A 55940-nucleotide genomic window follows, 5' to 3' on the forward strand; every position below is an offset into this window, starting at 1 on the left:
CCCCGCCCCCCCGCCGAGGGTGGTCATATCCCGTATGCCGGGTTTGCGGCGGGGATCGGGCGGGTGCGGGAGCGCCCTGCGCACCGGGAGAGCACCCCGATTACATCTACCAGCGAGTAGTAAGCCCCAAGGTTCCCACCGTCTCCCTGTCGGTTACCCAGAGTGGCCAAGGCGGGCCCTCCCTGCAGGGTAAAAGCGACATCCCGCCCCTGTCCGGGTTCCGGCCCCCTGCTTTGCGGCCTTGCGGGCGGCTCGAACCCCCGAACACCGGCCCGATCGAGGCGATTCGGGGCTTCCGGGGGCCGATCCGAGCCGGGATGCGCGCCCGGGAATCACCGGGGTGCTCTCGCGGTGCGCAGGGCGCTCCTCCCGGCCTTCACTGTGCGTGTTTGCCCAGGTCAGGGAGGTGCAGCGGTTTCAAGGGCGGCCGGCCCCGACGCCCGGGCGACGCGGGAACGGCGAACCCGCCGCCCCAGACCCGCCCCGACCGCCGTGCCCCGCTCTGCCGCACCCGACCGACCGGCCGGTCCTCGCCGCCGCCCTCGCCGCCCGCTTGAACCTTCGCTCCGCGACGTGCTGCACCTGACCGACCGGCCGGTTCCCCTTCCCGCCTTCGCTGTCCGTCTGGACCCTCGCCCCGTGAGGTGCCGCGCTCGGGTGAGGACCTTCGCCCCGCCCCTACCGCTGCCGTCGCTGCCCGTCTTGGCCTCCGCTCCGCGAGACGCCGCACCCGACCGACCGGCCGGTCCCCTTCCCGCCTTCGCTGCCCGCTTGAACCCTCACCCCGTGGGGCGCCGCACCGGACCGACCGGCCGGCCGGTGCTCCTTCTCTCCTCTGGTGTGCGGTGTTGCAACGGACACTGGGAACCACCGGCTTTGAGACGGCGACGGCGCCGAGACCATCGGGAGAAGGGAGGCGGGGGGCGAGTGCGCTCAGCCGTCCTCGGGTACGTACAGGCGCACGTCGTCGACGCGGGCGCTGCCCTCGTAGAAGTTCATGTGCGGCTGTCCGATGAGGAAATGGTCCGGGTAGGCGGAGCCGGCGGGCCACACGTCGGTGTCGGTGTAGGCGCCGCCGTCGGGGGCCGGGTAGGTCCAGGTGGCGTTGTGCTCCCCGGAGTACTCGCCGGGGGTGCGGTTGTAGTGCCAGACCGGGTTCTCGCCGTCGTCGAAGGGCTGCTCGTAGCGGAGGGTGCGCTCGCCGATGTGCCGGAACTCCCCGGAGACCTCCAGGACGTACCGGTCGGCGCGGCGCTCCACGGCGAACCGGTAGTCGCGCTCCGGCATCGCCTCGGGCACCAGGTCGGCCTGGCTGACGATGCCGCCGCCGACCTCGGTGCCGCACTCGCTGTGCATCACGTACTCGGTGCCGGGCTGGTCGGCGTAGCGCCGCTGGTCCGTCATGAACAGCATGTTCACCCCGTTGCCGCTGCCCCACTCGTAGGGCTGCAGCTCGCCGGTGCGGGCGTCGCAGTAGCGCAGCCCGCTCCCGGTGTAGCGGTACCGGTTGTAGCCGTCCATGACCACCTTGCGGTGGGTGTGCACGAAGACGTTGTTGTGCGGGGCGGGCCGCTCGTAGTCCATCACCGACAGGAAGTAGAACCCGTTGGAGTCGGTGGTGACGTCGTGCCAGTCGCATTCGGGGCGGGTGAAGTCGCCCGAGGCGGCCCACGGGAAGTTGGTCTTGCAGTCGGAGGGGCGGTAGCCGTTGACCTTGCCGCCGTAGTCCCACTCGCCGCCGCGCTGCCCGCCGAAGTCGATGGTCCTGAGGGTGACCTCCACCCGGTACTCGGCGGGCAGCGCCTCGGTGGAGCGCAGCACCACCGCGCCGCCGTGCTCGGGGCTGTCGAACAGCCCCGAGGGGCCGGACCCGGGCAGCAGGTCCCGGGTGAACGACGGCTCCCGCACGCCGTCCCGCTTGGCGAGCTCGGCGGTGAGCCAGCCGTCCTCGCCGAAGGAGAACGACCGCCGGTACAGGTCCATGCCGTCCAGGTGGCCGCCGAACGCGGGCCCGCCCATCGCGTGGAAGAACCCGCCGTCGTTGTCGTAGCCGTCCACATCGTAGGGGCCGCCGGGGCCGTCCTCGTCCGGGAACCACCCGGTGTCCCCGGACGGGGCGAACCGGGAGAAGTCCTCCTCGTGCACCAGCCGCCAACCGGTGTCCGCCTCCGCCGCGCCCTCGACCGCGGCCGCGGTGGGGACGGCGAGCGCGGCAGCGGCGGCGGCCGCCGCCCAGCCCGACCTCCGAGGTGCCATCTGAGACCTCCGCTCGGTGCAGCACTGCCCCCCGGTGGGTCAAGACTGCACCGGACTCCGCGCGGGCGCCAGCCGGGCGCGCGGGATCAGCCGCGCTTGAGGTGCTCCAGGATGGGCGGGATGATCCGCTCCGGGTCCTCCTCCGGCAGCCAGTGCGAGGCGCCGTCCAGGCGGACGTACTCGTAGCCGCCGCCCACCCACTCCCCGGTGGACTCCGCGGCCGCGGCGGTGAACGCCAGGTCGCCGTCGCCCCACAGGTACAGCACCGGCACCTCGATCGCCGGGGCGTCGGCGGCGGCGCCGTCCAGTGCCCGGTACCAGTTGAGCGCCGCGGTCAGCGCGCCCGGCTCGCCGAGCCGACGCACGTTCTCCTCGACCAGGGCGGCGGGGACGCGCCCCTGGTAGATGCCGCGCAGTGCGGCGGCGCCGTCGCCGAGCAGCACCTCCTCGGCCTTGCCCTCCCGCCGGAACAGCCCGATGTAGGAGAGGCTCTCCCGCTGCTCCTCGGATTCGGCGACCGCGCGGGCCAGGGCGCGCGGGTGCGGGGTGGACAGCACGGTCAGGGTGCGGATCCGCTCGGGGCGGCGGCCCGCGGCGGGCCAGGCCAGCACCCCGCCCCAGTCGTGTCCGACCAGGTGGAACCGCTCGGCCTGCAGTTCGTCGGCGAACGCGAACACGTCGGCGACCAGTTCGTCCACGGTGTAGGCGGCGGGGCCCTCGGGGCGCGCGCCGGGGGAGTAGCCGCGCTGGTCCACGGCGACCGCGCGGTACCCGGCCCGGGCCGCCGCGGCGATCTGCTCGCCCCAGCAGGAGGCGAACTCGGGGAAGCCGTGCAGGAACAGCACCAGCGGGCCGTCCTCGGGTCCTGCGGCGACGGCGTCGAAGACCATGCCCCGCACGTTCAGCGCGAGGCGGTCGGATCCGGGGGCGGGGGCGCGGTCCATGGCGGTCCTCTCGTCAGGGGAAGCGGGTGACCGACAACCTACTCCGGGCTCCCGGGCGGGGGCGGGGCCGGGAGCGCCCCCGGGGGCCGGATCCCCTGCGGGGCCGGGGGAGCGGGCGATCTAGAATCGGATTCGAGGTGCGCCGGCGCGGCGTACCAGGTGTCGGGAGAACCGATCTCGGGAGCCCCCTCCCGGAAAGGACGTGCCGGACGTGGAGCAGCCCACCGTCGCCCTTCCGGAGAGCGCGACCTGGCGGATCCAGACGGACCGGGCCATGTGGGTGGCCGGTGTCCGGGCGCTGATGCTGCAGGCCCTGCATCCGGTGGCGGTGCAGGGGGTCTGGCAGCGGTCGGATTTCCGCGAGGACCCCACCGGCCGGCTGCTGCGCACCGTCGACTTCGTCGGCACCACCACCTACGGCAGCCCGCAGGAGGCCGAGGAGCTGGGCGCCCGGGTCCGCTCGGTGCACCGGCGGCTGAGCTTCACCGACCCGGCCACCGGCCGCCGGCACCGGGTCGACGAGCCCGACCTGCTGCTCTGGGTGCACTGCGCGGAGGTGGTGTCCTACCTGGAGGTCGTGGCCCGGGCCGGCGCCCGGCTGAGTCGCGCCGACGCCGACCGGTACTTCGCCGAGCAGACTCGCACCGCCGCCTACGTGGGGCTGGACCCGGCGGAGGTGCCCGATTCGGTGGACCGGATGCGCGCCTACCTGGCCGGGGTCCGCCCGCGGCTGGCGGCCGGCCCGGAGGCCCGGGAGATCGTCCGGTTCCTGCTCTGGCCCAAGGTGCCGGAGCGGATGCGGGCGCTCGCCCCGTTCAAGCCGATGTGGGTGCCGATCGGCCTGCTCTCCTACTACACGCTGCCGGACTGGGCCCGCCGGATGTACCGGGTGCTGCCCGAGCCGCCGGGGACGCAGGCGCTCGCCACCGGCGCGCTGTCGGCGGTGCGCACCGGCCTGAACGCCACCCCGGACGCGCTCTACGACCGGATCTTCGAGGAGGCCACGGTGGAGCGCGCCCGCCGGGCCCGGGTCCGGCTGGCCGAGCACGGGTACCGGGTCGGCGGCGGCCTGGCGGGGCTGCGCGACCCGCGGTCCTGGCCGGCCGGCGCGGCCGAGGCGGCCGGGGTGCTCGGGCGGGCCGGGACTACAGTGGAGGTATGAAGCGCCGGGTGCGCCGGTACGCCTGGCTGATGGGCACCTGCCTGGTGCTGTTCGCCGGGTCGCTGCCGGTCTACTACCTGCTCGGGGTCGAGTGGGCGGTGGCGATGTGCGCGGTCGCCATGGTGCTGCCGCCGATCGCGGTGATCATCGGCAACAGCTCCGACCCGACCGACCCGGCCGACCACGACGTCCGCTACGGCCCCAACCGGGAGCGCTGAGGCGCCCGGGCGGGGCCGTGGGGGAGGCCCCGGCCGCAGGGAGGGGGGCGGCCGGGGCCGGTCCGGGGAGGTTCCGGGTCAGGTGTTGTTGGCCAGCGCGAGCAGCCGGTCGCGGGAGCCGTTGAACACGTTGAGGTCGGTGTCGCCGCCGATGCCGGGGACGGAGCCGCTGTCGGTGTACTGCCAGAAGGTGTGCACCCCGAACCCGGCGGGGATGGTGGGCCGGTCGGCGCTGGTCCAGCTGGCCACCCACAGCGGGTTGGTGGAGGCGAAGGCGCCGCTGCCGCCGGCGCAGTCGTTCCACCAGCCGGCGCTGGTGTAGAGCACCACGTCCCGCCCGGTCAGGTCCCGGTAGGTGTCGCTGAAGTCGCGCACCCAGGAGACGATCTGGGAGGGCGACTTGCCGTAGCAGTGCGGCGCCGCGGAGGTGTCCTCCAGGTCCAGTGCGCCGGGCAGGGTCTGGTCGTCGGCGGACCAGGCGCCGCCGTTGGACGCGAAGTACTCGGCCTGGGCGGCGCCGCCGGAGACGTCGGGGCGGGCGAAGTGGTAGGCGCCGCGGATCAGCCCGGCCCGGTAGGAGCCGGTGTAGTTGGTGTTGAACGCGGGGGACTTGAACCCGGTCCCCTCGGTGGCCTTGATGTAGGTGAAGCGCACGCCGCTGCCGGCGACCTTCGGCCAGTCGATGGTGCCGTTGTGGTGCGAGACGTCGATGCCGGGGATGCCCGCGGGCGCCGCGGAGACGTCGGTCCGGCCGGGGGCGTCGGGGGTCTCCCGGGCGTGCTGGGCCATGGCCGGGGTGTCGGTGGGGGACGCCGCGGCGGCGGGCGCGAACAGGGTGCCGGCCGCGGCGAGCACCGAGCCGAGCAGGAGGCTCAGCGCGGTGGAGCGGGGGGTGCGGGGGATGCTTCGCATCGCCGTGATCTCCTTCCCAACCGGCCGCGCGACCGGGTGGGCCGGGCCGGCTGTACGAGCGGGGACGGGTGAGGATCTCGGTAACGGAGCGCGTTCGTTCGGTACGCGTCCGCACTGAGAATTCAGCCTCACCGGGGTCCGGGCGGGCAATGGGCCGCAGGGCTCAAAACGCCCGCGCCCCCAGGGCCCCAGGACCCAGCCGCCGCCACCGGGACCGCGGCCCACCTGCAGGGGGAACCAGGGCCCGGCGGCTCCGGGGCACCGGAGAAAGGAGAAGGAAAAAAGGGGAAGGGGAGGCTCCGCGGAGCGGAACGGGGCCCGGCGCCGGGGCGTCCCGGCGCCGGGCGGGGGTCAGCGGCCCAGCACCTCGCGGAGCGCGGCCAGGACCAGTTCGGCGCGGTCCGGGCGGGCGTTGTGGCCCATCAGCCCGATCCGCCACACGGTGGAGGCGTACTCCGCGACGCCGGCGCCGATCTCGATGCCGTACTCGTCCAGGAGGCGTCCGCGGACCTTGGCCGAGTCCACCCCTTCGGGCACCTTCACCGAGGTCAGCTGCGGCAGCCGGTGGCCCTTGGCGGCGAACAGCTCCAGGCCCATGTCCTCCAGGCCGTCCTGGAGGCGGGCGCCGGCGGCCCGGTGCCGGGCGGCGACCTCGGCCGTGCCCTCGGCGGTGATCCGCTCCAGCGCCGCGTCCAGGGCGGCGATCATGCCCACCGGCGCGGTGTGGTGGTAGGCGCGCCCGCCGGGGCCGCCGCGCACGTAGGCGCCGAGCAGCCCCAGGTCGATGTACCACACCGGGGGCGTCTCCACCCGGCGCTCCCAGGCCCGCTCGGAGAAGGTGAACGGCGCCAGCCCCGGCGGCACCCCCAGGCACTTCTGGGTGCCGGAGTAGCCGATGTCGACGCCCCACTCGTCCGCGGCGACCTCGGTGCCGCCCAGCGAGGTGACGCAGTCGGCGACCAGCAGCGTCTCCTCGGAGCGCGCGTGCACCGCGGCGCCCAGGGCGCCGATGTCGCTGAGCACGCCGGTGGAGGTCTCCGCGTGCACCGCGGCCACGATCGCCGGGGAGGGGTGGGCGTCCAGCACCCGCTGCACGTCGACCGGTTCGCCGAAGGCGTGCCCGACCCCGACCACCTCGGCGCCGTACCGGGAGGCCACCTCGCACATCCGCCGCCCGAACAGGCCGTTGACCGCGACGACCACGGTGTCGCCGGGGCGCACCGTGTTGGCGAACGCCGCCTCCATGCCCAGCGACCCGGTGCCCGACAGCGGCATGGTCAGCGGGTTGGCGGTGCCCCATACCGTGCGCAGCCGGTCGCAGACGCGGTCCAGAAGCGCGATGAACTCCGGATCGAGGTGCCCCAGGATCGGGGCGGACAGCCCGAGGACGGCCTCGGGGTAGGGGTTGCTCGGTCCGGGGCCCAGGAGGGTGCGATCGCTCAAAGCCATGTCGGTCACTCTAGGACCCGCCCGGGGCGGGCCGGGCCGCAGGGGTGCCCGGGAGGGGTGCGGGAGGTGTGGCGATCGCGACACCGGTACGGCGCCGCTCACCGGCGGGAATGCGGGCGGAACGTCCTAAGTTGGGCCGTTGGTGGACGGCGGCCGGACCCGGCCGCCGCGACTCGCAGCCGATCGGGAGGAGAGGGAAGGCGATGACGGTTCAGGGGGCCGAGCGCACGCCGGCGCCGGTGGAGCGGGCGGTGGCGATGGGCGACCCCGCGGTCCGGCCGATGCTGGAGGGGCTGGCCGAGGAGTACACCCGGCGCTACGGCGCCGAGGCCGCCCGGCGGGAGCTGGAGGCCTACCCCGAGGCCGACTTCGACGCCCCCTACGGCGGGGTGGTCCTGATCGAGCTGGACGGCCGCCCGGTGGCCGGCGGGGCGTTCCGCCGGAAGGACGCCGCCACCGCCGAGTTCAAGCGGATCTGGACCGACGGCGCGCACCGCAGGCGCGGACTGGGGCGGCGGGCGCTGTCCGCGGTGGAGGCCGCCGCGGTGCGCAGCGGGTACCGGCGCGCCTACCTCACCACCGGCCCGGAGCAGCCCGAGGCCGTCGCGATGTACGGCCGGCTGGGCTATGCGCTGTCCGACGCCGAGGGCCTCGACGAGCAGGGCGGCCGCCGCTACTACGCGTTCGCCAAGGAGCTGGCGGGCGGCGCGGCGCCCTACGATGGACGCTAGACCTTGCCCCGCGGCCGCCGCCGGCCGGGAGCGCACCGCGCACCCGTGCGCGGCGCCCGCCCGGGGCGGCCGCGGGGGCGCGCCCTCCCCGCACCCCGGGGCGGTCCGCGCGGCAGGGCCGAGGGGCCGCCACGAGCGGCCGGCAGCGAACCGAGTGACCTTGGAGGCCGAGCAGTGACCGAGCAGCAGCGCCCCGGCGGGGGGCAGGCCCAGGACGGTGCGACCGGCGAGCCGGCGTTCCGGCCGCGCAAGAACGGGCAGGAGCAGTCGGTCTCCGAGGAGCTGTCGGCGTGGATGCGCACCGGCTGGGCCGACACCGAGAAGCGCGACGTGCGCCCGATCGAGCAGGCGCGGCACACCGCGCACCGCCGCTCCGAGCTGAGCGCCCGCTTCCCCGGCGAGCGCCTGGTGGTCCCGGCGGGCGGCCTGAAGACCCGCTCCAACGACACCGAGTACCCGTTCCGGGCCGCCACCGACTACGTCTACCTCAGCGGCGACCAGTCCGACGACGGCTGCCTGGTGTTCGAGCCGCACGAGGGCGGCGGCCACGAGGTCACCGCCTACCTGCGGCCGCGCTCCAACCGGGAGAACGGCGAGTTCTGGCTGGACGGCCACGGCGAGCTGTGGAGCGGCCGGCGCAGCAGCCTCGCCGAGTCCTCGGCCCTGCTCGGCCTGGCCGTGCACGACGTCCGCGAGCTGCCCGCCCTGCTGGAGAAGGCCGCCGGCGGCGTGGCCACCCGCATCGTCCGCGGCCACGACGGCGCCCTGGACCGGATCGTCGACGAGCTGCGCGGCGGCGCCTCCGAGGAGAGCGCGGCGCGCGACGAGGAGCTCGCCGTCGCCCTGCACGACATGCGGCTGGTCAAGGACGAGTGGGAGGTCGAGCAGCTGCAGAAGGCCGTGGACGCCACGGTCCGCGGCTTCAACGACGTGGTGGCCGTGCTGCCGCAGGCCAAGGCCACCTCGGAGCGGTACATCGAGGGCACGTTCTTCCTGCGCGCCCGGGTGGAGGGCAACGACGTCGGCTACGGCACCATCGCCGCCTCCGGGCCCAACGCCACCACCCTGCACTGGGTCCGCAACGACGGCCCGGTCCGCGAGGGCGACCTGCTGCTGCTGGACGCCGGCGTGGAGACCACCGAGCTCTACACCGCCGACGTCACCCGCACCCTCCCTGTGTCGGGTGCCTTCACCGAGCTGCAGCGGCGCGTGTACGACCTGGTGTACGCGGCCCAGGAGGCGTCCATCGCCGCGGTCGCGCCGGGCCGACCGTTCCGCGACTTCCACCGGGTCGCCCAGCGGGTGCTGGCCGAGGGCCTGGTCGAGTGGGGTCTGCTGGAGGGCCCGGTGGACCGGGTCGTCGAGCTGGGCCTGCAGCGCCGCTACACCCTGCACGGCACCGGCCACATGCTCGGCCTGGACGTGCACGACTGCGCCCGGGCCCGCACCGAGGAGCACCTCTACGGCGAGCTGCGCCCGGGCATGGTGCTCACCGTCGAGCCGGGCCTGTACTTCCAGCCCGACGACCTGACCGTCCCCGAGGAGCTGCGCGGCATCGGCGTGCGGATCGAGGACGACGTGCTGGTCACCGAGGACGGCAACCGGGTGATGTCGGCGGGCCTGCCGCGCTCCTCCGCCGACGTCGAGGCGTGGCTGGCCGAGCGGATGCCCAAGGCCTGACCGGGCGCCCGGCAGGGAGGCTCTGCGGGCCGGGCGGTGCGCACCGCCCGGCCCGTGGGCCCCCGTCGCCTCGGGGTCAGGCCCTCGGGGTGTGGGGGTTGTACACGCCGGCCTCCTCCTGGCCGGTCAGGTCGCCGATGGCGGCCATCACCCGGTCGGTGACCTCCCGGCGGGCGCGGCCCGCCTTCATGTGGTCGTAGCCGAAGGAGAAGTCCAGGGGCTCGCCGAAGCGGATCCGGATCCGCGCCAGGCGGGGCAGCCGGGCCCCGATCGGCTGGATCCGCTCGGTGCCGGCCAGCCCCACCGGGACGACCGGCGCGCCCGAGGTCAGCGCCAGGTGCGCCACCCCGGTGCGGCCCTTGTACAGCCGCCCGTCGGGGGAGCGGGTGCCTTCGGGGTAGATGACGAACACGCCGCCGTCTTTGAGCACCGACAGCCCCAGGTCCAGCGAGTTCAGCGCGTCCCGGCCGCCGGTGCGGCGCACCGGGACCGCGCCCAGCGAGGTGACCAGCGCGCGGGAGGCGCGGCCCTTCACCCCCGGCGCCTCGAAGTACTCGGCCTTGGCGAGGAACCGCATCGGGCGGGGCACCGCGAGCGGGAGGACGACGCTGTCGGAGAACGACAGGTGGTTGGCGGCCAGCAGCACCGGCCCGGAGGACGGGATGTTCTCCAGCCCCTCGATCACCGGCCGGTAGAGCGCGCGTCCCAGGGACGAGCACGTCCAGCGCAGCGCCGTGTAGAGCATGGGTCTCCCTTTCCCGCGGCCTGAGGGTCGAGGGAAGGGTATCCGCACCGCCGCGGGCCGGGGCCGGCCGGGCCGATCAGCGGCGGTAGCGGAGCAGCACGGCGGTGCCGTCGAACACCCGGGACTCGGACAGCTCCAGCCCGAGCCGCCCGGGGTCGGCGAAGGACCGCTTCCCGCCGCCCAGGGCGACCGGGTGGACGATCAGGCGGTACTCGTCGATCAGTCCGCGCTCGGTGAGGGCCGCCGCCAGCTCGGAGCCGCCGAACAGCACGATGTCCCCTTCCGCCTCCTTCTTCGCGGCGGCCAGCTCGTCCAGGTCGGCCAGTACCCGGGTGCTCCACTCGGCGCCCTGCAGCGTCCGGGAGACCACCAGCTTCGGCTTGGCCCGCCAGGCCGGGGCGAACGCCAGGTCGTGCGGGTCGTCGGAGAGCTCCTCGGCGCGCGGCCAGAACCCGGACATCATCTCCCAGACCACCCGCCCGTACAGGAACGCGCCGGCCTGCTCGCCCGCGGCGCGGGAGTACTCCGACAGCTCCGGTCCCACCACCGGCCAGTCGAACTCGCCCTCGGGGCCCTCGATGAAGCCGTCGACCGACTGCTGCGCGAAGTAGATGATCTCGCCCATGCCCGTACTTCCTCTCTACGGCACCGCCCGGTGCGGTGCACGGCCGCCCATGGGACCGCGGGGTTCCGCGGAACTCATCGGCGGGTTCCGGGGCGCCGGGCGGCCGCCGCGAGCGGCGGAGGCCCGGCCGACGGGATGCTACTCCGCCGGGCCGACAGATCCTCCGCCGCATACGAGGAGCGGGCCCGGCGGTCAGTCGGCCGGGCGCCAGCCGGTGTTGGCGCCGCAGACGACCAGGCACGGGTTCTCGCCGGGGACGCGGCCGGCCAGCCAGGCGGCGAAGGGGACCGCGGCGGCGGGCTCCGCGGCGATCCGGAACTCCTCCCAGAGCCGGTCCCGGGCGGCCAGGATCTCCCCGTCGCCGACCAGGGCCGGGGTGACGGGGCGGGCGCGCAGCACCTCGAACGGGGTCCGGCCCACCCGGGTGGCGCCCAGCGCGGACGCGGCCACCGAGTCGACCGGGGCGTCCACCGGCTCCCCGGCGGCCAGCGCGGCGTGCAGGCTCCGGCAGCCCTCCGGTTCGACCGCGACGACCTCGCGCCCCTCGGCGCCCAGCCGCACCCCCGCGGCCAGCCCGCCGCCGCCGACGGCCACCGCCACCGCGTCGCAGTCCGGCGCGTCCTGCGCGATCTCCAGGCCGACCGTGCCCTGCCCGGCGACGATCAGCGGGTCGTCGTAGGCGTGCAGGTAGCGCACCCCCTCCGCGGCGGCGTACTCCAGCGCCGCCTCCGCGGCGGCGGCGTAGCGGTCGCCGGCGCGCACCAGCCGGGCGCCGGAGGCCTCCAGCCGGCGGGCCTTGGCCTCGGGCACGGTCTCCGGGACGTAGACGACCGCCTCGGTGCCGAGCATGCGGGCGGCGGCCGCCACCCCCAGCCCGTGGTTGCCGCCCGAGGCGGTGACCACCCGGGCGCTGCGCCGCGCGGTCAGCGCGTTCAGCGCGCCGCGCAGCTTGAACGACCCGGTGAGCTGGAGGTGCTCCAGTTTGAGGGTGACCCGGCGCCCGTCCACCCGGGCCCGGAGCAGCGGGGTCCGCCGGGCGCGCCCGGCGACCCGGTCGGCGGCCTCCCGGACGTCGGCGGAGGTGGGGACATGTGCGGGGACTGCGGTGCTCGGTGCCATGAGGCCAACTCTGCCCCGGGCCGGGACCGAGGTGAAGTTCCGTCTGCTAACGACGGATAAGCTCTGCTTATCTGCGGGGCCGGGGCGCCCCCGGGCGCGGGGGGAGGAAGCGCGGCGGTGCTGGACGCGAACCGGGTCCGGGTCCTGGTGGAGGTCGCCCACGCCGGCTCCATCGCCGCGGCGGCCGAGCGGATGTCGTTCACCGCGCCCGCGCTCTCCCAGCAGCTCGCCAAACTGGAGCGGGAGCTGGGCTGCACGCTGCTGGAGCGGCGCCAGGGCGGCGTCCGGCTCACCGGGGCCGGGAGGATCCTGCTGGCCTACGGCGAACGGGTCATGGGCGACCTGCGCGACGCGGAGACCGCGGTGCGCGCGGCGGCGGGGGAGCGGCCCCGCCGGCTCTCCCTGGGAACCTTCGCCAGCGCGGGGAAGGTCCTGGTGCCCGGCGCGCTGGCGGCGTTCGCCCGCGCCCACCCCGACGTCCGCCCGGCCCTGTCCGACCTGGAGCCGCCCGACGGGTACGGCCTGGTCGCCTCCGGGGCGCTCGACCTGCTGATCACGCACCGCTACCCGGGGGTGCAGCTGCCCGCTGCGGCCGGGCTGCGCCGGGAGAGGATCCTGGTCGACCCGCTGATGCTGGTCCTCCCCGAGGGGCACCCCGCGGCCCGCCCCGGCCCGGTGCCGCTCGCCGAGGCGGCGGGGGACGAGTGGATCTGCGGCGCCCCGGGCGTGCCTAACCGGGTCGCGCTGGAGACGGCGGCCCGGGAGGCGGGGGTGCGGGTCCGGGTCGCCTACGAGACCCGCGACTACGAGGTCACCCTCGCGCTGATCCGGGCCGGGGTGGGCGTCGGGCTGGTCCCGCGGACCGTCCTGGGCGCCTGCGAGCCGTCCGGGTGGAGCGCGCACCCGGTGGCCGCCGCCGACCCGGCCGCCCCGCCGCCCGCCCGGGAGGTCTACCTGGTGCACCGGCGCAGGCCCCTGGCCCCGGTCCCGGAGATGGCCTCGCTGCTGCGCCTCTCCGCCCACCGGGCCCTGGACCGGGGCGCCGGCGCCGCGGCCGCCGATTGAGCGGGCGCGCCGCCCGGCCCCTCCGGCGGGGGAGCCCTCCGGGATGATGGGGTGCGGGAGGACACGGGGACGAGGGGACGGGCGGGGATGGACTTCGGGGCCGCGCAGCTCATCGCCTTCGACGTGCTCGACCTGCTCGGCGCGTTCGCGTTCGGGCTGTCCGGTGCGCTGGTGGCGGTGCGGCGGGACTTCGACGTGGTGGGCATCGCGGTGCTGGCGTGCTGCACCGCCTTCGGCGGCGGGCTGATCCGGGACGTGCTCATCGGCGACGTTCCGCCGGCGGCCTTCACCGACCTGCGCTACCTGGGGACGGCCCTGCTCGCCGCGCTGGTGGTCTTCCTGTGGCATCCGCCGGAGCGGGTGCAGCGGGTGCCGCTGACCGTGGTCGACGCGATGGGGTTGGGGCTGTACTGCGTCACCGGCGCGGTCAAGGCGGCCTCCTTCGGTCTGGGGCCGGTGCCGGCGACGCTGATGGGGGTGACCACCGCGGTGGGCGGCGGCATGCTCCGCGACCTGCTGGCCGGCCTCCAGCCCTCGGTGCTGCGCCGCGACTCCGAGCTGTACGCGCTGCCGGCGCTGGCCGGGGCCGGTGCGGCGTCGCTGCTGCTCCACGCCGGTGTCTTCACCTGGTGGACCGGTGCCCTCGCCGCGCTCGGCGCGTTCGTGCTGCGCCTTCTCGCGGTGCGGTTCCACTGGAGCGCCCCGCGTGCGCTGCGCCGGCCGGAGGAGCCGTTCTGAGGGGGACCGGCGCGATTCCCCCCCGGGGGCGGCGCGGTTCTCCCGGTGCGATACCGGGGCGGGCGCGCGGAAATCCGGGGAATCCGGGGAACTCGGGAAAAACCAGTGGCGGGCCGGTTCCCCCGCCTCTAATGTCCTCCACCATGAACATGACGCTGGGAGACGCCTTCAACCGCCGCAAGAAGCTCTCGGCCGATCTGCAGACCTGGATCAACCGCCTGCAGCTGGCCGGGGCCGAGCGGCGCAGCTACCGGACCGCCTCCCTGGACGGCGAGGAGGCCTACCGCCCGGAGCCCGGCACGGAGAAGGCCACCAAGCGGGCCTACACCGTGCAGGAGTGCCGGGAGCGGATCGCCGCGATCCTCGCCGAGGACGAGGAGCTGGCGCTGCGCATCTCGCGCACCAACCGGCGGGCGCGCGCCGAGATCGAGGACCTCGACGGGCGGGTCCGGGTGCTGTCCGTGCCCGAGCTGCTGGTGCTCAAGGACGACACCATCCCCAAGCTGGAGCAGGCCGCCCGCGCGGTGCCGGTGCGCGCCGAGGACGCCGCCCCCTACGACGGCGGGGAGGACTGGATCCGCTACCGCACCGTCCGCAGGGTGGAGCGCAAGCGCGAGTCCTTCAGCGAGAACGGCCTCAAGATCGAGGAGCAGGAGCTGCTCGGCTACGACGTCGCGGAGATCACCGACTACGGCCTGCCCCGGCGCGGCCAGTGGGACGAGATCGACCGCATCGCCGAGTACGCCCAGCGGGTCAAGCAGGCGATCAACCGGGCCAACAAGACGGAGCTGGTCGAACTCGACTAGGCTCACCGGGACAGCGGGGCCGGGGCACCGAAGTGTCGGTCGTAAAAGGTAGCGGCGTACCGCGCATTCGCGTCTATCCGCCTACCACACATTGAGCAGGTGTGTCCGTTGTACGTGCGTAGCGATGGAGCGGGAAGACCGCTCCGGGTAACAGGCACCGAGTAACAGGTCACCTGCAAGGGGTAACACCACCTGGGGTCCCTGCACACCCTGGCCAGCCCCGGTTCCCGCCCTTTCTCCGAGCGGCCCCGGAGCGCTCTCCGCTCCGGGGCCGCCGCGCGTCCGCCGGGAATGCGGAAACGCACCGGAGAGCGGGGGAGGGATTTCCGCCCCCGCCCCGGCTCCGCACCGTCGGAGGCCGCGCCGGCCCGCGCCGGCGACCGGCCGCGGCCTGCGGTGCCGCAGGCGCCCCGATGCGCGGGCGCATGCGCGCATGCAGGCGCAGGCCCGCCCAGGGCGTCCCGCCGCATCCATGCCGCATCGGCCTGTCCGGGGGACCGGCCGGCGCCCGTGCCGGCCGGTGCTGGAATACCAGCCCGGTCCCGCCGGCCCGGAACCGCGCACCCGCCCCCGGTGCACCCGTGGCGACCTGCGCGGAAGCGGGGCGGAAGGAAAACCTCCGGCGCCGCGGGTTTGGCCGCGGCGGGGCCGGCGCCGGCGGGCCCGCGCCGTCCGGAGGGCGGCGCCCGCCCAGGTGGGGCCGGGCGCCGCGGCGCCCGGCCCGCACCGGCCCCGGGGCAACGGGCCGCCGCCGGGACCGGGCGCGGGCCGCCCGGATCCCCCGCCGATCCGGGCCGGGCCCAACCCGGCGGAGTCCGGCCGGCGGCCCCCGGCCGCTCCGCGCACGGCGCGCCCCGCCCCGGGTTCCGGTCCGCCGCCAACCCCGGCGGTCTCCCGCACCGGGCTGCCCCGGCGGCCCCGGGCGCGGCATGCTCCTCGGCGCGGCCGAACGCATGTTCTGCTCGGACCGCCCGCGCAGGGGACGCGGGACCGGTGCGAGCGGCCGGAGCGTCCGCCCGCGCCCCGCGGAGGGCCCGCGGGGCGGGAGGAACGGAGTGACGCCGTGAAGCGATGGCGACGACGGGGAGCAGCGGGCGCCGGAGGCCCGCGCAGCGGAAAGAACGCGCGATCACCCGAGGCGGTCCCGGAGATGACCGCATCCCGGTACCGCGTCCACGACGAGGCGCTGGCCGAGGCGACGCTGGCCGGCATGCTCGCCCGGGTCCCGGGGACGGCCGCCGCCGCGCTGCGCTGGGCCTGGCGGGCCTCGCCCCGGGACACCGCCGCCACCCTGCTGCTGCACGCGGCCGCCGGGGTGTTCGGCGCGGTGGCGCTGATCGCGGTCACCGGGGTGCTGGAAGAGCTGTTCAGCGCGGTCCCCACCGCCGAGCGGGTCGCCGCGGCGCTGCCCGCCCTGCTCGCGCTCGCCGGGGCCGCGGTGGCGCGCGGCGCGCTGCAGGCGGCGGCCGGCTGGGCCCAGGCCCGGCTCAAACCGCAGGTGGAGCGCCGCGCCGAAGTGCACCTGTTCGACCTGACCGCCCGGATCGACCTGGAGAGCTTCGACGACTCCTCGTTCAACGACGCCATGTACCGGGCGCGCGACCGGGGCCTGTACGAGGCGGGGCGGGTCATCGACGCCGCGGTGGAGGTGCTCTCCGCGGCGATCGGCCTGGCCGCCGTCGCCGGGGTGCTGGCGGTGCTGCACCCGGTGCTGCTGCCGCTGCTGGCGCTGACCGTGGCCCCGGCGGGCTGGGCGGCGGTGCGCGCCGCGCGGATGCGTTACCGGCGGATGCGGGAGCTGACCAACGGCCGGCGCCGCAAGTGGACCCTGGGCGACCTGCTGGCCTCCCGCGACTCCGCGGCGGAGCTGCGCGCCTACACCATGGGGCGCTTCCTGCTGGAGGAGTACACCCGGCTGGCCGACCGGGAGCGCGACACCATGCTGGCGGTCGCCCGCAGGCAGACCGCGGTGCGCGCGGCCGGCGACGCCGCCGGGGGCGCGGCCACCGCCGCCACGTACGCGGCGCTGGGTGCCCTGCTCCTGGCCGGCGGGGTACCGCTGGCCGTGGCGGGCACGGCGGTGCTGGCGATCCGGCAGGGGCAGGCGGCCCTGCAGACCCTGCTCTTCTCGGTCAACCTGATGTACGAGTCGGGCCTGTACTTCACCGACTTCACCGAGTTCTGCGCGGCGGCCCGGCGCCGGCTGCCGCCGGCCCCGCCCGCCGGGGCCCGGACCCCCGGCCCGCTGCGCGAGCTGGCCGTCCGCGGCGTCCACTTCTCCTACCCCACCGCCGAGGAGCCGTCGCTGCGCGGCGTCGACCTGCGGGTGCGGGCGGGGGAGATCGTCGCGCTGGTGGGCGAGAACGGGTCCGGCAAGACCACCCTGGCCCGGCTGGTCTGCGGGCTGTACCGGGCGCAGCGCGGCACGGTCGCCTGGAACGGCGCCGACGTCGCCGAGCTGCCCGCCGAGGAGCTGCGCCGCCGCATCGGCCTGGTCGCCCAGGAGTACTGCCGGTGGCCGATGACCGCCGAGCGCAACGTCGCGATGGACACCGCGGCCGACCCGGACCGGCTGGCCCGCGCCGCGCGGCAGAGCGGCGCCGACGAGGTGGTCGCCCGGCTCGCGCGGGGCTGGGACACCGTCCTGGACCCGCGGTTCGCCCAGGGAGCCGACCTCTCCGGCGGGCAGTGGCAGCGCATCGCCGGGGCGCGCGGGCTCTACCGCGACGCAGACCTGCTCATCGTGGACGAGCCGACGGCGGCCCTGGACGCCCGCGCCGAGCACGCCTTCTTCGAGACGCTCCGCGAGCACGCGCGCGGCCGCACCGTCGTGCTCATCACGCACCGGCTGGCGTCGGTGCGGATGGCCGACCGGATCGTGGTGCTGGACCGCGGCCGGGTCGCCGAGCAGGGCGCCCACGCGGAGCTGATCGCGCGCGGCGGCCTCTACGCCGAGCTGTACCGGCTGCAGGCCGACGCCTACCGGGAGCGGGCGGCCTGACCTTCCCGGGCGGTGCGGCCGGCCCGCACCGCCCGGGCGGTTTCCTGGCCGATTCCTTGCCGGAGGGTGGGCGCGGATTTGGCCGCGGGTGACGGGCGGTCCCGGAGACTGGCTGGTCGGATGCGATCGGGCGCCCGCCCGGTCGCGGCGGATCCGCACGCCACCACATGGGGAGGGTTCCAGCAGTGACCAGCACCCGAACGCCCGAGCAGCACAGCAGCCAGCCGTGGCTGCACCAGAAGGGCTCCGAGATCCAGCGGTTCGGCACGGTCCGGCAGTTCCCGGTCGGCCTCTCCCACGACGCCCGGATGTACTCCTGCCAGCGGCTCAACCAGGTACTGGCCGACACGCAGATCCTGCACGCGCTGTACAAGAAGCACCACTGGCTGATGCGCGGGCACACCTTTTACCAGCTGCACCTGCTGATGGACAAGCACGCCGGGGAGCAGGCCGGGATGGTCGACTCGCTGGCCGAGCGGGTGCAGACGCTGGGCGGCGTCGCGGTCGGCGACCCCCGGCACGTCGCCGAGATCACCCGGGTGCCGCGCCCGCCGGACGGGGCCGAGGAGGTCCCGGCGATGCTCTCCCGGCTGCTGGAGGCGCACGAGCTGATCCTGGTCGACGCGCACGAGGCGGCGCGCAAGGCCGACGAGGCGGGCGACGACGGCACCAACGACCTGCTGGTCTCCGACGTCATCCGGACCGGGGAGATGCAGGCATGGTTCCTCGCCGAGCACCTGGTCGACACCCCGCTGGTGCGGGCCTGAGCCCGCCGGCGGGGCGGGGGCGGCGCGCCGCCCCCGCCCCGCCTCCGTGTCGACCGGGACCGGGGCGGGAATCGTGCCGGAAAGGCGTCGGACCGGCGGAGGCCGCCGGGGTGAGCGGAACGGGCGGCGGGGCCGCCGGGCGGTTCCGCGGGACGGCCTTTCCACCGCAAAGGACGCGAAGGAGGGGAGCGGTATGCAGGCCACGGTGGGCGACCGGGTGAGGATCAACTCCCGGGTCGTCGGTATGAAGGAGCTGACCGGAGAGATCGTCGAGGTCCGCGGTCCCTCCGGGGAGCCGCCCTATGTCGTCCGCTTCGAGGACGGGCACGAGAGGCTGATCTTCCCGGGGCCGGACGCGCTGATCGTGCCGCGTCCGGGCGGCCCGGTCGACTGAACGGGGAGACGGGGCGGCGGGGCGGCCGGTGCGGGGGCGGCGCCGCCCCCGCACCGCGGGCCCGGGGCGGGAGACGCCGTCAGGAGCGCCGGCGCTCTGCCGGAAGGGCCCGGCCCCGGCGGCCACCGAGGCGGCCGGGGCCGGGGCCGGTCAGGGACCGGGCCAGGGCAGCGGGGCGCCGTGCTCCTCCTCCGGGCGGGGGCCGAAGATGCGCCGGTCGCCGGAGGAGATGCGCAGGTCGTCGATGCTCGCCTCGCGGCGGCGCATCAGCCCGTCGGGGGCGAACTCCCACAGCTCGTTGCCGTAGCTGCGCCACCACTGGCCGGCGGCGTCCCGGCACTCGTACTGGAACCGCACCGCGATCCGGTCCTCGCCGAAGGACCACAGCTCCTTGCGGAGCGCGTAGTCGAGTTCGCGCTCCCACTTGGCGGTCAGGAACGCCTCGATCTCCGCGCGGCCGCGGAGGAACAGGTCGCGGTTGCGCCAGAGCGAGTCGGGCGTGTAGGCGCGGGCGACGAGCGCGGGGTCGCGGGTGTTCCAGGCGTCCTCGGCGGCCTGGACCTTCGCGCGGGCGGCGGCCTCGTCGAACGGCGGGACGGGCGGGCGGGTCATGGTGCTCCCCAGGGAGGCGGGCGGGCTCCCGGAGCCGGCCCCGGCCTGCCGCCGCGCCGCCCCGGAAGAGGACGGGCACGAGTGTGCCGCCGGGCGGCGCTCCCCGCCATGTCCGCTGGGGACAGGGACCCCACGGTTCCGGACATGCCGCGGCCCGGACGGAGCCCCGGGGACGGGGAGGCCGGCGGGCGCCCGGAGCCCGGACCGCCGCCCGAGCGGCCCCGGTGCAGCGGGGGCAGCCGTTCCCGCCGCACCGGGCACCGGAGAGGAACCGCAGATCCCGGCCGGTCCGGGTCAGGCGGGAGCAGGCTCCAGCAGCCGGTCGCGGAGGGCGGCCACCAGGTCGTCTCCGGCGCCGAGCCGCTCGGCGGCGTAGCCGCGCACCGACCCGTACCGGTCGGCCAGTCCGGCGGAGAAGCGCCGGATGATCCCGGCGGGGGCGGTGCCGTAGGCGGGCCAGCGCAGGGTGAGGTGGGGGTAGCTCGCGTGCCACTCGGCGACCAGGCGCTCGGTGGCCAGCCCGGTCAGCGCGAAGTCGGCGGCGATGTCGTCCTCGTCCACCCCGAGCAGGGTGAGGACCAGCATGGCCAGCACGCCGGTGCGGTCCTTGCCGGAGTGGCAGTGGAACACCAGCGGGGAGGTGTCGCCGGCGATGATCTCCAGGGCCCGGCGGAGCTCGCCGGCGCCCTCGTCCGCGAGCTCGGCGTACCGCTCGGCGAGGAACGGCACCGGGTCCACATCGGGGTCCAGGCCCGCCTGGTCGTAGGGGCGGTGCTCGACGCTCAGGTTGTGGTAGGCCAGCCCGTCGCGGTGCGGGACGCGCCCGCTGCGCTCCACCTCCCAGGGGTGGCGCAGGTCGATCACGGTGCGCACGTCCAGGCCGAGGAAGCGGTCCAGGTCGGGGCCGTGCAGCTTGCCCAGGGAGTCGGAGCGGAACAGCCGGCCCCGGCGCACCCGGCGGCCGCCGGCGGCGCGGGGACCGCCCAGGTCCCGGAAGTTGTGCAGGTGCTCGAACGTGATGGGGGTGCTCACGGGGCGATCCTAGAAGCACGGCCGGGATCTGCGGGAAGCGGGACCCGTGCGCGGCCATGGCCTCCTCCGGCCCCGGTCGGGGGCGGGGCGGGCGCCGCGCCGACTCCCCGGCTCTTTCCGAGCGGCCGCGACGGGACGCGCCCATGCGGAAGGCGGCCGCGCGGAGAAGCGGGGGGCGGCACCGGCCTCACCGCTGAACGGGCCTCCTTTGAACGGCCGCTTCGGAGCGTCCCGCCGGAAGGCGGCCGGGCGGAGAAGCGGGGACGCCGCCTCCCCTGCGCGGGTCACAGGAGCGCCCGCGCCTCGGCGAGCACCTCCGCCTGTCGGATCCAGTTCCCGCCGTCGAGGGCGAGCCCGGCCGTTTCGGCCCCGGCCTCGGAGAAGGCGTGCAGACGCTCCGCCACCTGCGCCGGGCCGCCGGTGATCGGGACGGCCGCCGCCTCCTCCGGCGTCATGCCGTGGACCTCCGCGAGCGAGCGGGTGAAGGACTCGATCGCGGCCGGGGCGTCGACCAGGATCGCGTGCCCCCCGATGGAGATGGAGGGGACCGGACGGTCCAGCTCGTCGGCGATCTCGCGGAGCCGCACCGCCTTCTCGGCCAAGGCCGCCGGGCCGATCAGGGAGGGGGCCCAGCCGTCGCCGTAGAGGACGGCGCGGCGCATCGCCGCCTCGGAGTCCCCGCCGATGAGGATCGGCGGGACCGGGGCGGCGGGACCGAGGGAGAGCTCTTCTCCCTCCACCTCGGTGGGCTCGCCGCGGAGGAGGCCCGGCAGCGCCTGCAGGGCGGCGTCGGTCCGCCGGCCCCGCCCGCGGAGCGGCGCGCCGACCGCCCGCCAGAACGGCGAGCCCGGGAAGCCCCCGATCCCGACGCCGAGGACGACGCGCCCGCCCGACAGGTGCTGAAGCGTCTGCACCTGTGCAGCGACCCATGCCGTGGGGCGCAGCGGGAGGGTGAGCACGCTGAATTCGATGCCGATCCTCTCGGTCGTCGCCGCGGCGCCTGCCAGGACGAGCGTGGGGTCGAAGGCCGGATTCCCGTCGCCGGTGATGATGTCGGCCATGCTCACCGAGTCGTAGCCGAGGTCCTCAAGGCGGCGCGCCATGGCGATGTCGGGGAGGCCGGCCTCTGTCATGGGCAATGTCGTGCTGATTCGCATCGCGGTCCTCTCCCGGGGTGCCGTGATCAGGAACGCGGGTCACGCTAGAACGTCAAGTCGAGTCGAGGTCAAGCGCCGCACCTGCGGATGCCCGTGCCGAGCCGTGCCGCTCCGGCCCCGGTCGGCCTGCTCTGCGGCCCTGTCCGGCCGTACAGCGGCCGGGGGTGGACTCCGCGGCCCCGCCGACGGAGGGCGGGCGGCGAGGGCGGGGTGGGGGCACCGTCCGGCCGATCTGGCGCGGCGCCCCGCGGAGCGAAGGCTCAAGCGGGCGGCGAGGGCGGGGAGGGGGACCGGCTGGTCGGTCGGGTGCGGCGCCCCACGGGGCGAAGGTCAAGACGAGCGGCGACGGCAGGGGTGGGGCCGGTGCGCAGACCTCACCCGGGCGCGGCGTCTCGCGGGGCCAGGGTTCAAGCGGGCGGCGAGGGCGGGAGGGGGCGGGCGTCGCGTTCACCGATCCGGTGCGGCGCGTGCTCCCGGCGAGGGGAGGCGGTGCCCCGGCGGCGCGGGCCGGCCCGCCTGCCCGGGCCTGCCAGGGGTCCTTATCCCTATATGCCTGGTTTGCGGCGAGGAACGGGCGGGGTGGGGGCGCCCTGCGCGCCGCGAGAGCACCCCGATTACATCTGCCAGCGAGTAGTAAGCCCCCAGGCCCCCACCACCCCCTCGCTGGTTACCTAGAGTGACCCAAGTGGGTCTTCCCGGCAGGGCAAAAGCGACATCTCGCCCTCGCCCCTGCCCCTCTTGGGTTTCGGCCCCCTGAATCCCGGTCTTCCGGGCGGCTCGAACCCCCGATCACCGTCCCGATCAGGGCGATCCGAGGCTTCCGGGGGCCGATCCGGCCCAGGGTGCGCGCCCGGGAATCACCGGGGTGCTCTCGCGGTGCGCAGGGCACCTCACCCCGCCATCACCCTGAGTATTCAACCAGGTCAGAAGGGGCAGCGGCTTCAAGGGCAGCCGGCCCCGACGCCCGGGCGGCACGGGCACGGCGAACCCGCCCCCTCCGCCCGCCCCGACCACTCCCGCCCTGCTCTGCCGCACCCGACCGACCGGCCGGTGCCCACCGCCGCCTTCGCCGCCTGCTTGAACCCTGGCCCTGTGGGGCGCCGCGCCCGGGCGACCGCCTTCGCCCCGCCCCTACCGCTGCCGTTGCCGCCCGTCTGGACCTTCGCTCTGCGGGGCGCCGCGTCGGACCGACCGGCCGGTCCCCACCGCTGCCGTCGCCGCCTGCCTGAACCTCCGCTCCGCGAGGCGCCGCGCTCGGCTGGGGTGCCCGGCCCCGTCCCTTCCTTGGCCGTTGCCGCTGGTCTTGACCTTCGCTCTGCGGGGTGCCGCGCCCGATCGGCCGGCCGGTCCCCACCGCTGCCGTCGCCGCCTGCCTGAACCTCCGCTCCGCGGGGCGCCGCGCCCGACCGACTGGCCGGCACGCCCTTCCGCCCTCGCTGCCCGCTTGAACCCTCGCCCCGTGAGATGCCGCGCTCGGGCGGGGTGTCTGGAGGTGCATCTGCGGGGGCCGATGGCGCCGGGGCAACGGTGGGCCGGGCGGGGCGTCTAGGCTTGCCGCCGTGTCGGAGAGAACGATCGCGATCCTGGTCTACGACGGGGTCCGCCTGATGGACGCCACCGCGCCGCTGGAGGTCTTCGGGACCGCGGCCCGGTTCGGCGCGGACTACACCACGGTGCTCTGCTCCCCGGACGGCGGCCCGGTCGACGCCTGGCCGGGCGCGCGCCTGGTGCCGACCGCGTCGGCGGCCGAGGCCGCCGGCGCGCACACCGTCCTGGTGCCGGGTTCGCCGGAGCTGCCGCTGCGGCCCTCGCCGGAAGGGGTCCTGGAGAGCGTCGATGCACTGGCCGGGAAGGCCGAGCGGGTGGGGTCGGTGTGCACCGGCGCGTTCCTGCTGGGCCGCGCGGGGCTGCTGGAGGGGCGGCGCGCCACCACGCACTGGCGGCACGCCGCCGCGCTGGCCCGGGCGTTCCCCGGCACCGGGGTGGAGCCGGACGCCATCTACGTGGCCGACGGGCCGGTGATGACCTCGGCGGGAGTGACCGCCGGCATCGACCTGGCGCTCGCCATGGTCGAGCGCGACCACGGCGCGGCGCTGGCCCGCGAGGTCGCCCGGGACCTGGTGGTGTTCCTGCAGCGGCCGGGCGGCCAGTCGCAGTTCTCGGTGCCCGCGCGCACGCCGCGCCCGCGCAGCGACGCGCTCCGCGAGGTGCTGGACGCGGTCGCCGCCGACCCCGCCGCCGACCACTCGGTCGGCGCCCTGGCGGCCCGGGCCGGCACCAGCTCCCGGCACCTCAGCCGGCTCTTCCGCGACCAGGTCGGCACCACCCCGGCGGCGCACGTGGAGGCGGTCCGGGTGGAGGCGGCCCAGGCGCTGCTGGAGGCGGGCGAGACGGCGGCCTCCGCGGCCCGCCGCTCCGGCCTGGGCACGGCGGAGTCGCTCCGCCGCGCGTTCCTGCGCCGCCTCGGCGTCACCCCCTCGGCCTACCGGGAGCGCTTCACGCCCCGGCGGGTGCCCTGAGGCCGGCCCGTGTCGGGGAGCGCTTCACGCCCCGGCGGGTGCCCTGAGACCGTCACGCGCAGGGGAGCGGGGGAGGCCCCGGCGGGTCCGCGCCCGCCGGGGCCTCTCTGCGGCCGGGGCCGCCGCGCCGGGCTCTACTCGGGCCGCCAGTCGAAGGAGAAGTGCTTGCTGGAACCCCCCTTGTAGGCCTTGGAGAAGTCGAAGCCGAGGGCGTGGTCATCGGTCACCACGCCCCAGGTCGCGATCTGGCCGGGGCCGACCTCGGCGCCGGGGGCGTTGATCAGCTGGACGCGCTTGGCGGGGTCCGCGGTGGGGCCGGTGAGGGCCCGAGCGCCGACCTTCACCCGGCCTGGGACCTCGGCGTCCCAGTAGGCCAGGTCGTCGGCGGCCTCGAATCTGACCGGCCGGTACTCGATGCCGCGCAGCTCGCCGATGAGCGCGCCGAACTGGCCCGGCCAGCCGCCCTCCTTGCCGGTGAAGATGCGCTCCAGGGCGCGGCGCTGGTCGGAATCGGCCCGGGAGTCGATGTAGAACATCAGCTTCATCGCGGCGTCGGGGTCGCCGACCCACATGTTGCCGTGGAACTCGCCGACCGCCACGACGCCGAGCCCGCCGAGGTCCGTCTCGCCGTAGTGGCCCTCGTGCATCCACCAGGCGAGGGTGAAGAGGCAGTCCCCGTCCGTGGGCGCCTGCGCGAAGGTGCAGGGGCAGGGGAGCGAGCAGCTGCAGACGTCGAACCATTCCCCTGTGAGGTGCCAGTCCGTTCCGGTGGTGGTCTCCGGCATCGTGCTCTCCTCTCGCAATGGATACCCCCGGTGAGTATGTGGAGAGCCTAAGCGCCTCCGATTTGAAGGGTCAAGTACCCCTAGGGGGTATATTTTCAAGAAGTGGGGGGAGGCTACCGGAAGACCTGGTCAGGGGACGTTTGCGGCGCCGAGGAGACCTTCGCCGCCGGAGTGAGCGCCGTCCCGGGAGATGGGAAAGGCCCCGGCGGGCCTGAGCCTGCCGGGGCCTTCCCCGAAGGTGGAGCGATGCGGCGGTCGCCTCACGGCGCGGGGCGCAACGCGGCTCCGAAGACCGCCCGGTCGCCCTCCTACCAGGAGGCGGGCGCCGGACGCGGTATTCCGCGAAGGCATTGAATGGAGCCCGGGGGACACTTTCTACCGCATCGTCCAGGGGGTGCAACGGGGGCGGGCGGCCCGCTATTCCGCGGCGCCGGAATCTTTTTCCGGACCCGGCCGGACCGCCTGCCCGGCGAGGCGCCGCCGCACCCGGTCCTGGAAACCGGCGGCGGTGTTGTCCCGGGGGTAGGGGGCGTCCGGCACCGGGACGCCGAGGAACGCGCAGAGCGGCCCCCAGCCGTCCTCCGCCCGGAACACCAGCAGCCGGCCGGCCGGGACCGACTCCCGGACCCGCCGCTCGTGCGCGGCCAGCACCGACAGCGCGTGCGCCCGGTCGGTGAACCGGCCGCCGAACGCGCCGCGCCAGATCAGGTCCTCGGCGAACTCCGCCACCCGGGCCGTGTCGCCGGTGAGCCGGCGCGGCTCGCCCGCCTCGTCGAACCGGCTCCGGTAGAGGGTGCGGTGCGCGCTGTCGTACCAGGCGTCCGGGTCGCGGGTGGTGAGCACCACCTTGGCCCCCGGGTGGGCGTCCAGCAGCCCGTCCAGGAAGGCGCAGGCCGGCCAGCCCAGCGCGGCCCGGTAGCCGGCCAGCGCCGCGGCCGCCGGAGCGCGTCCGTCCCGCGCCGCCAGCCACGCCGCCAACCGCTCCGGGCGGTCGTACAGCTCCTTCATGTGGTACACCGGCCCGAACCCGACCAGCTCCAGCGCGCGCTTCAAAGACGTCGTCCCGGTGCGCCCGAAACCGGCCCCGATCACCGCGACCATCGGCCGCCTCCCTCTCCAGGGCCGGGCGGCGCACCGCCCGGCCCGGTCCCGACCACTCCGGATCACTTCCCCGGCCGCTCCCTGCGGACCGCCGCGCGCACCCCGAGCGGCTGCAGCGCCAGGGCGGGGCGGGCCCGCACCTTCTCCGGCTCCACCGGCTCCAGGCGCACCCGCGCCCGCAGCGCGCGGACCACCGCCTCCATCTCGCGCACCGCCATCGACGCCCCCAGGCAGCCCCGAGGCCCGGCGCCGAACGGCAGGTAGGCGTAGCGGTGGCCGGGGCCGCCGCCGTCCAGCCAGCGCTCGGGGCGGAACGCCTCCGGATCCGGGAACCACCGCCCGTCGCGGTGGACCACCCACTGGCTGATCCCGATCACCGTCCCGGCGGGCAGCCGGTACCCGCCCGCCCGCACCGGCCGGACCGCGACCCTGCTGATCACCCAGGCCGGCGGGTAGAGCCGGAGCGCCTCCTTGGCGGCGGCCGCGACGTAGCCGCCGGCGCCCCCGGCGTCCGCGGTGCCGCGCCGGGCCTCCTCGCGCAGCCGCCCGTCGGCCTCCGGCGCGCCGCCCAGGCAGTGCACCAGCCAGGTCAGCGCGTCCGCGGTGGTCTCGTACCCCGACATGAGCAGGGTGGCCAGCTCGTCGCGGACCTCCTCGAACGGGGCGGCGGGGCGCTCCTCCAGCAGCAGGCCCAGCGCGGTGGCCCCGCCGTCGGGGCGGTGCCCGTCGATCAGCGCCTCCAGCGCGGTGTCCAGCGCGCGCAGCGCCCGGCGCAACCGCAGGTTGACCGGGCTGGGGAACCAGGCGGGCAGCCGCACCGGGGAGGAGGTGAGCCGCATGATCGCGGCGACCGCGTCGGCCAGCGCGTCGGCCTCGGCGCCCAGCGGGCGGCCCGCGATGTGCACCGCGCCGACGTGCATGGCCAGCCGGGACATCTCGGCGTGCACGTCGATGACGGACCCGTCCTCCCACCGGTCCAGGGTGCGGGCGACGGCGTCGGCCGCCGCCGCGTCCAGGCCGGCCAGCCGCTCGCTGCGGAACGCGGGGCGCAGCCGGCGGCGCTTGCGCGACCACTCCGCGCCCTCGCTGTTCATCATCGCGAGCGGGAAGCCGGTGCCGCCGCGGCGCCTCTCCCCGGGGCGGACCTTGACCACGTCGCCGCCCCGGTCCACCAGCACCCGGCCGATGTCGTCCGGGTGGGCCAGCAGCACGTTGGAGGGGGTGAGCGAGACGACGTCGCCGTGCTCGCGGGCGCAGCGGGCGAGGAAGCCCAGCGGGTCGACGGCGAAGTCGGCGGCGTTGCCGGTGCCGCGCCCGCCGCGCGGCCCCGGCGGCGCCGCGTCCGGGGGCGGGGGAGGTGAGGGGGAGGGGTCGGAGGCCGAGCGGGCCGACGTCATCGCACCGTCCTGGGGAGGCGACCGTCCTGGGGAGGCGGAGGGGCCGGGGCGCGGGCGCCCCGCAGAGGGCCGCGCCCCGCCCGGGTGCCGGGTCGGGGCGCGGGCCGCCGGTCTTCACGCAGACCGGATCCGGTCTCTAGTAGTAGACGTAGGGGCGAGTGAGGCGGTCCTTGTCGACGATGCCCAGCCTTGCGGCGACGCGGTAGGCGATCTTCTTCACGGGCAGCCCTTTCTGCTCCCGCCCGAACGGCTGTTCCGGTCCGGGCACGCCGCACAACATATGCCGCCGTTTCGGGACGGAGAACCGCCGCGGCGGCCACCGTTTGCTTACCGCGGCGAGTATCGCGCCCTGTCGGCGATGTCGGGGGTCGCTGGCACCATTCGGCCCGTTCTGTCCATCACCCCCTGAAGAGGCTGCGATGTCCACCGACATGTACGGCGTACGAGTGCTCTCCGTCGACCCCGACGAGCTCCGGATCGACTTCCGCATCTTCGTGGTCTACTACGAGACGGCCGAACGGGGCCACATGCCCCCGCCGGACGACCCCGGGTTCTTCTTCTTCCTGCTCTGGGAGGCCTCCCGCGGCCGCGCCGGCTTCCCGGACACCGCCACCATGCTGGACTTCGGCTGGGTGGAGCGGAACGCGCACCGGTACGTGTCCCGGGTCGAGCGCACCGCGGACCGCAACCACCCGCCCACCGAGGAGCAGTGGGAGCGGCTGCACGACTTCTACTACGAGCGCGACGGCGGCTGGAAGGACGAGGACCTGCTGGTCTCCTTCGACTACCGGGTGCACGTCACCGACCGCCGCCGGCTGGAGCCGCTCCGCGCGGGCGACGCCTGGGGGACGACGATGTTCCGGCTCAACGCCGACACCTGGACCGCCGAGGACGCCCCGCACATCCCGGACCTGTCGGCCCCCGCCGTGGAACTGCACCCGTTCGCCTCCGCCTCCGGGAACCTCGACCACGACGCCCTCACCTGGGCGGAGTTCTCCGACGACGGCCGCTACCTCGCCGTGTGCAGCGATGAGAACCGCGTCTGGGTCTACGACACCGCCGACTGGACCGAGACCGCCCACGTCCACGCGGGCGAGGAGTGGACCGTCCCGGTGCTGATGTGGGTGCCGGGCCGGCACGTCCTCACCGTCAAGACCTACCCCACCCCGAAGAACGCCGGGGACACCGCCCAGTGGGCCTTCGACGTCGACGCCCTGGAGGTGGTCGAGGCCCCCTTCCAGGCGGGGTACGCCCGTTCCGGGGACGGCGCCCACCGCACCGTCCCGAACGGCGCGGGCGAGGGCGGCTTCGACCTGGTCGGCGAGGGGAAGCAGGCGCCCCGGAGGATCTCCCACGCCGGGCGCTGGGACCCGATCCAGTGCCACGCCTTCTCCGCGGACGGCACCCGGCTGTTCCTCGGGGCGCAGCAGAACCTCTACGTCATCGACCCGGCGACCGCCGAGGTCGCCGACGCGGTCCCCGACGCCTCGATGCGCCTGTTCGAGCTCGCCTCCGCCCCCGACGGCGCCTACCTGGCGGTCGCCTCCGCCACCCGGCGCCACTACCTGGGCCTGGAGCCGGACCGGCCGCACGAGCTGTGCGTGTGGCGGATGTCGGACAAGAAGATCATCGCGGGCCTGCAGCTGGACGCCTACGTCGAGGCGCTCGCCTGGTCCCCGGACGGCAGCCGGCTGGCCGTCCTGCTCGAACCCACCGGGGACGGGTTCCACACCGGCCGGACCGAACTCGCGGTCTTCCGGACGGGCCCGACCCGCACCTGAGGCCGCCGGAGGGAGAGGGGCGGGCGGGGCGCGCTCCGCCGCCCGCCCTTTCCCGGCGACGGGCCCGGCCCCGCAGCGCCGGATCAGCCGCCGAGCGGGTGCTCGCGGAGGAAGTCCAGGACGGCCGCGCCCGCCGCCTCCCGGTGCTCCTCGAAGTAGGCGTGCCGGGCGCCGTCCAGCAGCAGCAGGCGGGCGCCGGGGATGCGCTCGGCGAGCAGGCGGGCGTTGCCGACCGGGGCGAACACGTCGTCGGAGCCGTGCAGCACCAGGGTGGGCGCGGTGATCCGGGGGAGGTCGTCCCAGGCGTCGTGGGCGCGGCTGGCCGCGAGGTGGCCGCGGCGGGCGTGCGCCGCCATGCCGGGGTCGCCGAGCACCCGCTCCGCGCCCGGGTTCCGCTCCGCCCAGCCGGGGGTGAACATCAGGTCGGTCAGGGTGCGCCGGGCGGCGGCCCGGTCCAGGGAGCCCAGCGCGCGGCCGATCCCGGGGTCGGCGGCGACCGCGTTCGGCCCGCCGGGGGAGGTGCAGCCCAGCACCAGGGCGCCGACCCGGTCCGGGTGGTCGGCGGCGAGCCGCTGCGCGACCTTGCCGCCCATCGACGTGCCGTACACGTGCGCGCGCCCGATCCCCAGGTCGTCCAGGACCGCGGCGACGTCGTCGGCGAACCGGGCGATGGAGTACCCGGCCTCGCGGGGCGCGCCGCTGGATCCGGTGCCGCGGTGGTCCGGCGCGATGGTGCGGAAGGCGGCGTCGAAGTCGCCCCGCACCCCCTCCCACCAGCCGTGGTGGTTGGCCTGCCCGCTGAGCAGGACCAGCGGTTCCCCGCCCCCGCGGACGTCGTAGAAGATCTTGGTCTGGTCGGAAGCGGTCGCGTACGGCACCCGCGCATTCTAGCCGCCCGGTCCGTCCCGGAAACGGCCGGGAAGGGCGTTCAGGCGGCCCTGAGGAAGGCGTCGATCTCCGCGGCGATCCGCGGCCGGTCCGGGGAGAACCAGACCAGGTGGCCGTCGGCGGCGCTCTCCAGCAGGCGGGCGTCGCCCAGCGCCGCGGCGAGCGCCTCGGCGTGCGCGAACGGCACCGCCGCGTCCTTGCGGGAGGCGACCACCAGCGACGGCTGGGCGACCAGGGCCGCGTTCCCGCCGCCCCGCTCCAGCGCCCGCAGGTCGATGAGGAAGCCGTGCCCCGACCGCATCCGGCAGAACAGGCCGGCCAGCGCGGCCCGGTGCGCGCGGGGGAGCCGGTCGACGACGTCGGCGGCGGGCTCGGTGGACAGGCCCTCCATCATGGACCGCAGCCCGGCCACCGGGTTGGCGCGCAGCATCCCGCGGACGCTCGCCCAGGTGGCGGCCTCCACGTGCGGGGCGAACGCGAGCCGGCCCATCCGGCGGGCCGCCGGCGCGGGCCAGGGCAGCGGCCCCACCGCCGACACCAGCAGCAGCCTGCGCACCAGGTCGGGGTGGCGGGCGGCCATCGCGACCGCGGTCGGCCCGCCCGCGGACACCCCGACGGCGGCGGCCACCCGGCGGACGCCGAGCCGTCGGCACAGCTCGGCGGCGGTGTCGGCGAAGGCCTCCGGGGTGCGCCCCGCCGCCGGGGCGGTGCCCCCGTAGCCGGGGCGGGAGGGGACGAGGACCGCCCGCCCGCCGCGGGCGAGCTCCTCCTCGCCGAGGGCGATGCCGGCCCGCAGGTGGCCGCCGTGGAAGACGACGACCGCGTTCGGGCCGCCCAGGCGGAGCCGGTACTCCACGGTCCCGGAGCTCAGGTCGAGGGTGGAGGTGGGGAGTTCGGGGGCGGCTGCCAGCGGCTCAGGTCGCACGTGTCCTCCGTCGGTGCGGCCGTCCGGGGGGTGCAGGGCGCCCTGGGCGCCTGCGGCGGCCGCCCGCTGCTCATCGTAGACCCGGGCCGCCCCGCCGGCGGTGCCCGAGTGCGGCATGGGACGGGGGAGGCGCCGCCGCCCCGGGCCGGGTGCGGCCGCCGGGCCGGGGCGGTGCGGGTCAGTGCGGGGTGCGCACCGCGGCGATCTGGACGGCCTGGGCGACCAGCCTGTCCTTGGAGTCCCAGGCGGAGACGGCGACGTCCATCCGGTCCCCGCCGACCTCGGTCGCGTTCATCCGCACCCGGACCGGGCCGGGCGCGGGGCGGCGGCGGACGTAGGAGCTCATCTGCACGGTCGGGGCCCAGCCGGGCAGCCCCAGGTCGTAGGAGACGGGCGGGACCATGTCGAGCGCGACCAGCAGAGAGAACGGGTCCCAGTCGGCCCCGTCGGCGAGCCGCTGCCACCCGGCGATCTCGCCGCGCATCGACGGGGCGCCGCCGAGGAACCCGAGCGTCCCCGGGTCGAGCCGCTGGTCGACGACGTCCATCAGCGGGACCCGGAACCCGCCGGGCGCGTCGGCGGGGCTGGGCGGGCACTCCTCCTCGGCGGGCAGCCGGGCGGCCTCGGAGCGGGACCAGTACGGGTCGTCCTCCCCGAGCAGGCCGGTGACGGTGAGCGCCTCGGCGCAGACCCCGGAGTCCTGGAGCAGGCGGGCGCGGGACTGGGTCGAGCCGCGCCCGGCGCGCAGCACCTCCACCTCGACCCGCGCCGGGCCGGGGGCCGGCGGCCGCACGAAGGAGGCGGACATGGAGAGCGGGTCCCGGTGGTCCCCGCCGGCGGCGGCCGCGGCCCGGCCCAGCACGGCCATCAGGTACCCGCCGTGCAGCTTGTCGCCGACCGCCCAGCGGGGGTCCAGGTCGGCGTCGAAGACGGCGGGGCCGCTGCCGCCCTCGGTGCGGAGGGCGATCTCGGTCGCCGTCGCGAACTCGTTCATCGGGGCTCCCAGGGGTCGGCTCCCGGGCGGACCGGGAGGGGGTGCTGCGGTCCGGAGAGGACGACCCGCGCGGCGGTCGGGGACAGGGCCGGACGGCGGGATCCGTCGCTGGTCACCGATCATAATGATCAAATAATTGACTGATCGGGGTGGGTGCCGTTTCCCCGCTCCGCCCCGGAAGGCGGAGCGCGCCCCGCCGGGGCGCGTCCTCCGGAGGCGGGGCAGGGCGGGCGGGGACCTCTCGCCCCCTTTCCCTCCGCCGGCGGTTCAAGGAGGGGCGGGAGGGACGCACCGCCCCCGGCGAGGACCGGGCGCCCGCCGGAGCGGGCGGTTCCCGGTGCCCGGGCTCGGCGCCGGCGCGGACTCGGGTCCGATCGGAGGTGCCGGGGGTGTGGGCGGGCCGGGGCCGGTCCGGAACCGGCCGGGCGGTCCGGCGGGCGCCCGGGTGCAGAGCGGGGACCGGGCGGCGGGGAGCGGGGGAAGGCGCGGCACCGGGCCGGGCGCGTCCGTCCTCGCGCCCGCCGGTGCCGCGCCCGTTCAGGGGCGGCTCAGTCCGCGACCAGCCGGTGGCCGGCGGACCGGAACCGGCCGGTGCGGTGCCACCGGTCCGGGGCCTCGCCGCCCTCCCGCTGGCGGCGGATCAGGTAGGTGCCGGGCGCGAGGCCGGTCCCGCCGTGCTCGGGGTGGAGCAGGTAGGCGGGCCGGGAGGTGCGCACCGCGCCCAGGGCGAGGTGCTCCGGGTCGCGGACGGAGCTCGCCCACAGGCAGCCGCCGCCGTCGGCGATCAGGGTGTGCGGGTTCCCGCCGGAGGCGCTGCGCAGCAGCTCCCGGCCCTCGGGGGGAACCTCGTCCCAGAAGAATCCGGGGTCGGGCAGGAACAGGCCGGGGACCAGGCCTGCCGGGACGACGATCAGGTCGCCCTGGGCCTGCAGGCCGTCGACGACCGGGACCGACACCTGCCGCTCCAGGTGGTCGAGGACGTCCAGGCCGGTCCGGGCGGTGAGGTCGGCGAGGGTGGTGGGCATGTGGCGATCACCTTTTCCGTTCTCGTCGGTACGGGGAGGGCGCGCGGAAGCGCGCCGGAGGCCGGGGCCCGGCCGGACCGGAGGCGGGCCCGCCTCCGGTCCGGCCGCGCTCCGGCCGGTCAGGTGCGGCGGACCAGCCGGGCGTAGACCTCGCCGGGCAGGCCGTAGGTCCACCCGGCCGCCGCGACCGGGTCGTCGAAGCGGGCCGGGACGTCCAGGCCGTACCGGCGGCGCCGGCCGTCCCGCTCCACCGAGCCGTTCACCGCGAGCAGCACCCGGGTCGGCGGCTCCCGGACCTCCCCAGCCCGGTCGTACAGCCGCAGCTCGGAGCCGGGGTTGCCGGGATCGGGCGCCGAGGAGACCAGGTGGAAGCCGGCCTCGTCGATGTAGGCGCCCCAGCCGATCCGCTCGATGGCGGTGCGGCGCACCTCCACGTTGGGCTCCGCGTCGATCCGCGCGGCGTCCGGGGCGTGCACCACCCACGCCGGCACCGGGGTGCCGTGCACGGCGTGCACGCCCCAGCCGTCGCGGTAGAGCACGGCGGGGCCGTCGTCGCGGTGCAGCCGCACGCCGCCGTGCGGGTCGGAGGGGAGCGGCTCGGTGTGCACGGCGGCCGGGCGCTCGGCGATGACGCACACCTCTTCGCCCGGCCACCACCAGCCGCAGGAGCGGGCGAGCGCGGCCAGCGGGCGGCGGACGCGCTCCAGCTCCCGGGAGAGGCCGACCAGCCCCGACCGGAGCCAGGCCTCATAGCGGCCGAACCGGTGCGCGTCGTGCTGGCCGAACCAGGTCAGGCCGTGCCGCAGCCCGGCCGCCGCGGCCGAGAACGCGCTGACCAGCGGCGCCCGGACCGCGTCCTGGACCGAGCCGCGCAGCGGCTCCTCCACGATGGCCTGGAGCATCTGCGCCGGCGGGACGCCGAGCCGCAGCCCCTCCTCCGGCGGCCGGGCCCGGACGGCCGACATCGTCCGCATCGTCACCCGGGACAGGGGGCGGTCCGTCCGCCGCCTGATCCGGTCGGCCATGTGGGTGTGGAGCGCGAACTCCAGCTCGGCCAGGCGGGCCGAGACCGGCCGGTCGGCCCCTCCGGGCGAGCGGGGGAGCGCATACGGCCAGCGCGCCGCCCGCGGGTCGGGCACGGGGGAGTCGGAGCCGAGCGCCGCGCACGGGGAGTCCACCCAGGCGAAGCGGGGCGGATCAGCGCCGATGAGCGCGTACAGTTCGGAGACGGCCTCTTCGGCGGCGGGCCGGTCGGCGGGGTCGGTGCACAGCGCGTACCGCAGCCATTCCTCGCGGATGCGGACGGCCGACCGGAGCATCGTCAGATCCGGGGTCGGGCCTGCGGGCCCGTTCCGCCCGGTCACCGGCTGAAGGCGCGGGCGCCCTTCCACTGGGAGTCGTTGAGCATGCGTGGACGGTGGCAGAACCCGCACCGTGACGCAAGGGCCGTTTCGGCGCTCCTCCCCGTCGGCGCGGCCCGACCTGCACGGGACGGGGCCGGTTCCGGCCGGGCCCCGGGGACCGCCGGCGGCGCGGGGCCGGACGGTGGGTGCTCCTGATCCTCCGCGCCTCGCAGGCCCCTCGCCCCGGCGTCCCTTCGCGCCGGCGCGGCTGCGGTCTGCGTGGGGGCGGGTCCGGTTCCGGCGGGGGCCGGAGGGCCGCCGACGTGCGCTTCCGGTCCTCCGCGCCTCGCCGGTCCCGCGCCCCGGTGGTGTGCGTGCCGCTTCGGTGGCTCCGCCTTCGGAGCGTCCGCCCGCCCAGCGGCCCGCCCGCCCGCGGCCGGTACCGGCGAACGCCCTCTCCCACCCGGCCGACAGAGCGCGGAGGGCGACTAGAATTACCGGCCCGGACGCGGCTGGAGTCGACCATGGCCGAGCGGCCACCCGAGCCCGCGGCGACCGGATCCGCTGCCGCGGAGACGGCCGCCCGGTCCGCCGTGCACCGCGACCACCTCGAAGTCGAGAGCACCTTCGACGCCGGCGCCGACTTCACCCTCCCGGACCTGGCCGACCTGGCCCCCGGGGGCGTCGAGGCGCGCCGGCACCGGCTCGCCGCCACCTACTTCGACACCGCCGGCCTGCGGCTCGCCGCCCGCGGCATCACTCTGCGCCGCCGGCTCGGCGGCGACGACGCCGGATGGCACCTGAAGATCCCCTGGGGGCGCGGCGCCAAGCGCGAGTTCACCGCGCCCCCGGGGACGCACGCCCGGCGCGTCCCGGCGCGGCTGTCCCGGCTGGCCGCCTCCGCCTCGCGCGGGGCGCCGCTGCGGCCCGTCGCGCGGATCACCACCCGGCGCACCGAGTACGCGCTGCGCGCCGCCGACGGCACCGCGCTCGCGCTGGTCGCCGACGACCGGGTCACCGGGGAGGCCCTGGCCGAACCGGCCGAGCGGCGGGAGTGGCGCGAGGTGGAGGTCGAGCTCGGGACGGGGGACCGGCGGCTCGCGGAGCGGGCCGCCGACCGGCTGCTCCGCGCCGGGGCCGCCCCCTCCGCGACCGGCTCCAAACTCCTCACCCTGCTCGGCGCCCGGGTGTCGGCCCCCCGGCCGCGCCCCTCCGGCGGCACCGCCGCCGACGCCGTCCTCGGCTACCTGCACGACCAGCTGGAGCAGATGGTCGACCTGGGGCCGCGGGTGCGCACCGGCGAGTACGACTCGGTGCACCGGATGCGGGTGTGCACCCGGCGGCTGCGCACCGCCCTCGCCCTGCCCGGAGCCGTCGACCGGGAGGCGGTCCGCGGCACCCTCGGCGACCTGCGGGCGTTCGCCTCGGTACTGGGCGAGGCGCGCGACCTGGAGGTGCTGCGGGAGCGCTTCGCGGCCCGGCTGGACGCGCTGCCGGACCGCCTGGCCGGGACCGGGCTCCGCTCGGACTGGCTGGAGGGCGTGGACCGTCGGCGGCGCGCCGCCGAGCGGGCCGCCGTGCGGGCGGTCGACGGCCCGGGGCACGCGGCGCTCCTCGCCGCCCTGGAGCGGCTGCTCGACGATCCGCCGCCGGGCGAGCGCGCCGGGGAGCCCGCCGCCGAGGTCCTCGGCGACCTGGTCGACCGGGCCCGGACCCGGCTGCGCAGGGACCGCCGCCGGGCGGAGGAGGCGTCCGCCGGGCCGGAGGAGCGGCGCGACGCCGCCTGGCACCGGGTGCGCAAGTCCGCCAAGCGGCTGCGGTACGCCGCGACCCTGGCCGAGCCGTACCTGGGCGCCCGCGCGGCCCGGCTGCGCGGGTGGGCCGCCGAGCTGCAGCAGGCCCTCGGCGACCACCAGGACGGCGTCGCCGCGGTGCGCTTCCTCGACGCGCACGGCCGCCGGCTGGCCGCCTACTCCGGGGACCGGGCCGCCGCCGCGGCCGCGCTGGCCGCCCTGTCCGCCGCCGAGATCACCGAGGGCCCGCACCGGATCGCCGCGGCCCGCCGCATCTGGAAGCGGGCCCCCGGCCGGCGCTGACCCCGGGGCCGGCCGGGCCCTCCGGGCCGGCGAGGAGGGGGTGCGCCCGGGCGCCCGCCGGCCGGAGCCCGGACTCCGGGGCGCCGCCGGGCCCGCCCTGTACCCGTTCGGCCGCTCGGTACGCCCGCCCGGACCGGGCCGGATCCGGACGGGCCCGCCGAGGCCGGAAAAGCGCGAATCCGCTGACCGGCGGCGACCGCTTCGGTACAGTTCCGCCCAGTAGGGCTCCGCGGATCGGGACGAGGGTCGGATGTTCCAGCGAGCGGCGGGGGCACTGCCCCGGCAGTTGACCGGGTTCGTGGGGCGGCGGGCCGAACTGGCGCAGGTCACCGCGATGCTGTCGGAGGCCAGGCTGGTCAGCGTGCTGGGCCCCGGGGGCGTCGGCAAGACGCGGATCGCCGTGCAGGTCGCCCAGGCGGTGGCGCCCCGCTTCGCCGACGGCGCCCGGTTCGTGGAGCTGTCCGGGCTGCGCGACCCCGAGCTGATCGCGCACACCGTCGCCTCCGCGCTGGGCCTGCCCGAGCAGGACTCCCGGCCCCAGCTGGACCACCTGCTCGACCACGTGCGCGACCGGTCGCTCCTCATCGTCCTGGACACCTGCGAGCACATCGGCGAGGCCTGCGCCATGCTCGCCGAGCTGCTGCTCCGCGAGTCCCCCGGCACCTCCGTGCTGGCGACCTCGCGGCACGCGCTCAACGTCCTCGGCGAGCACTGCTTCATGGTCCCGCCGCTGCCCGTCCCCGACCCCGAGGACCCCGGGGCGGAGGCGGTCGAGGGGGCGGTGCAGCTCTTCGAGCGGCGCGCCGCCGCCGTGCTGCCCGGCTTCGCCGTCACCGACGCCAACCGCCCGCACGCGGTGCGGCTCTGCCGCCGCCTCGACGGCATCCCGCTCGCCATCGAACTGGCCACGGTCCGGCTCCGCGCGCTCCCCCTGGAGCAGCTGGTCGACCGCCTGGAGGACCGCTTCCAGCTGTTCAGCGCCTCCTCCCGGTCCGCGCTGCCGCGCCACCAGACGCTGCGCACCGGCATCGACTGGAGCCACGACCTGTGCACGCCCCAGGAGCGCCTGCTCTGGCAGCGCCTCTCGGTGTTCGCCGGGACCTTCGACGCCTCCGCCGCCGAGGAGGTCTGCGCCGGCGGCGACCTGGAGGAATGGGAGGTGCTGGAGGCGCTCATCGGCCTGGTCGACAAGTCGGTGGTGCTCCGCGTCGACCCGCACGGCGGCCGCTACCGGCAGCTGGACACGCTCCGCGAGTACGGGGCGGAGAAGCTCGCCGAGGCCGGTGCGGAGAAGGAGTTCCGGATCCGGCACATCGAGCGCTGCCAGGCCCTGGCCGACGCCTTCGACCGCAACATCACCGATGACGGCCAGCTGCCCCGGCTCCGGGCCCTCGCCGGCGAGCACGGCGACCTGCGCGCCGCCATGGAGTACGCCCTGGACATCCCGGGCGAGGAGGCGCGGGCGGCCCGGCTGGCCACCGCGCTGTGGGCCTACTGGCAGACCCAGGGGCGGCTCAAGGAGGGCCGGTACTGGATGGGCCGGGCGCTGGAGCGGCTGCCCGAGGAGGCCCCCGAGCACGTCCGCTGCCTGGTGGCCGGCTCCTACCTGGCGGTCTTCCAGGGCATGCCGGAGACCGCGCTGGAGGAGCTGGAGCGGGCCCGCCCGTACGTGGAGGGCTCCGGCGACGCGCTGCTCCGCTCCCGCCACCGCGTCCACCGGCACCAGGCGCTGAGCTTCTCCGGGCGGCACGAGGAGGCGCACCGGGAGTGGCCGGTCGCGGCCGCGGCCGCCGCGGAGGCCGGCGACCTGGCCGGGGAGGCGGCGCTCGACGCCCAGCAGGCCTACCTGCTCTTCCTCGGCGGAGAACTCGACGAGGCGGTGCGCCGCTGCGAGGCCGGACTGGCCCGGTTCGGCCCGGCCTCCCGCGAGCACTGGCTGCGCAGCTACCTGTTCCTGGTGACCGCCGCCGCGCTCTACCTCAAGGGCGACCACGAGGGCTGCCTGCGGGCCGGCCGCCGCGCGGTGCGGATGAAGTACGAGCTGAACGACACCGTCGGCCTCGCCTACGCCCTGGAGGTCATGGCCTGGCTGGCGGTGGGGCGGCGCCGGTACCGGAGGGCCTGCCTGCTGGCGGGCGCGGCCGACCCGCTGTGGCGCCGGTGCGGCGAGCGGCTCGGCGGGACCGCCATCGCCGAGGCGTTCCACCAGGACGCGGTGGCGGCGGTCATCGCCGCGATCGGCTCCGAGCGCTTCGAGGAGCTGTTCGCCGAGGGCGCCGCCCACCCGCTGGAGGACGTCGTGCGGGCCGCCGCCGACGACACCGACCTCCCCGGCCCCGGCGACGGGCCGGAGCGGGCCGAGCCCGCCGGGCTCACCGCCCGCGAACGCGAGGTGGCGCTGCTCATCACCGGAGGCCTGTCCAACCGGGAGATCGCCGAGCGGCTGGTCATCTCCAAGCGCACCGTGGACACCCACGTGGAGCACATCCTGGCCAAGCTCGGCGTGCCCTCCCGCACCATGGTCGCCCAGCGCCTGGTGGAGCAGGGCGGCGACCGCCCCGGCCCGGACCGGGACGGGCCCGCGGACCGCTAGAGCCCCCGGTCCCGCCGCCCCGGACCCCGTGGACCTCGCCTCCGCGCGGCCCACGGGGGCGCCGGAACGCCGCCCGGGCCCGATCGGCCCGGTGTGCCGGAGAGCGGCCGCCCGCCGGGGCCCGGGGCGGTTCCGGGACGCCCGGGCCTTCCCCCGCCCCGAGCGGTTCCGGCCTGCGCCGGGCCCCGGCGGCCCCGGGGGAGCGGCGCCGCCGCTCCCCCTCCTGCGGCGCCGCGGTGCTCCCCCGGGTCTCCTCACCGGAAGCGGCCGGCCGCGGCGGGCGGCCGGTCGCAGGAACATTCTGCGGGGAGCGGCCCGGCGCCGAGGCCCGGAACCGGCCGGATCCGTGTACCGAACCGGGGCGGGGCAGCCCGGACTCCGCACCCCCGGGCACCGGGTCGGTGTACCGGTGCCCGGCACCCGGTGCTCCGGGCGGATCCGCTCCGGTCAGGGCTTGCGGCCGACGCCGACCAGGTGCGGAACGGGCTCCTCGGGGGAGAGGGTGCCGGGGTCCGGCCGCCAGTCGGGGGCGTGCACGACCCCCGGGGCGAGCAGCTCCAGGCCGGCGAAGAGGCGCTCGATCTCGGCGCGGCTCCGGGCGCGCATCGGGTGCGGGTTGGCCTCGTTCCACACCCGGAGCAGCTCGGCCATCCGCTCCGGGACGACGTCGGAGGCGGGGTGGCCGACGACGAGGTGGCTGCCGGAGGGGAAGGCGCCCATCAGCACCCCGACGATGTGCGCCGCCTCGTCGTCGCCGATCACGTAGTTGAGCACGCTGGACAGCACCACCGCGGTCGGCAGGCCCGGGTCGAGGGTGCGCAGCGCCGCCTCCAGGACCGCCTCGGGCTCGTGCACGTCGGCGTGGACGTAGTCGGTGGCGCCCTCCTCGGTGCCGACCAGCAGGGCTCGGGCGTGCACCAGCACCAGCGGGTCGTTGTCCACGTAGACGATCCGGCACGAGGGGTCCGCGGCCTGCGCGACCTCGTGGGTGTTGTCCTCGGTGGGCAGCCCGGTGCCCACGTCCAGGAACTGCCGGATCCCTTCCCGCTCCACCAGGTGCCGTACGGACCGCGCGAGGAACTCGCGGTCGGCGCGGGCGCTGACCACCGCCTCGGGCACGATCTCCTTCAGGCGGTCGCCGACCTCCCGGTCCACCCGGTAGTTGTCCCGGCCGCCCAGCCAGTGGTTCCAGACCCGGGCGGAGTGCGGCACGCTGCTGTCGATCACCGGGCGCCGCGCGGCGCCGGGGGAGTCGGTCATCGGGGGGTCCCATCATTCGTCGGGGGCAGGCCCCGGAATTCTAGATCCCCGCCGGGGGAGGGTTTTCCGGCGCCGCACGGCCCCACCGGAGCGCGCCCGGGACCGGGCGTCGCCGGCCCATGGGAGAGGGGCGCCCGGGGGCCGGCCGGTCGGTCCGCTCCGGTGGCCGGGAACGGGGAGAACACCGGGGCGCCGGTGGAGGAACGGCCCGGAGGACGAGGGGCGGCCCGCCCCGGCGGCCGGCAACGCGGGAACACCGGGGTGCGGACGGCGGACCGGCCCGGAGCGCGCCGGAGGGGAGACCCGGGGTCCGGGGCCCGGGGCGGGTCAGAGGCGTTCGGCGGCGATCCGGGTCAGGGCCTGTACCGGTGGCGAGGGGCGGGTGCGCGGGCGGTGGACGGCGCGCAGCGGGCGGCGCAGGTCGACGCCGGCGACCGGGACCTCGCGCAGCCGGCCGTCGGCCAGCTCGGCGGCGACGGCCAGCTCGCTGAGCACCGCCGGGGCGGCGCCGCTCTGCACCGCGACCTTCACCGCGGCGTTGGACGGCAGCTCCAGGGCGGGCGGCGCCGGGCCGGTGCCCAGGGAGCGGCGCAGCGCGTGCTCCAGAGTGGTCCGGGTCCCCGAGCCGGGCTCCCGGGTGACCAGCGGCGTCCCGGCCAGGGTGCGCGCGGGCAGCGGCTGCCGGCGCCGGGTCCACGGGTGGCCGGGGGCGGCGACCGCGATCAGCCGGTCGTGCCGGAGCAGCAGCGACCCCAGGCCGGGCGGCGGGTCCAGGCACTCCACGAAGCCCAGGTCGGCCGCGCCGCCGCGGACCCGCTCGGCGACGCCTTCGGAGTTGAGCACCTCCAGCGCGACCTCCACCTCCGGGGAGTGCTCGCGCAGCCGCGCCAGCCAGCCCGGGACCAGGTACTCGGCCACGGTCATGCTGGCGGCCAGCCGCAACGTCGCACTGCGCTCGCGGCGCAGCGCCGCCACGCCCCCGGTGAGGTCGCGCGCGGCGGACAGCACCGTCTGCGACCAGTCGGCGACGGTCCGGCCCTGCGCGGTCGGCCGGGACCCGCCCGCGCCGCGCACCAGCAGCGGCACCCCCAGCTCCCGCTCCAGGGTGTCCAGCCGGCGGCTCGCCGCCGCCTGGGTGAGCCCGGTCCGCGCGGCGGCCTTTCCGATGCTGCCCTCCTCCACGACCAGCAGGAACAGTTCCAGACTGGCGAGATCGGGCCAGGAGGACCCCATGCCGTGTCCCCCTTCCCCGCGATCGCGTCCGCCCTGCTCGGCGGGGCGCCCCGTGCACCCCGACCCGGGGATGATACGCCCGCCCGGCGCGTCGCGGCGGTCGCCCGGACCGGGGGCGGCGCGCGTTCTCGCCCGCCCCGCCCCCTGCCGGCGGCCCCGCCCGTGCACGCTCGGGGCGGTGCACTTCCCCGCGGCGGGGCCGGTCGCGGCCGGGGGAGGAGAGACGCCCGCGCCCCGCTGCGATCGTCCACCCGCGCGGGGTCGGGGCGGTCGTTCCCCGAGTGTGCGGAGAGGGGCCGTACCGGGGCCGGGATCGGTGCGCGTTCCCGTCCGGTCGATCCCGTTTCGGCGGTCTGCCCGCGCTGTCCGCGCTGCCCGCGCGGGGTCGGGGCGGTGTGCTTCCTGGGGCAGGGAGGAGAGAGTCCGTGCCGATGCCGGGGCCGGTGCATGTCCTCGTCCGGTCCACCCTGTTCCGGTGGTCCGTCCGGGCGGGGCCGGTGGTGCTGCTCGCCACGGGGGAGGGGCCCTGCCGGTCCGGGTTCCGAGTGTCGGGCGAGCGCTCCCGGCCTCCCGTCTTCGCTCCGGCGGGCGGGCGGCGGTCATGCAGCCACTGCATGGCCCGCTGCGGAACCGCCCTCTACCGGGGTGGTGCGGGCGCCGGGAGTGTGGTGGACATGACCCAGAAGACCGATTCGCCAGGTGTGTCCGAGCCGCGGGCGGGCGGCGCCGCGGCGCGCCTCCTCCCGCGCCGGCTGGTGCCGCTGCTGCCCGGGTTCGGGGTGGCCGCGGCCGGCGTCGCCGCCGCCATGGCCGTGCACGCCCTGCTGCCCGCCGCCGGGGCCCTCATCGTCGCACTGCTCCTCGGGGCGGTGCTGGCCAACACCGGGCTGCTGCCGGAGGCGGCCCGCCCCGGGCTGAAGGCGGCGACCCGGACGCCGATGCGGGCCGGCATCGTGCTGCTCGGCCTGAGCCTCTCCCTGCCCGACGTGCTGGCCCTGGGGTGGCCGGTGCTGCTGGTCGTCGCCGGCGGGCTGGCGGCGACCTTCGTCGCGACCGCCGCCCTGGGCGGGGCGCTGGGCATCGGCACGCGCCGCCGGCTGCTCATCGCCGCCGGGGTGTCGGTCTGCGGGGCGTCGGCGGTGGCGGCGGTCAACGACACGGTCGGCGGCGACGATGACGACGTCGCCGCCGCGGTCGCCCTGGTCACCGTGTACGGCACGATCGCGGTGCCGCTGCTGCCCGCGCTGGCCGGCCTGCTCGGCCTCGGCCCGGACCTGACCGGCATGTGGATCGGTGCCAGCGTGCACGAGGTCGGACAGGTCGTCGCCGCGGCCGGCGCGGTCGGCTCCGCCGCCCTGGCCGCCGCCGTCATCGTCAAGCTCACCCGGGTGGTGCTGCTCGCCCCGCTCATCGTCGCCCTCGGCCTGTGGACCCGCGCCCGCGGCACCGCCCCGGCCTCCGGCCGCCGCCCGCCCCTGGTCCCGCTGTTCGTCGTCGGCTTCCTCGCCGCCGCGGCCCTCGGCGGCAGCGGCCTGCTCCCCGCCCCGCTCCTGGAGACCGGCGCCGTCCTGCAGACCGTGCTGCTCTCCGCCGGCCTGTTCGGCATGGGCACCGGCGTCCACCTGCCCACTCTCGCCCGCACCGGCGGCCGCCCCCTCCTCCTCGGCGGCGCCGCGACCCTCTTCATCTCCGCGGCCACCCTGGCCGGCCTGGCCGCGGCGGCCTGATCGGAAGAAGCGGCCCGGCCGAGGGCAAGGGGGAGGCTCAGAAGGAGAGGAGCCGCCCCCTTGAGGCGTCCTCGGGCCGGTGTAGCGGAGGACTCAGCAGCGCGGCGCCCCCTCTCCGGTAAAGCGCGGCCGGGCGCCCCGCGTCCAGGATCCGCCGCTCGCCGGTGGCCTCGAGGAAGTCCTCGGCCCGGGTCACCTTCCGCCGGAAGTTGCTCGGGTCGAGGGCGATGCCCCAGACGGCCTCGTACACCCGGCGCAGCTCGCTCACGGTGAACGGCTCCACGCAGAACGCCGTGGCGACCGTGGTGTACTCCAGTTTGGTCCGGGCCTTCTCCAGCGCGTCCTGCAGGATCACCTCGTGGTCGAAGGCGAGTGAATCCGCCTCGGCGAGCGCCTCCTCGACCGGAACCCACCCCGCGGCACTGGCGTCCGTCCCGGCCCTGGGGGTGGGAAGGTCCGGTCTCAGGGCCAGGTAGGCGACGGTCACCACCCTGCCGCGGGGGTCGCGGCCCGGATTCCCGTAGGAGCGGAGCTGCTCCAGGTGGAGCCGACGGTCGTCCACGCCGGTCTCCTCTGCCAGTTCGCGCCGGGCGGCATCGTGCAGGGGCTCGCCGATCCGCACGTATCCGCCGGGAAGGGCCTGCATTCCGGCGAACGGTTCCTTGCCTCGTTCGATCAGCAGCACCTGGAGCTCGTCGCCCCGGATCGTGAAGATCACCAGGTCGACGGTGACCGAGGCCTGCTCGTGCTCTGCTCTGCGGTCGCGTTGGCCGCTCATGGCCACCCCCTAAAGGTCATCTTGACTAAAAACTATCCTCCGACTTACGGTCACTTCGACCTTAAGTGCGTCCAGTGAGGGGAGCACATGAGCGAGACCCATGTCCTGCCGGAGCGGCAGAAGGCTCAGGGGGCGGACAAGGACAGGGACACGGCGGCCACGCGGCACATGTGCGCCGGGGTCTACTTCCACCGGGGCTTCCGGGACCGGATCATCCGCAGCGTCCACAACGCGCCCTACTGGCGGGTCGCCCCGTCGTACGGATTCGACCTCGTCCCGGTCGTCAGGCACGCCTGGTACGCCTGGGGGCTGGACAACGCGCTGTTGGTCTGCGTTCCAACCGTTCTGACCTGCGCGGTACTACTCGGCCACGCGCTCGCCGCGGTCATGGCCGGCTGCGTACTCGCGTCGGGAGTGCTCCTCCGGTTCACCGTCCTCACCGGTTACGACACCTTGCGGCTGCGCGTCGACCGGACCGCCGAGAACTGGCTGGAGCGCGAGAAGAAGGGCAGGAGCGGCGGTTACCTCGACCATGAGAAGAGAAAGCGCCGGCTCCGCGGAATCCGCATCGGCGCCGCCGGTATCGCGGCGGTGTTGCTGGTGGCCTGCATGGTCGCAGACCAGCGGCCGGAAGAGGCCCTCGGCACTCTGGGGGCGGTTCTGGGCGTACTGGCGGCGGCGGGTCTGCTCGCGGGCGCGGCGCGCCAACTCCTGATCAACCGGGTGCACGGCAGGGCCGAACTCAAGGCGAGTCGGCTGCTTCCGCGGGAGAAGGCCGTCGACGAGCAGCAGAAGCACCACTGCGCGGTCTACCGGCGCTGGGAGCGCAAGGCCGGAGACGACGTGCTGGACGTGCTGAGGAACCGGGAGGAGATGACGCTCTTCGCCGGCTGCGGCGAACTCGCGCACTACTGGCCCTCGCCGCTGACCGTGCCGCTGCTGCGTGAAGAGGACGAGAAGAGGCAGTATCGGCGGCGCGAGTACGAACGGCCGCCCTTCGCGGCACATGAACTGGTCGACCACCTGAAACAGGCGTTCCGAAGCCTGGAGGACGACGCCGAGGACGTCAGGCTGGAGGGGATCGAGGCCTCCGACCGGCTCTGCGTTCCGGAGATCGCCGTCTCCGCTGACCGGACCCTCCTCAAAGAGCGGCTGCGGGAGGAGGACCTCGGTGCGGTCATCGACAGGCCCCGGGGGTCGGTCCGCCACTACCTGGAGGTGACGGTCCCCACGGAGGGCGGAGAGCTGTTCACGACGGTGCTGGTCGCGGTGACCGTCGAGGGAAGGGCGCTCAGCATCGGCTTCTCCGCCTGCGCCCTGGGCCGGACGCCCAAGGCGTTCCACCGGATCGACTCCTACGCGGAGGTCGGCAAGGCGGCGGTCGTATGGTCCGCGCTCAAGGGCGCCGCGGAACTCTTCACCGAGGCATGGCGGGTCATCCGCCTGCTCGAACTTCCGTTCACGGTCGCGGCCGCGCTCTGGGCGCAGAAAGACCGCACCCTGCGGCCGGTTCGCTGGATCCCGGTCGGAACCCGCTTCAGCGCGCGGGAGGAGGCGGCCCAGGAGTGGCGGGACGTCGGCAAAGGGGACCAGGAGGCGGTGTTCGCCCGGACCAAGGTGGTCGAGCAGCGCATCGTCTCCACCGTTGAGGACTTCCTGGAGGAGAAGGGGGTCGACACCTCCGAGTTCTCCGAGGCCGCAGTCCGGATCATCAACAAAGGCGTTTTCAACATGGGGGACAACAACCAGACCAATTACGCGTCCGGGCGGAACTCCCAGGTCAATTCCGGTCAGGGTGAGCAGAACCCGGGCGGGGACGAGCAGAGGAAGAAGGACTGAAAACGGTGAAGCGAATCGTGGGGAACAGCGGAGTGGTCAATTACGGCTCCGGGAACGTGACCAACTCGGCCGTCGGAGACGGGGCGACGGTGAACGTCGGAGGAGGCCTGCCCGAGGCCGGGGAGCGGCCGCGGCCGCGCCTCCAAGCGCCCCAGGAGGCGTGGGACGTCGGGATCGTGACCGTGCTCAGCGAAGAGACCGCCGAACTGATCAAGGCGCTCGGCCTGAAGCGCGACGAGGACGGGCCGCGCAGACCGTTCTTCTACACCGGAGAGGTCGCAGCGGACGGGAGGCCGGCCAGGGCCGTGGCGGTGCGGACGATCGGGCAGGGGCAGCGCGCCTGCATGGGGGCGCTGGAGAACCTGCGCCGCCACTACGACCCGGCCCTGCTGGCCCTGGTCGGGATCGGCGGCGGCGTGCACGACGGTGTTGCGCTCGGCGACGTCGTCGTCGGGACCAGGGTCGTCTACTACGACCTGCGCAAGGAGACCGGGCAGGGAACGCGCCACCGGGGAGAGGAGAGGGAGGCCCCGGCCGACGTCCTGCACTCGGTCAATGCCTTCTTCACCGAGCATGGCGAACCCGCGCTCCTTCCGGCCGCGTCCGCCGGGGGCACGCGGGACGGCGGCTTCAAGGCACACCACGGCCCCATCGGCTCAGGCGACGCCGTGATCGCGGACGAGGACAACGAGAACCGGCGCTTCCTGCGCGGCTACAACGACAAGGTCCTCGCGGTCGACATGGAGGCCGGCGGGCTCAGTCAGTTCTGCCAGGAGAATTCGGTGGGATCGGGGCGAACGCCCGGCTGGGTGGTCGTGCGCGGGATCAGCGACCACGCCGACCGGCGGAAGGGCGACTCCCACCACGCTGCGGCGGCGCGGAACGCGGCTTCGGTCCTGCGGCGACTCATCCCCTACCTCCTCTGACCCGCCGGTCGGCACGAGACCGGAACCGCCGCGGGCCTCTCGCCGGAACGGCGGGCGGCCCGCGCACCTGCTCCGAACCGAGGGGTCGACATGGCGTCTTTCATCGTCGGAGTGCTGAGCTCCCTGGCGGCTTCGCTGGTCGCCGTGGCCGCGAGCTGGATGCTCTCCCGCCATGTGCGGGGAGCCGGGGTGCGCCTGCTCGCCAGGGCCACCGGGGTCGGGATCGACCGCTTCTACCCGCACCAGAAAGAGGCCGAGGCCGATCTGGTGGAGGAGATCTCCCGGGCCCGCTGGCTGAAGGTGGTCGCCGGGCGGGGAAACGAGTTCACCCGCGGAATGCTGGCCCGGGCCTGGCAGGAAGGCCGCCTGGAGAGCGCGCGGTTCCTCCTTCCCGCCCCGGGGGGAGGCCGGGACTCCTGGCTGCACCGGAGGGAGTCCGCCGTGCGCCGCTCGGATCCCGGCCTCTACGAGGGGATGCTGGCGGAGCAGGTGCGGACCAACGCCCACTACCTCACCGAACTCGGCGAGGAGCAGGGCGGGGTGCAGGTCCGCTTCTACGAACTCCCCAACACGCTCCGGATCGTGCTCACCGATCGGGCCGCCTTCATCACCTTCTACCGGGAAGAGGAGCACGGTCGGGACTCCCCCTGCATAAGGGCTCCGTTCCCCGGTGCCCTCTACGAATTCGCGCGGGACTTCTTCTCCGCGGTCTGGGAGGCGGGAAGCGGACCGCCGAGGGCGGAGCCGCCTCTGGACGCATGAGGCCGCCGGAGGCGGCCCGGGACCCTCCTCCGGAAGCCAGTCCCCGCCCGGGCCGGATGTCGGGAGGGGCCGGTAGTGTGCGCCGCGTGCAGAACACACTCACTCTGGCGAACATCCTCGACGACGCCGCCTTCCTCTCCCTGGAGCACCAGCTGCACCTGGAGGACGTGCTCGGCGCGCACAACTGGTCGGTCGACCTGCAGGAGCAGCGGTTCGCCTTCGACGGCGAGCGCCCGCTCCAGTGCACCCGCTTCCACCTGCTGGGCAGCGCCGCCCCCGGCCCCGGGTCGTGGCTGTGGGCGTGGGCCAACTCCTCCATCCCCGGGCCGGTCACCGAGCTCTCCGCCTCGCTGCGCGACTTCGGCGCCAAGTACGGCATCGCGGAGCTGGCCGACGCGGAGATCCCGTTCGACGGGCTCCCCCAGGCCCAGGGCGATCCGAACCTCGTCGCCTCGGTCTTCCTGGAGGCCGCCAAGGCGATCACCGGGAACTGGACCTCCTACACCGGGGACATCGGCGGGGGCACCCGGGCCGCGTTCCTCATCGAGCACCCCGACTTCCGGCTGCCGGCCCCCGAGCCGGCCCGGGTCATGCGCGTCCTCCAGCAGGGGCTGGGCGGGCTCCGGCTCCACGACCACCGGCGCGCCCTGTGGAGCTACGCGCAGCGGCGCGGCCTCAGCGCCGCCGTCGCCCCCGAGGACGGCAGCTTCCACTTCTCCTTCCCCGGCTTCACCGCCACGGTCAGTTTCGACGAGCTCAACCGGGTCTCCGACATCAAGGGGACGATGAAGGGGCAGCAGCAGGGGTGAGCCCCGGCCGTGCCGGGGCCGCCCTTCTCCCGATGATCTTGGCGTTGCGGGGGTATCAGAGCGCTCTGATACCCCCGCAACGCCGAGATCATCGACCGGGGCGGGTTTCCCCGCGGCGGCCTCAGGGGTCGGCGCGGCCCGCCCGGTACCGGTCCAGGATGTCCCGGCGGAGCAGGTGCCCCAGGCCGGCGCGGTCCAGCCGGGCGATCAGGCCGCGCCGGTCGGTGCCCAGGGCGGCCGCGGCGCCGTCGAGCCGCCAGTCGGCCGCGGCCAGCCGAAGGATCAGGTACCCGCGCCGGGTCTGCGCCGCGGAGAGCGCGAACGTCTTCAGGTACGCCAGCCGGCCCTCGGCGTCGGTGACCGCCTCCCCGATGTGGTTGCCGCGCGCCGGGTCGAACGGAGGCAGGAACCGCCACAGGGTGAACCCGCCCAGGCGGTACACCCGGGTGAAGGCGTACTGCGGGTCGGTGAGCGGGGCGAGCATCGCCCCGTCGTGGAAGGCGGTCCAGGAGGCCCGCTGCTCGGCCAGCGCGGCGCGCAGCCCCGCCAGGTCGGTGACGCCGCGGGTGCGCAGCGGGGCGTACAGGTCGGGCGGGGGCCCGGCGAACAGCGCGTTGCGGTAGACCGCCTCGCCGAACATGTCCAGCACCAGGGTGGGGTGGAGCAGACGGTAGTCCTCGGGGTGCGGGACGGCGAAGACCGAGGCGAGCTCGTCGCCGACGTAGAGCGCCACCCCGCACTGGCCGGGCACGATCTCGAAGGTGCGCAGCGCCTCCTCCATGCCCGGCACGGACAGTCCCAGGTAGGAGGCCTCCTCGCGGGGGGAGAGGCCGCGCCGCAGCGTGTCCCGCGACCACTCCTGCCAGGCGATGTCCGGGCCGCCGAAGTGCAGGCTGAGCAGGCCCTCCATGGCCAGGTGCAGGGGGAGGAAGCGCAGCCGGGCCCGGTCGGTGCGCTGCACCTGGCGGCGGAGCCGGGCCACCCGGATCCGCGGCGGCGGCTCGGCCCCGGCGCCGTCCCCCGCGCCGCCCCCCGCGGCCGACAGCCGGGTGCCGTAGGCGGCGGACGGGCCGTCGTCGCCGTCCCAGGAGGCGACGTAGGCGTGCGGCACGAACGCGGTGTAGCGGGGGCGCCGACCGGAGCCGACCACCGCCGCGTCCGCGCCGGTCAGCGCGGGGTGCAGGCGCAGCCCGGGCATGGGCTCCGGGCGCAGCAGCGGCACCAGCCGCACCGACCCGCGAACCTGGGCGGCGCCGGTGTGCAGGCCGGTGGTGTCGATGGCGGTCACGGGGTCCTGCCTCCTCGTCTCGGCGGCCGGGGGGTCATCGCGGCCGGTGCGCCCCGGCCGCAGGGGCGGCGATGTAGGCGGCGACCCGCCGGTCCAGGTGGGCGCGGAGGTCGGCCAGGCCGGAGGAGCCCTCGCCGAACCGGGCCAGCTCGACCAGGGACGGCAGCGCCGCGGCGTCGCGGATGCCCACCACGGGCACCGACGCGGAGAGCGGGGCGGTGCCCAGCCGCTCGGCGTCGACCACCGGGTTGAGGTGGACCGCGGAGACGGTCCGGTCCGGGTCGATCCGGGTGCGCCAGGCGTCCAGCAGCGCCGCGGGCACCGGCGGGCAGTCGTCGTGCCCGTCGGAGACGATGACCAGCCGCTCCGGCCGGGTGTCCAGGGCGTCCAGGATCCGCTCGACCAGCGGGCTGGAGCCCAGCGGGCGGACGGTGAGCGCGTCGGTGCGCCCGGACAGCCAGTGCGCGGTGTAGCCGGGGGACAGCTCGGCCATGAGGAAGTGGCAGGCCAGCGCCACCGCCAGCGGGCGGTTCCGCTTCACCGGGGAGCCGAAGGAGGAGTAGCTGTCGTCCAGCACCGCCGCGGTGGGGCCCCAGGTCCCGGCGTGCGCGCCGGCGGTGCGCCGGGCCGAGGCGCGCAGCGCGCCGGTCAGCTCGGCGCGGCGCTCCTCGCGCTCCCGGACCGGCAGCGCGAGCACGTAGGAGCAGAGCCGGGTGAGGTCGGCCCGGCCCAGGTCGTAGCCGGTGGGCAGGGCGCGCTCGCGCATGTCGCGGTCCATCCGCAGCAGCTCGCCGGAGGTCGCCGAGGCGCGGGCGCGCTCCAGGAACCGGTCCCGGGGCACGCGGTGCCGGGCGGCGAACCCCGCGGCCACGGTGAGCGGCAGCCCGTAGGCGGCCTCCATGCTGTACCGGGCGCTCCGGTAGGCCTCCAGGACCGGGGTGGCGAACGGGCGGGTGCGGCGCCCGGCGGCGAAGCAGAAGTCGGCGAGCTCGCCGGGCAGCCGCAGGTGGGCGTGGCGGGCGGCGGCGGTGAGCCCGGAGCGGTACTTGACCGCGTCGAACGCCGGGTCCGGGCGGTTCCGCAGCCACCGGGCGATGACCGCCCGGGTGCGGCGGTTGTTGACCCGGTCGGCGGCGAGCCGGCGGAACAGCCGGTAGGCGCGCTGCGGGGGCAGGTCGGCCAGGCGGCGGGCGATCAGCGCGCCCTCCTCGGGCAGCGCGGCGGCGCCGGGCGCGGCCGGCTCGGAGAGCAGCCCGTGCACGATCCGCGCGGCGTTGTGGTCGTTGACGTCCAGGGCGAGCGCCGCCGCGTACAGGTCCCGGTAGTTGACGCGCACGTAGGAGTGGAGGAAATCGAGGGTGAGCCGCTGCTCGCCGGGGCCGTCGAGGAACTCCCGCTGCCCGGTGCCGCTGATCGCGGCGTTGGTGAAGCGCAGGACGTCCTCGCAGGCCAGAAGGTCGGCGTAGGTGTCGGTCATGGACGCTCCGCTGATCGGTGGGGGAGGCCGGCCGGGGAAGTGGAGGGGCGAACTGCGTGATGAGCGCTTAAGAGGCGATATCCGGAAGTCGCACCGGAGTCCCACGGCCGGCCCGCCCCGAGGCTAGCAGCGGGGTTTCCCGGCGGTCACGGCGTTTTCCGGCCGCCCCGGGCCCCGGCGCACCGCACGGCCCGGAGCGCGGCCGGGCCGGGGACGCCGCCCCGGCCGGGCCGGGGACGCGGTCCGCTCGGCGCGACCGGCGGGAAGGGGCCCTCGCACGGGGGATCCCGCCGGGCCGCGCTCTGTGCACTGGCGGGCGATCCGCTCAGGCCGGGCCTTCCCCGGCCGCGCGGTCGGCGGGAGCGGGCGCCACCGCCCGTTCCGGCCCGGCCCCGGCGCGCGGCCGCCTCCCGCTCCCCGCTCGCTTCGGGCCCGGCAGCAGAGCGCCGCCTCTGCGGTCAGGGGCGGGCGGCCGGCCCGGAAGGAGGCCGGCGCCCTCGCGGCCGGCGGGCGTGCCGCAGGCGGGGCGGCCGTGTCGGGGCCGATGGCCGGGAGGCGGCCGGGGCGTACGGGCGGCTCCGCCGGCCCCGTCGCCCCGGCCTGCTCCGGCCGGACGTCCTCGGCCCGGGGCCGGGCGGTCGGCGGCCCTGCGCGGTCCTGCCGGGAGCGCCCGTCGCCGGGCGGCCGCTGCGGCGGGGAGCCCGCCGAGGGCCCCGGCCGGGGGCGGAGTCCTCCCGGCGGCGGTCTCAGGCGTAGGGGTCGGTGGCGGCGCGCAGCCGGGTGAGGATGCCGCGCAGCCGGTCCATGTCCTCGGCGCCCAGGTGGGCCCGCCACTCCGCCTCCACCTCGGCGACCGCCTCCGCGGCGCGCTCGGCGGCCCGGCGGCCGCGCTCGGCGACGCGGATCAGCCGGGCGCGGGCGTCGGTCGGGTCGGGGGTGCGCTCCACGTACCCCATTCCCTCCAGCTGGTCCACCAGGTACCCGGCGGTCTGCTTGGTGACCTGCGCCTGCTCGGCCAGGTCGGTGAGCCGGGTGCCGTGCGGGCCGACCCGCTGCAGCACCCGGGCCTGAGCGAGGGTGAAATCGGTGAAGCCCGCCTCGCGGAGCGCGGCGAAGACCCGGTTCTCCAGCGCCCGGTACGGGATGAACAGCAGGAGGCCGGTGTTGAGCCCGGCGGGCTCCTTCTCGGTGCGTGCCATGCGCCCCCCATTGACGCCGGTGCGGACATCTGATCAAATGGTCAGAGATTCTTACTATATCCGGTGGGTGCGGAGCACCCGCCGCCGCCCCTGGGGGCGCGCCATGGACGAGGCGACGATCTGGCAGGCCATCACCGGGCAGCGGATCGAACTGGCCGATCTGCTGGACGGGCTGACCGATGAGCAGTGGGAGGCGCCGTCGCTGTGCGCGGGCTGGCGGGTGCGCGACGTCGCCGCGCACCTGGCGATGACCAGCAGACCGCCCGGCCTGGCGGCGATCCTGGCCGGCACGGTGCGCGCGGGCGGCAGCATCGACCGGTTCAACCGGGACGCCGCCGTGCGCTACGCCGCCGCCCGCCCGGCCGCCGCACTCGCCGCGGAGCTCCGGGAGCGCGCCGGCTCGCACCGCATCCCGGCGGTCACCGACCACCGCAACATCCTGGTCGACGTGCTGGTGCACGGGCAGGACATGGCGGTCCCGCTCGGGCTGGACCGCCCGGTGCCGCCGGGGCCGGGCCGCGCCGCCGCGGACCGGGTCTGGTCGATGGGGTGGCCGTTCCGGGCCCGCCGGAGGATGCGCGGCTTCCGGCTCACCGCCACCGACACCGACTGGTCGGCGGGGAGCGGGGCCGAGGTGCGGGCGCCCCTGGCCGCGCTCCTGCTGCTGCTCACCGCGCGCCCCGCCGCCTTCGACCGGCTGGAGGGGGCCGGAGCCCCCGCACTGGTCCACCGGCTGAGCAGGGGCGCACTCCACCGGGCCCGCCCCTGATCCGCCGATGGGGGAGGAGGCGGGCACCGGAAATGCGCCCCGCGCCCCCGGCCCTCCCCGCGCCCGCCGTCGGGGCACGCCTCCCCTCGGCGCCCCGGACGGACTCCGAGGCGCCGTGCGCGTCGAAACGCGCCGGGCGGGTGGGATACGGCACGTCGCGGCGGATCCCCTTGTCAGCAGGGCGGGAAGGGGGCGGGTGAAACGCGCCACCCGCCGCGGCCGGACTGCTCTGGCTAGCATGGGCGTTTTGCCGGAAGCCCCTGGCTTTCCCTGACTGTCACCGGCCGCGTGCCGGCGTCCGCAGACCGACGTGCCATTCCGGTCGCGGACGGACCCCGAGGAGTGTCCTCCAATCACCACGATCGACGAGCGGCGTTCGCCCCTGCCCCGAACCGGGCGCGCGGACGCCTGGGTGATGGCCGTCAGCGGCGGCCTGCTCGCGGCCTTCGTCGCCGCGGCCCTCATCGCCCCCGGCGCCACCGGATCCGCCGTGAGCGCCGCCTTCACCTGGTCCGCCGACTGGTTCGGCGCCTTCTGGCAGCTGCTCCTGACGGCCACCGTCGCGGTCGCCGCGGTGCTCGCCTTCTCCCGCTACGGCCGGGTGCGCATGGGCGGCACCGGCAAGCCCGAGTTCAGCCGCTTCAAGTGGGTCGCCATGGTGCTGACCACGCTGCTCGCGGCCGGCGGCGTGTTCTGGGCGGCGGCCGAGCCGATCGCCCACTACACCCAGGCCCCGCCGCAGTACGCCGACTCCCTGGACGGGCCGATGGCCGACGTCGCCGTGGCGCTCGCCCAGACCTTCACCCACTGGGGGCTGGCCGCCTGGGCCATCGGCGGCTCGCTCGCCACCCTGGTCATGATGCACGGCGTGCAGAAGGGCATGCCGCTGCGCCCGCGGACGCTGCTCTACCCGCTGATGGGCGAGCGGGTCCGGACGCACTGGCTGGGCACCGCGACCGACATCGCCTGCGTGGTGGCGACCGTCGCCGGCACCGTGGGGCCGCTCGGCTTCCTCGGCCTGCAGGTCTCCTACATGTCGGGCACCCTCTTCGGCACGCCCGACGGCTACGCCGTCCAGGTGGGCATCATCCTCGCCCTCACCGCGGTCGCCGCGGTCTCCCTGCTCAGCGGGATCTCGCGCGGGATCCAGCTGCTGAGCAGGATCAACGTGTGGGTCGCGCTCCTGCTCGTGCTGGCCATCGTCGCCCTGGGGTCGGCCGCGTTCGTCGCCGACGCCTACCTCCAGGCGAGTGCGGTCTACGTCCGCGAGTTCACCGCCATGTCGCTGTTCCGCGGAGACACCGAGTGGCTCGCCTACTGGACCGTGTTCTTCTTCGGCTGGTTCCTGGGCTACGCGCCGATGATGGCGATCTTCATCGCCCGCATCTCCCGCGGCCGCACCGTCCGCGACATCTTCGTCGGCGCGACCGTCCTGCCCGCGGTCGTCACCAACGTGTGGTTCAGCGCCCTCGGCGGCACCGGCCTCTACCTGGAGCGGCAGCAGCCCGGCGTGGTCTCGGGCCCCTACGCCGAGCACGGGCTGCCGGCCGCCGCCATGTCCATCATCCAGGCGCTGCCCTACACCGCGGTGCTCGGCGTGATCATGGTGGCCGTGTCGCTGATCTTCTTCGCCTCCACCATGGACACCATGTCCTACACCATCTCGACGTCCAGCATGCGCGACGGCGAACCCTCCAGATGGGTCCGGCTGTTCTGGTGCCTGGGCATGGGCCTGGCCGGCGCCGCCCTGCTCGGCGTCGGCGACGGCGGCGTCGACGCGCTCCAGTCGTTCATCGTGGTCGCCGCGGTCCCGGTCGGCTTCATCCTGCTGCCGACCCTGTGGACCGGCCCGCGCGTGGTGATGGAACTCGCCGCCGAACAGGGCATCACCGCCCCGCGCCGCTCCGCGCCCACCGCCGAGCAGGCCGCCCCCGCGGAGCAGGGCGAGGCGGAGCACCAGGAGCCCGCCCCGGCCGCCGCCGGCCGCTGACCTCCCGCCCCCGCGCCGCGCCCCGCCGCCCCCGGCGGGGCGCGGCGCTTCCGTTTCCCGGTTCCCCGTCCGGGACGGCCCCGGTACCCTGGCGCCTCCCCGGAGGACTCTGCCCGCCCCCGGCGCCGGTGGAATCGAGTGGAACCGTGAGCGACGACACCCTCTCCGTCATCCCGTCCGACCCCGACTGGAGCCCGGGGCCGGACGCGGCGCGGCGCGCCGCGTCCGCCGCCGCGGCGGCAGCGGACGGGGACACCGAGACGACCTGGCACGAGGGGATCGCCCTCATCGACTGCGGCGCGAACCTGGAGCGGATCGGCTGCCCGGGCTGCGGTGCCGCGATCGCCCCGGAGCAGTGGGCCGACCTGGTCGGAGCCTGCCATGAGAGCGGCTTCGCCGACCTCATGGCGGAGCTTCCCTGCTGCGGGGCGGAGACGCCGCTGAACGCACTGGACTACCGCTGGCCGTGCGGCTTCGCCCGTTTCGAGATCAAGGTCTGGAACCCCGTGCGCGCCTGGCTCACCGAGGAAGAGCTCACCCGGATCGGCGGGCTGCTGGGGCACCGGGTGCGGCAGGTCAGAGCGCACCTCTGAACCCGGACGGACGCCTCCCTGGAATCCGGGGCGGGTCAGGCGTCGCGGCGGATCAGGGCCGCTCCGTACCCGGTGAGGGAGAGGAGGGCCCACAGCGCGAGGGCGAGCGCGGCGGTCCCCGGCGGGAGTTGGTGCACGTCGTAGGCGGGGGTCCCGACCAGGCTCAGGGCCGCCTGGTCGGGCAGGAACCGGAGCCCCGCGGGCCACTGCAGGGCACCGGTGGCGACGACGACGGGGAGGGTGATCAGGATCCCCAGGGGTGCGATCGCGCTGCGGAGAAGGCCGGCGAGGCCGAAGGCGATGGCCGACATGAGCACGTAAACGGCGACCCAGCGCCCGAGGTCGAGGAGGAGCCCGCCGGCCCCCAGCCCTGCCGAGATCCCGATGATCAGCCGCGCGGGGGCGAGCGCGGCGACCGCGGCGGCGAGCG

48 protein-coding genes (1 of these 48 running past the window's edge) are annotated in these 55940 nt (G+C 76.1%); 22 read left to right on the forward strand and 26 right to left on the reverse strand.

All coding sequences use genetic code 11. The features are described from left to right. Window positions 1–933: 933 nt before the first annotated feature. Window positions 934–2256, reverse strand: coding sequence for a hypothetical protein (locus tag D459_RS0110425; protein ID WP_017592947.1), 1323 nt, complete (start codon window positions 2254–2256; stop codon window positions 934–936). An 86-nt stretch (window positions 2257–2342) separates the two neighbouring features. Next, window positions 2343–3200 (reverse strand): alpha/beta fold hydrolase, encoded by an 858-nt coding sequence (locus D459_RS0110430; protein ID WP_017592948.1) that lies wholly within the window; start codon window positions 3198–3200, stop codon window positions 2343–2345. A gap of 211 nt (window positions 3201–3411) precedes the next feature. Here D459_RS0110430 and D459_RS31320 point away from each other — a divergent pair, with 211 nt between their 5' ends. Then, complete coding sequence (locus D459_RS31320; RefSeq protein WP_051065403.1) at window positions 3412–4362, forward strand: oxygenase MpaB family protein; 951 nt, start codon at window positions 3412–3414, stop codon at window positions 4360–4362. Beyond that, window positions 4359–4580 (forward strand): DUF3099 domain-containing protein, encoded by a 222-nt coding sequence (locus D459_RS0110440; RefSeq protein ID WP_017592950.1) that lies wholly within the window; start codon window positions 4359–4361, stop codon window positions 4578–4580. The genes D459_RS31320 and D459_RS0110440 overlap by 4 nt, the downstream gene beginning before the upstream one ends. Window positions 4581–4658: 78 nt before the next feature. Here D459_RS0110440 and D459_RS0110445 read toward each other — a convergent pair whose 3' ends face one another. Next, window positions 4659–5492 carry a GH25 family lysozyme gene (locus D459_RS0110445; RefSeq protein WP_017592951.1) on the reverse strand — a complete coding sequence of 278 codons (834 nt, stop codon included), beginning with the start codon at window positions 5490–5492 and terminating at the stop codon, window positions 4659–4661. Between the two features lie 351 nt (window positions 5493–5843). Beyond that, entirely contained in the window at window positions 5844–6941 is a 1098-nt protein-coding gene (locus tag D459_RS0110450; protein WP_026120258.1) for a pyridoxal-phosphate-dependent aminotransferase family protein, read from the reverse strand. A gap of 203 nt (window positions 6942–7144) precedes the next feature. Here D459_RS0110450 and D459_RS0110455 point away from each other — a divergent pair, with 203 nt between their 5' ends. Then, entirely contained in the window at window positions 7145–7672 is a 528-nt protein-coding gene (locus D459_RS0110455) for a GNAT family N-acetyltransferase (RefSeq protein ID WP_017592953.1), read from the forward strand. A gap of 174 nt (window positions 7673–7846) precedes the next feature. Then, complete coding sequence (locus D459_RS0110460) at window positions 7847–9352, forward strand: aminopeptidase P family protein (protein WP_017592954.1); 1506 nt, start codon at window positions 7847–7849, stop codon at window positions 9350–9352. A 76-nt stretch (window positions 9353–9428) separates the two neighbouring features. Here D459_RS0110460 and D459_RS0110465 read toward each other — a convergent pair whose 3' ends face one another. The 3 genes from D459_RS0110465 to D459_RS0110475 form a co-directional block, all read right to left on the reverse strand. Beyond that, window positions 9429–10097: a lysophospholipid acyltransferase family protein gene (locus D459_RS0110465; RefSeq protein WP_017592955.1), complete on the reverse strand. Its 669-nt coding sequence runs from the start codon at window positions 10095–10097 to the stop codon at window positions 9429–9431. A gap of 76 nt (window positions 10098–10173) precedes the next feature. Further along, entirely contained in the window at window positions 10174–10722 is a 549-nt protein-coding gene (locus tag D459_RS0110470; protein ID WP_017592956.1) for a dihydrofolate reductase family protein, read from the reverse strand. A gap of 192 nt (window positions 10723–10914) precedes the next feature. Next, window positions 10915–11841 (reverse strand): serine/threonine dehydratase, encoded by a 927-nt coding sequence (locus D459_RS0110475; protein ID WP_017592957.1) that lies wholly within the window; start codon window positions 11839–11841, stop codon window positions 10915–10917. A 117-nt stretch (window positions 11842–11958) separates the two neighbouring features. Here D459_RS0110475 and D459_RS0110480 point away from each other — a divergent pair, with 117 nt between their 5' ends. From D459_RS0110480 to D459_RS0110505, 6 genes are all read left to right on the forward strand, one after another. Then, window positions 11959–12906, forward strand: coding sequence for a LysR substrate-binding domain-containing protein (locus tag D459_RS0110480; RefSeq protein WP_017592958.1), 948 nt, complete (start codon window positions 11959–11961; stop codon window positions 12904–12906). An 87-nt stretch (window positions 12907–12993) separates the two neighbouring features. Continuing rightward, complete coding sequence (locus tag D459_RS0110485) at window positions 12994–13644, forward strand: trimeric intracellular cation channel family protein (protein WP_017592959.1); 651 nt, start codon at window positions 12994–12996, stop codon at window positions 13642–13644. Window positions 13645–13787: 143 nt separating this feature from the next. Further along, a complete protein-coding gene (locus D459_RS0110490; protein WP_026120259.1) occupies window positions 13788–14450 on the forward strand; it encodes a hypothetical protein in 663 nt (220 codons plus the stop codon). Between the two features lie 1150 nt (window positions 14451–15600). Beyond that, window positions 15601–17451, forward strand: a complete 1851-nt coding sequence (locus D459_RS0110495; protein ID WP_017592961.1) for an ABC transporter ATP-binding protein — start codon at window positions 15601–15603, stop codon at window positions 17449–17451. 167 nt (window positions 17452–17618) lie between these two features. After that, on the forward strand, window positions 17619–18218 hold the full coding sequence (locus tag D459_RS0110500; protein WP_040709767.1) for a Dps family protein: 600 nt from the start codon (window positions 17619–17621) through the stop codon (window positions 18216–18218). 193 nt (window positions 18219–18411) lie between these two features. Continuing rightward, the gene (locus D459_RS0110505) at window positions 18412–18612 is read left to right on the forward strand and encodes a DUF1918 domain-containing protein (protein ID WP_017592963.1); all 201 of its coding nucleotides are present in this window, start codon (window positions 18412–18414) and stop codon (window positions 18610–18612) included. A gap of 150 nt (window positions 18613–18762) precedes the next feature. Here the strand turns inward: D459_RS0110505 and D459_RS0110510 are convergent, their stop codons facing one another. The 3 genes from D459_RS0110510 to D459_RS0110520 form a co-directional block, all read right to left on the reverse strand. Further along, complete coding sequence (locus tag D459_RS0110510; RefSeq protein ID WP_017592964.1) at window positions 18763–19224, reverse strand: nuclear transport factor 2 family protein; 462 nt, start codon at window positions 19222–19224, stop codon at window positions 18763–18765. A gap of 294 nt (window positions 19225–19518) precedes the next feature. Next, a complete protein-coding gene (locus tag D459_RS0110515; protein WP_017592965.1) occupies window positions 19519–20256 on the reverse strand; it encodes a tyrosine-protein phosphatase in 738 nt (245 codons plus the stop codon). A gap of 284 nt (window positions 20257–20540) precedes the next feature. Next, window positions 20541–21389, reverse strand: a complete 849-nt coding sequence (locus D459_RS0110520; RefSeq protein ID WP_017592966.1) for an LLM class flavin-dependent oxidoreductase — start codon at window positions 21387–21389, stop codon at window positions 20541–20543. A gap of 1583 nt (window positions 21390–22972) precedes the next feature. Here D459_RS0110520 and D459_RS0110525 point away from each other — a divergent pair. Then, window positions 22973–23932 (forward strand): GlxA family transcriptional regulator, encoded by a 960-nt coding sequence (locus D459_RS0110525; RefSeq protein ID WP_017592967.1) that lies wholly within the window; start codon window positions 22973–22975, stop codon window positions 23930–23932. A 134-nt stretch (window positions 23933–24066) separates the two neighbouring features. Here D459_RS0110525 and D459_RS0110530 read toward each other — a convergent pair whose 3' ends face one another. From D459_RS0110530 to D459_RS36845, 4 genes are all read right to left on the reverse strand, one after another. Continuing rightward, window positions 24067–24717, reverse strand: a complete 651-nt coding sequence (locus D459_RS0110530) for a DUF1326 domain-containing protein (protein ID WP_017592968.1) — start codon at window positions 24715–24717, stop codon at window positions 24067–24069. A 417-nt stretch (window positions 24718–25134) separates the two neighbouring features. After that, window positions 25135–25818 (reverse strand): sulfotransferase family protein, encoded by a 684-nt coding sequence (locus D459_RS0110535; RefSeq protein ID WP_020380120.1) that lies wholly within the window; start codon window positions 25816–25818, stop codon window positions 25135–25137. A 62-nt stretch (window positions 25819–25880) separates the two neighbouring features. Beyond that, window positions 25881–27215, reverse strand: coding sequence for a cytochrome P450 (locus D459_RS0110540; protein ID WP_017592970.1), 1335 nt, complete (start codon window positions 27213–27215; stop codon window positions 25881–25883). A gap of 136 nt (window positions 27216–27351) precedes the next feature. Beyond that, entirely contained in the window at window positions 27352–27483 is a 132-nt protein-coding gene (locus D459_RS36845; protein ID WP_241484995.1) for a cittilin family RiPP precursor, read from the reverse strand. Window positions 27484–27634: 151 nt separating this feature from the next. Between D459_RS36845 and D459_RS0110550 the strand changes: the two genes are divergently transcribed. Next, window positions 27635–28996: a WD40 repeat domain-containing protein gene (locus tag D459_RS0110550; RefSeq protein WP_017592972.1), complete on the forward strand. Its 1362-nt coding sequence runs from the start codon at window positions 27635–27637 to the stop codon at window positions 28994–28996. An 83-nt stretch (window positions 28997–29079) separates the two neighbouring features. On the opposite strand, the gene D459_RS0110555 is transcribed toward D459_RS0110550, so the two are convergent. From D459_RS0110555 to D459_RS0110575, 5 genes are all read right to left on the reverse strand, one after another. Then, window positions 29080–29874, reverse strand: a complete 795-nt coding sequence (locus tag D459_RS0110555) for an alpha/beta fold hydrolase (RefSeq protein ID WP_017592973.1) — start codon at window positions 29872–29874, stop codon at window positions 29080–29082. A gap of 50 nt (window positions 29875–29924) precedes the next feature. Beyond that, window positions 29925–30809, reverse strand: a complete 885-nt coding sequence (locus D459_RS0110560) for an alpha/beta fold hydrolase (protein ID WP_040709786.1) — start codon at window positions 30807–30809, stop codon at window positions 29925–29927. A 178-nt stretch (window positions 30810–30987) separates the two neighbouring features. Beyond that, complete coding sequence (locus D459_RS0110565; RefSeq protein WP_017592975.1) at window positions 30988–31803, reverse strand: thioesterase family protein; 816 nt, start codon at window positions 31801–31803, stop codon at window positions 30988–30990. Between the two features lie 548 nt (window positions 31804–32351). After that, window positions 32352–32828: a hypothetical protein gene (locus tag D459_RS0110570; RefSeq protein ID WP_017592976.1), complete on the reverse strand. Its 477-nt coding sequence runs from the start codon at window positions 32826–32828 to the stop codon at window positions 32352–32354. Between the two features lie 119 nt (window positions 32829–32947). Further along, complete coding sequence (locus D459_RS0110575; RefSeq protein ID WP_017592977.1) at window positions 32948–34147, reverse strand: DUF6745 domain-containing protein; 1200 nt, start codon at window positions 34145–34147, stop codon at window positions 32948–32950. A gap of 548 nt (window positions 34148–34695) precedes the next feature. Here D459_RS0110575 and D459_RS0110580 point away from each other — a divergent pair. Continuing rightward, window positions 34696–36267: a CYTH and CHAD domain-containing protein gene (locus D459_RS0110580; protein WP_017592978.1), complete on the forward strand. Its 1572-nt coding sequence runs from the start codon at window positions 34696–34698 to the stop codon at window positions 36265–36267. A gap of 250 nt (window positions 36268–36517) precedes the next feature. After that, the gene (locus D459_RS31325) at window positions 36518–38860 is read left to right on the forward strand and encodes an ATP-binding protein (protein ID WP_051065399.1); all 2343 of its coding nucleotides are present in this window, start codon (window positions 36518–36520) and stop codon (window positions 38858–38860) included. Between the two features lie 447 nt (window positions 38861–39307). Here the strand turns inward: D459_RS31325 and D459_RS0110590 are convergent, their stop codons facing one another. Continuing rightward, entirely contained in the window at window positions 39308–40120 is an 813-nt protein-coding gene (locus D459_RS0110590) for an SAM-dependent methyltransferase (RefSeq protein ID WP_017592980.1), read from the reverse strand. 327 nt (window positions 40121–40447) lie between these two features. Further along, window positions 40448–41353, reverse strand: a complete 906-nt coding sequence (locus D459_RS0110595) for a LysR family transcriptional regulator (protein ID WP_017592981.1) — start codon at window positions 41351–41353, stop codon at window positions 40448–40450. A 674-nt stretch (window positions 41354–42027) separates the two neighbouring features. Here D459_RS0110595 and D459_RS0110600 point away from each other — a divergent pair. Beyond that, window positions 42028–43080: a YeiH family protein gene (locus D459_RS0110600; protein WP_081620518.1), complete on the forward strand. Its 1053-nt coding sequence runs from the start codon at window positions 42028–42030 to the stop codon at window positions 43078–43080. A 37-nt stretch (window positions 43081–43117) separates the two neighbouring features. On the opposite strand, the gene D459_RS0110605 is transcribed toward D459_RS0110600, so the two are convergent. Then, window positions 43118–43858 carry an NUDIX hydrolase gene (locus tag D459_RS0110605; RefSeq protein WP_020380121.1) on the reverse strand — a complete coding sequence of 247 codons (741 nt, stop codon included), beginning with the start codon at window positions 43856–43858 and terminating at the stop codon, window positions 43118–43120. 87 nt (window positions 43859–43945) lie between these two features. On the opposite strand from D459_RS0110605, the gene D459_RS31330 reads away from it, so the two are divergent. From D459_RS31330 to D459_RS0110625, 4 genes are all read left to right on the forward strand, one after another. Beyond that, entirely contained in the window at window positions 43946–45697 is a 1752-nt protein-coding gene (locus D459_RS31330; protein ID WP_017592984.1) for a hypothetical protein, read from the forward strand. Window positions 45698–45702: 5 nt separating this feature from the next. After that, window positions 45703–46623: a 5'-methylthioadenosine/S-adenosylhomocysteine nucleosidase family protein gene (locus D459_RS0110615; RefSeq protein ID WP_206540766.1), complete on the forward strand. Its 921-nt coding sequence runs from the start codon at window positions 45703–45705 to the stop codon at window positions 46621–46623. Window positions 46624–46713: 90 nt separating this feature from the next. Further along, window positions 46714–47385, forward strand: coding sequence for a hypothetical protein (locus tag D459_RS31335; protein WP_017592986.1), 672 nt, complete (start codon window positions 46714–46716; stop codon window positions 47383–47385). 77 nt (window positions 47386–47462) lie between these two features. Next, window positions 47463–48194, forward strand: a complete 732-nt coding sequence (locus D459_RS0110625; protein ID WP_017592987.1) for a DUF6882 domain-containing protein — start codon at window positions 47463–47465, stop codon at window positions 48192–48194. 121 nt (window positions 48195–48315) lie between these two features. Here the strand turns inward: D459_RS0110625 and D459_RS0110630 are convergent, their stop codons facing one another. The 3 genes from D459_RS0110630 to D459_RS0110640 form a co-directional block, all read right to left on the reverse strand. Beyond that, window positions 48316–49482: an ARPP-2 domain-containing protein gene (locus D459_RS0110630; RefSeq protein WP_017592988.1), complete on the reverse strand. Its 1167-nt coding sequence runs from the start codon at window positions 49480–49482 to the stop codon at window positions 48316–48318. 34 nt (window positions 49483–49516) lie between these two features. Then, window positions 49517–50959, reverse strand: coding sequence for a hypothetical protein (locus D459_RS0110635; RefSeq protein WP_017592989.1), 1443 nt, complete (start codon window positions 50957–50959; stop codon window positions 49517–49519). Between the two features lie 746 nt (window positions 50960–51705). Next, window positions 51706–52158, reverse strand: coding sequence for a MarR family winged helix-turn-helix transcriptional regulator (locus tag D459_RS0110640; RefSeq protein ID WP_017592990.1), 453 nt, complete (start codon window positions 52156–52158; stop codon window positions 51706–51708). Window positions 52159–52225: 67 nt separating this feature from the next. Here D459_RS0110640 and D459_RS31340 point away from each other — a divergent pair, with 67 nt between their 5' ends. The 3 genes from D459_RS31340 (at window position 52226) to D459_RS0110655 (ending at window position 55510) form a co-directional block, all read left to right on the forward strand. Further along, a complete protein-coding gene (locus D459_RS31340) occupies window positions 52226–52927 on the forward strand; it encodes a maleylpyruvate isomerase family mycothiol-dependent enzyme (RefSeq protein WP_241484996.1) in 702 nt (233 codons plus the stop codon). Window positions 52928–53342: 415 nt separating this feature from the next. Further along, window positions 53343–54917, forward strand: coding sequence for a BCCT family transporter (locus D459_RS31345; RefSeq protein ID WP_017592992.1), 1575 nt, complete (start codon window positions 53343–53345; stop codon window positions 54915–54917). Window positions 54918–55063: 146 nt separating this feature from the next. After that, a complete protein-coding gene (locus tag D459_RS0110655; protein ID WP_017592993.1) occupies window positions 55064–55510 on the forward strand; it encodes a hypothetical protein in 447 nt (148 codons plus the stop codon). Between the two features lie 35 nt (window positions 55511–55545). Here D459_RS0110655 and D459_RS0110660 read toward each other — a convergent pair whose 3' ends face one another. Beyond that, window positions 55546–55940, reverse strand: partial view of a hypothetical protein gene (locus D459_RS0110660; RefSeq protein ID WP_017592994.1) — the 3' portion only. Its footprint extends 358 nt past the window's final position; only the last 395 of its 753 coding nucleotides appear in the window; its start codon lies beyond the right edge, outside the window — the gene reads right to left on this strand; the stop codon is at window positions 55546–55548.

The sequence above is a fragment of the Nocardiopsis potens DSM 45234 genome, from assembly GCF_000341105.1.
GTDB lineage: Bacteria > Actinomycetota > Actinomycetes > Streptosporangiales > Streptosporangiaceae > Nocardiopsis_A > Nocardiopsis_A potens.

What these genes read in the sequence shown, in the direction of transcription:
- D459_RS0110485 (WP_017592959.1), top strand. Translation starts at nt 12,994, where the DNA reads ATGGACTTCGGGGCCGCGCAGCTCATCGCCTTCGACGTGCTCGACCTG.
- D459_RS0110635 (WP_017592989.1), bottom strand. Translation starts at nt 50,959, where the DNA reads ATGACCGACACCTACGCCGACCTTCTGGCCTGCGAGGACGTCCTGCGC.
- D459_RS31335 (WP_017592986.1), top strand. Translation starts at nt 46,714, where the DNA reads ATGGCGTCTTTCATCGTCGGAGTGCTGAGCTCCCTGGCGGCTTCGCTG.
- D459_RS0110580 (WP_017592978.1), top strand. Translation starts at nt 34,696, where the DNA reads ATGGCCGAGCGGCCACCCGAGCCCGCGGCGACCGGATCCGCTGCCGCG.
- D459_RS0110450 (WP_026120258.1), bottom strand. Translation starts at nt 6,941, where the DNA reads ATGGCTTTGAGCGATCGCACCCTCCTGGGCCCCGGACCGAGCAACCCC.
- D459_RS0110600 (WP_081620518.1), top strand. Translation starts at nt 42,028, where the DNA reads ATGACCCAGAAGACCGATTCGCCAGGTGTGTCCGAGCCGCGGGCGGGC.
- D459_RS0110590 (WP_017592980.1), bottom strand. Translation starts at nt 40,120, where the DNA reads ATGACCGACTCCCCCGGCGCCGCGCGGCGCCCGGTGATCGACAGCAGC.
- D459_RS0110575 (WP_017592977.1), bottom strand. Translation starts at nt 34,147, where the DNA reads ATGCTCCGGTCGGCCGTCCGCATCCGCGAGGAATGGCTGCGGTACGCG.
- D459_RS0110505 (WP_017592963.1), top strand. Translation starts at nt 18,412, where the DNA reads ATGCAGGCCACGGTGGGCGACCGGGTGAGGATCAACTCCCGGGTCGTC.
- D459_RS0110455 (WP_017592953.1), top strand. Translation starts at nt 7,145, where the DNA reads ATGACGGTTCAGGGGGCCGAGCGCACGCCGGCGCCGGTGGAGCGGGCG.
- D459_RS0110540 (WP_017592970.1), bottom strand. Translation starts at nt 27,215, where the DNA reads ATGACGTCGGCCCGCTCGGCCTCCGACCCCTCCCCCTCACCTCCCCCG.
- D459_RS0110465 (WP_017592955.1), bottom strand. Translation starts at nt 10,097, where the DNA reads ATGCTCTACACGGCGCTGCGCTGGACGTGCTCGTCCCTGGGACGCGCG.
- D459_RS0110500 (WP_040709767.1), top strand. Translation starts at nt 17,619, where the DNA reads ATGGGGAGGGTTCCAGCAGTGACCAGCACCCGAACGCCCGAGCAGCAC.
- D459_RS0110535 (WP_020380120.1), bottom strand. Translation starts at nt 25,818, where the DNA reads ATGGTCGCGGTGATCGGGGCCGGTTTCGGGCGCACCGGGACGACGTCT.
- D459_RS0110595 (WP_017592981.1), bottom strand. Translation starts at nt 41,353, where the DNA reads ATGGGGTCCTCCTGGCCCGATCTCGCCAGTCTGGAACTGTTCCTGCTG.
- D459_RS31345 (WP_017592992.1), top strand. Translation starts at nt 53,343, where the DNA reads ATGGCCGTCAGCGGCGGCCTGCTCGCGGCCTTCGTCGCCGCGGCCCTC.
- D459_RS31330 (WP_017592984.1), top strand. Translation starts at nt 43,946, where the DNA reads ATGAGCGAGACCCATGTCCTGCCGGAGCGGCAGAAGGCTCAGGGGGCG.
- D459_RS0110520 (WP_017592966.1), bottom strand. Translation starts at nt 21,389, where the DNA reads ATGACAGAGGCCGGCCTCCCCGACATCGCCATGGCGCGCCGCCTTGAG.
- D459_RS0110550 (WP_017592972.1), top strand. Translation starts at nt 27,635, where the DNA reads ATGTCCACCGACATGTACGGCGTACGAGTGCTCTCCGTCGACCCCGAC.
- D459_RS0110530 (WP_017592968.1), bottom strand. Translation starts at nt 24,717, where the DNA reads ATGCCGGAGACCACCACCGGAACGGACTGGCACCTCACAGGGGAATGG.
- D459_RS0110565 (WP_017592975.1), bottom strand. Translation starts at nt 31,803, where the DNA reads ATGAACGAGTTCGCGACGGCGACCGAGATCGCCCTCCGCACCGAGGGC.
- D459_RS0110475 (WP_017592957.1), bottom strand. Translation starts at nt 11,841, where the DNA reads ATGGCACCGAGCACCGCAGTCCCCGCACATGTCCCCACCTCCGCCGAC.
- D459_RS0110510 (WP_017592964.1), bottom strand. Translation starts at nt 19,224, where the DNA reads ATGACCCGCCCGCCCGTCCCGCCGTTCGACGAGGCCGCCGCCCGCGCG.
- D459_RS0110440 (WP_017592950.1), top strand. Translation starts at nt 4,359, where the DNA reads ATGAAGCGCCGGGTGCGCCGGTACGCCTGGCTGATGGGCACCTGCCTG.
- D459_RS0110495 (WP_017592961.1), top strand. Translation starts at nt 15,601, where the DNA reads ATGACCGCATCCCGGTACCGCGTCCACGACGAGGCGCTGGCCGAGGCG.
- D459_RS0110570 (WP_017592976.1), bottom strand. Translation starts at nt 32,828, where the DNA reads ATGCCCACCACCCTCGCCGACCTCACCGCCCGGACCGGCCTGGACGTC.
- D459_RS0110425 (WP_017592947.1), bottom strand. Translation starts at nt 2,256, where the DNA reads ATGGCACCTCGGAGGTCGGGCTGGGCGGCGGCCGCCGCCGCTGCCGCG.
- D459_RS0110470 (WP_017592956.1), bottom strand. Translation starts at nt 10,722, where the DNA reads ATGGGCGAGATCATCTACTTCGCGCAGCAGTCGGTCGACGGCTTCATC.
- D459_RS0110640 (WP_017592990.1), bottom strand. Translation starts at nt 52,158, where the DNA reads ATGGCACGCACCGAGAAGGAGCCCGCCGGGCTCAACACCGGCCTCCTG.
- D459_RS31325 (WP_051065399.1), top strand. Translation starts at nt 36,518, where the DNA reads ATGTTCCAGCGAGCGGCGGGGGCACTGCCCCGGCAGTTGACCGGGTTC.
- D459_RS0110430 (WP_017592948.1), bottom strand. Translation starts at nt 3,200, where the DNA reads ATGGACCGCGCCCCCGCCCCCGGATCCGACCGCCTCGCGCTGAACGTG.
- D459_RS0110490 (WP_026120259.1), top strand. Translation starts at nt 13,788, where the DNA reads ATGAACATGACGCTGGGAGACGCCTTCAACCGCCGCAAGAAGCTCTCG.
- D459_RS0110605 (WP_020380121.1), bottom strand. Translation starts at nt 43,858, where the DNA reads ATGAGCGGCCAACGCGACCGCAGAGCAGAGCACGAGCAGGCCTCGGTC.
- D459_RS0110445 (WP_017592951.1), bottom strand. Translation starts at nt 5,492, where the DNA reads ATGCGAAGCATCCCCCGCACCCCCCGCTCCACCGCGCTGAGCCTCCTG.